The sequence below is a fragment of the Vibrio sp. 10N.261.52.C2 genome (assembly GCF_041471425.1).
In the GTDB taxonomy this organism is placed as follows: domain Bacteria; phylum Pseudomonadota; class Gammaproteobacteria; order Enterobacterales; family Vibrionaceae; genus Vibrio; species Vibrio crassostreae_C.
In genome coordinates this window covers 57672-115342 of the sequence record NZ_JBFROH010000018.1, presented here as the reverse complement: position 1 = coordinate 115342, position 57671 = coordinate 57672, and the positions used below count along the sequence as shown (strand labels likewise).

42 protein-coding genes, 1 pseudogene and 1 other annotated feature (2 of these 44 cut by a window edge) are annotated in these 57671 nt (G+C 45.5%); of the genes and pseudogenes, 18 read left to right on the top strand and 25 right to left on the bottom strand.

Going from position 1 to position 57671, the window contains the following annotated elements; all coding sequences use genetic code 11:
* The 5 genes from lysS to xerD all read right to left on the bottom strand — a co-directional run.
* Positions 1-587: the 5' end (the start) of a lysine--tRNA ligase gene (gene lysS, locus AB4307_RS07625; protein ID WP_017059330.1), read on the bottom strand. It extends 946 nt beyond the left edge of the window; only the first 587 of its 1533 coding nucleotides appear in the window; the start codon lies at positions 585-587; the stop codon falls past the left edge of the window.
* A gap of 98 nt (positions 588-685) precedes the next feature.
* Positions 686-1784 (bottom strand): peptide chain release factor 2 gene (gene prfB, locus AB4307_RS07620; RefSeq protein WP_102300662.1). Its coding sequence is split into 2 segments (ribosomal slippage): positions 686-1708 and positions 1710-1784, totalling 1098 coding nucleotides; the frame shifts between segments, so codons are not numbered across the junction.
* 235 nt (positions 1785-2019) lie between these two features.
* On the bottom strand, positions 2020-3756 hold the full coding sequence (gene recJ, locus AB4307_RS07615) for a single-stranded-DNA-specific exonuclease RecJ (protein WP_017059329.1): 1737 nt from the start codon (positions 3754-3756) through the stop codon (positions 2020-2022).
* A gap of 80 nt (positions 3757-3836) precedes the next feature.
* Positions 3837-4616, bottom strand: coding sequence for a thioredoxin fold domain-containing protein (locus AB4307_RS07610; RefSeq protein ID WP_372131546.1), 780 nt, complete (start codon positions 4614-4616; stop codon positions 3837-3839).
* 26 nt (positions 4617-4642) lie between these two features.
* The gene (xerD, locus tag AB4307_RS07605; protein WP_017059327.1) at positions 4643-5557 is read right to left on the bottom strand and encodes a site-specific tyrosine recombinase XerD; all 915 of its coding nucleotides are present in this window, start codon (positions 5555-5557) and stop codon (positions 4643-4645) included.
* Positions 5558-5707: 150 nt separating this feature from the next.
* Between xerD and fldB the strand changes: the two genes are divergently transcribed.
* Positions 5708-6229, top strand: a complete 522-nt coding sequence (gene fldB, locus AB4307_RS07600; RefSeq protein WP_017062875.1) for a flavodoxin FldB — start codon at positions 5708-5710, stop codon at positions 6227-6229.
* Positions 6230-6375: 146 nt separating this feature from the next.
* Here the strand turns inward: fldB and brnQ are convergent, their stop codons facing one another.
* Positions 6376-7689 (bottom strand): branched-chain amino acid transport system II carrier protein, encoded by a 1314-nt coding sequence (brnQ, locus tag AB4307_RS07595; RefSeq protein WP_017059325.1) that lies wholly within the window; start codon positions 7687-7689, stop codon positions 6376-6378.
* A 314-nt stretch (positions 7690-8003) separates the two neighbouring features.
* Between brnQ and AB4307_RS07590 the strand changes: the two genes are divergently transcribed.
* Together AB4307_RS07590 and srmB are read left to right on the top strand one after the other, a co-directional pair.
* Positions 8004-8732 carry a tRNA1(Val) (adenine(37)-N6)-methyltransferase gene (locus AB4307_RS07590; protein WP_372131544.1) on the top strand — a complete coding sequence of 243 codons (729 nt, stop codon included), beginning with the start codon at positions 8004-8006 and terminating at the stop codon, positions 8730-8732.
* Between the two features lie 107 nt (positions 8733-8839).
* Positions 8840-10105 (top strand): ATP-dependent RNA helicase SrmB, encoded by a 1266-nt coding sequence (gene srmB / locus AB4307_RS07585; RefSeq protein WP_372131542.1) that lies wholly within the window; start codon positions 8840-8842, stop codon positions 10103-10105.
* A gap of 163 nt (positions 10106-10268) precedes the next feature.
* Here srmB and yaaA read toward each other — a convergent pair whose 3' ends face one another.
* On the bottom strand, positions 10269-11045 hold the full coding sequence (gene yaaA / locus AB4307_RS07580; protein ID WP_372131540.1) for a peroxide stress protein YaaA: 777 nt from the start codon (positions 11043-11045) through the stop codon (positions 10269-10271).
* Between the two features lie 312 nt (positions 11046-11357).
* Positions 11358-12785: an alanine/glycine:cation symporter family protein gene (locus AB4307_RS07575; protein WP_032545312.1), complete on the bottom strand. Its 1428-nt coding sequence runs from the start codon at positions 12783-12785 to the stop codon at positions 11358-11360.
* Positions 12786-13494: 709 nt separating this feature from the next.
* Between AB4307_RS07575 and AB4307_RS07570 the strand changes: the two genes are divergently transcribed.
* Positions 13495-13683: a DUF3545 family protein gene (locus AB4307_RS07570; protein WP_017059319.1), complete on the top strand. Its 189-nt coding sequence runs from the start codon at positions 13495-13497 to the stop codon at positions 13681-13683.
* 150 nt (positions 13684-13833) lie between these two features.
* Here AB4307_RS07570 and AB4307_RS07565 read toward each other — a convergent pair whose 3' ends face one another.
* The 3 genes from AB4307_RS07565 to nfo all read right to left on the bottom strand — a co-directional run bounded on the left by AB4307_RS07565 (position 13834) and on the right by nfo (position 16458).
* Positions 13834-14385 carry a hemerythrin domain-containing protein gene (locus AB4307_RS07565; protein ID WP_017070073.1) on the bottom strand — a complete coding sequence of 184 codons (552 nt, stop codon included), beginning with the start codon at positions 14383-14385 and terminating at the stop codon, positions 13834-13836.
* Positions 14386-14471: 86 nt separating this feature from the next.
* Positions 14472-15152, bottom strand: a complete 681-nt coding sequence (gene ung, locus AB4307_RS07560) for a uracil-DNA glycosylase (protein WP_372131538.1) — start codon at positions 15150-15152, stop codon at positions 14472-14474.
* A gap of 397 nt (positions 15153-15549) precedes the next feature.
* Positions 15550-16458 (bottom strand): deoxyribonuclease IV, encoded by a 909-nt coding sequence (gene nfo, locus AB4307_RS07555; protein WP_102319761.1) that lies wholly within the window; start codon positions 16456-16458, stop codon positions 15550-15552.
* A gap of 326 nt (positions 16459-16784) precedes the next feature.
* Between nfo and grcA the strand changes: the two genes are divergently transcribed.
* Positions 16785-17162, top strand: coding sequence for an autonomous glycyl radical cofactor GrcA (gene grcA / locus AB4307_RS07550; RefSeq protein WP_017059315.1), 378 nt, complete (start codon positions 16785-16787; stop codon positions 17160-17162).
* Between the two features lie 77 nt (positions 17163-17239).
* On the opposite strand, the gene thrC is transcribed toward grcA, so the two are convergent.
* Genes thrC through thrA form a run of 3 tightly spaced genes read right to left on the bottom strand, consistent with a single transcriptional unit; the run spans position 17240 to position 21953 of the window.
* The gene (gene thrC / locus AB4307_RS07545) at positions 17240-18523 is read right to left on the bottom strand and encodes a threonine synthase (RefSeq protein ID WP_017059314.1); all 1284 of its coding nucleotides are present in this window, start codon (positions 18521-18523) and stop codon (positions 17240-17242) included.
* Positions 18520-19476: a homoserine kinase gene (gene thrB / locus AB4307_RS07540; RefSeq protein WP_032545653.1), complete on the bottom strand. Its 957-nt coding sequence runs from the start codon at positions 19474-19476 to the stop codon at positions 18520-18522. The genes thrC and thrB overlap by 4 nt, the downstream gene beginning before the upstream one ends.
* Before the next feature lie 17 nt (positions 19477-19493).
* Positions 19494-21953, bottom strand: a complete 2460-nt coding sequence (gene thrA, locus AB4307_RS07535; protein ID WP_050648721.1) for a bifunctional aspartate kinase/homoserine dehydrogenase I — start codon at positions 21951-21953, stop codon at positions 19494-19496.
* Positions 21954-21982: 29 nt separating this feature from the next.
* Positions 21983-22101, bottom strand: a sequence feature (Thr leader region).
* 317 nt (positions 22102-22418) lie between these two features.
* Here thrA and AB4307_RS07530 point away from each other — a divergent pair.
* A complete protein-coding gene (locus AB4307_RS07530) occupies positions 22419-22877 on the top strand; it encodes a hypothetical protein (protein WP_017070076.1) in 459 nt (152 codons plus the stop codon).
* A 112-nt stretch (positions 22878-22989) separates the two neighbouring features.
* On the opposite strand, the gene AB4307_RS07525 is transcribed toward AB4307_RS07530, so the two are convergent.
* A complete protein-coding gene (locus AB4307_RS07525; RefSeq protein WP_017059310.1) occupies positions 22990-23475 on the bottom strand; it encodes a putative 4-hydroxy-4-methyl-2-oxoglutarate aldolase in 486 nt (161 codons plus the stop codon).
* A gap of 47 nt (positions 23476-23522) precedes the next feature.
* On the opposite strand from AB4307_RS07525, the pseudogene AB4307_RS07520 reads away from it, so the two are divergent.
* Both AB4307_RS07520 and arcA read left to right on the top strand, forming a co-directional pair.
* Positions 23523-23624, top strand: a pseudogene (locus AB4307_RS07520) (ribonuclease activity regulator protein RraA); the annotation flags it as partial.
* A gap of 429 nt (positions 23625-24053) precedes the next feature.
* Positions 24054-24770: a two-component system response regulator ArcA gene (gene arcA / locus AB4307_RS07515; protein ID WP_004741534.1), complete on the top strand. Its 717-nt coding sequence runs from the start codon at positions 24054-24056 to the stop codon at positions 24768-24770.
* 136 nt (positions 24771-24906) lie between these two features.
* Here arcA and AB4307_RS07510 read toward each other — a convergent pair whose 3' ends face one another.
* From AB4307_RS07510 to mnmL, 4 genes are all read right to left on the bottom strand, one after another.
* Positions 24907-25350 carry a hypothetical protein gene (locus AB4307_RS07510; protein ID WP_017070077.1) on the bottom strand — a complete coding sequence of 148 codons (444 nt, stop codon included), beginning with the start codon at positions 25348-25350 and terminating at the stop codon, positions 24907-24909.
* Between the two features lie 7 nt (positions 25351-25357).
* Positions 25358-27727, bottom strand: coding sequence for an aerobic respiration two-component sensor histidine kinase ArcB (gene arcB / locus AB4307_RS07505; RefSeq protein ID WP_372131536.1), 2370 nt, complete (start codon positions 27725-27727; stop codon positions 25358-25360).
* Between the two features lie 174 nt (positions 27728-27901).
* Positions 27902-29653: a sensor domain-containing diguanylate cyclase gene (locus tag AB4307_RS07500; protein ID WP_017059307.1), complete on the bottom strand. Its 1752-nt coding sequence runs from the start codon at positions 29651-29653 to the stop codon at positions 27902-27904.
* 91 nt (positions 29654-29744) lie between these two features.
* Positions 29745-30698 carry a tRNA modification radical SAM protein MnmL/YtqA gene (gene mnmL / locus AB4307_RS07495; RefSeq protein WP_372131534.1) on the bottom strand — a complete coding sequence of 318 codons (954 nt, stop codon included), beginning with the start codon at positions 30696-30698 and terminating at the stop codon, positions 29745-29747.
* 529 nt (positions 30699-31227) lie between these two features.
* Here mnmL and gltB (AB4307_RS07490) point away from each other — a divergent pair.
* The 10 genes from gltB (AB4307_RS07490) to AB4307_RS07445 all read left to right on the top strand — a co-directional run bounded on the left by gltB (AB4307_RS07490) (position 31228) and on the right by AB4307_RS07445 (position 48844).
* A complete protein-coding gene (gene gltB, locus AB4307_RS07490) occupies positions 31228-35775 on the top strand; it encodes a glutamate synthase large subunit (RefSeq protein ID WP_372131532.1) in 4548 nt (1515 codons plus the stop codon).
* Positions 35775-37244, top strand: a complete 1470-nt coding sequence (gene gltD, locus AB4307_RS07485) for a glutamate synthase subunit beta (RefSeq protein ID WP_372131530.1) — start codon at positions 35775-35777, stop codon at positions 37242-37244. Before gltB (AB4307_RS07490) ends, gltD begins: the two co-directional genes overlap by 1 nt.
* A gap of 428 nt (positions 37245-37672) precedes the next feature.
* Positions 37673-42136, top strand: a complete 4464-nt coding sequence (gltB, locus tag AB4307_RS07480) for a glutamate synthase large subunit (RefSeq protein WP_372131528.1) — start codon at positions 37673-37675, stop codon at positions 42134-42136.
* A 16-nt stretch (positions 42137-42152) separates the two neighbouring features.
* Positions 42153-43565, top strand: coding sequence for a glutamate synthase small subunit GltD family protein (locus AB4307_RS07475; RefSeq protein ID WP_372131526.1), 1413 nt, complete (start codon positions 42153-42155; stop codon positions 43563-43565).
* 438 nt (positions 43566-44003) lie between these two features.
* Positions 44004-44432: a DUF1499 domain-containing protein gene (locus tag AB4307_RS07470; RefSeq protein WP_017059301.1), complete on the top strand. Its 429-nt coding sequence runs from the start codon at positions 44004-44006 to the stop codon at positions 44430-44432.
* A gap of 127 nt (positions 44433-44559) precedes the next feature.
* Positions 44560-45255: a 5'-methylthioadenosine/S-adenosylhomocysteine nucleosidase gene (mtnN, locus tag AB4307_RS07465; protein ID WP_017059300.1), complete on the top strand. Its 696-nt coding sequence runs from the start codon at positions 44560-44562 to the stop codon at positions 45253-45255.
* A gap of 10 nt (positions 45256-45265) precedes the next feature.
* Entirely contained in the window at positions 45266-46231 is a 966-nt protein-coding gene (locus tag AB4307_RS07460) for a cobalamin biosynthesis family protein (RefSeq protein ID WP_372131524.1), read from the top strand.
* 1 nt (position 46232) lies between these two features.
* Complete coding sequence (gene btuF / locus AB4307_RS07455; protein ID WP_372131522.1) at positions 46233-47102, top strand: vitamin B12 ABC transporter substrate-binding protein BtuF; 870 nt, start codon at positions 46233-46235, stop codon at positions 47100-47102.
* A 74-nt stretch (positions 47103-47176) separates the two neighbouring features.
* Positions 47177-47794, top strand: coding sequence for a TRIC cation channel family protein (locus AB4307_RS07450; protein ID WP_017062893.1), 618 nt, complete (start codon positions 47177-47179; stop codon positions 47792-47794).
* A gap of 204 nt (positions 47795-47998) precedes the next feature.
* Entirely contained in the window at positions 47999-48844 is an 846-nt protein-coding gene (locus AB4307_RS07445; protein WP_137002421.1) for a LysR family transcriptional regulator, read from the top strand.
* On the opposite strand, the gene AB4307_RS07440 is transcribed toward AB4307_RS07445, so the two are convergent.
* The 6 genes from AB4307_RS07440 to secA all read right to left on the bottom strand — a co-directional run.
* Complete coding sequence (locus AB4307_RS07440; RefSeq protein WP_017059295.1) at positions 48795-49574, bottom strand: TSUP family transporter; 780 nt, start codon at positions 49572-49574, stop codon at positions 48795-48797. The genes AB4307_RS07445 and AB4307_RS07440 overlap by 50 nt on opposite strands.
* A gap of 196 nt (positions 49575-49770) precedes the next feature.
* Positions 49771-53001: a carbamoyl-phosphate synthase large subunit gene (carB, locus tag AB4307_RS07435; protein ID WP_061019048.1), complete on the bottom strand. Its 3231-nt coding sequence runs from the start codon at positions 52999-53001 to the stop codon at positions 49771-49773.
* Between the two features lie 16 nt (positions 53002-53017).
* Positions 53018-54172, bottom strand: coding sequence for a glutamine-hydrolyzing carbamoyl-phosphate synthase small subunit (carA, locus tag AB4307_RS07430; protein ID WP_010434758.1), 1155 nt, complete (start codon positions 54170-54172; stop codon positions 53018-53020).
* A 503-nt stretch (positions 54173-54675) separates the two neighbouring features.
* Positions 54676-55500, bottom strand: a complete 825-nt coding sequence (gene dapB, locus AB4307_RS07425) for a 4-hydroxy-tetrahydrodipicolinate reductase (protein ID WP_372131520.1) — start codon at positions 55498-55500, stop codon at positions 54676-54678.
* 92 nt (positions 55501-55592) lie between these two features.
* A complete protein-coding gene (gene mutT, locus AB4307_RS07420; RefSeq protein WP_017062897.1) occupies positions 55593-55991 on the bottom strand; it encodes an 8-oxo-dGTP diphosphatase MutT in 399 nt (132 codons plus the stop codon).
* Positions 55992-56339: 348 nt separating this feature from the next.
* On the bottom strand, positions 56340-57671 hold the final stretch of the coding sequence (gene secA / locus AB4307_RS07415; protein ID WP_017066234.1) for a preprotein translocase subunit SecA. Its footprint extends 1395 nt past the window's final position; 1332 of the gene's 2727 nt are visible here — the last part of the coding sequence; the start codon falls outside the window, past its right edge; it ends in the stop codon at positions 56340-56342.

The following is a 57671-nucleotide window of genomic DNA, read 5'->3' as shown; positions in this document are numbered from 1 at the left end:
AAGTTACGAATTGAAGATACAAGCTTAGAACGCACGATGAATGCATTGCGAGAGTCTTCGTTCACGATTAGGTCAACGTAACGCTGACGGTAACGCATCTCTTGGTCAGTTAGACCGTGGAACTTCTCTGGTAGAGGACGAAGTGCTTTAGTCAGCAGTTCAAACTCTTCCATGTTCACGTAAAGGTCGCCTTTACCTGATTTGTGAAGCGCACCTTTAACACCGATGATGTCACCGATATCTAGGCCTTGGTACTTCTCTTTCAGTACTTTTTGTACGTCTTTCGCTGCGTATGCTTGGATACGACCAGAAGTTTCTTGAATCGCAAGGAATGGACCACGCTTCGCCATTACACGACCAGCGATCGCAACGATGTGGTTAAGCTCTTCTAGCTCTTCCTTAGTCTTCTCACCGAACTCCGCTTGAAGATCGCCAGCTAGGTGCTCACGACGGAAGTCATTTGGGTGACCGTTAGCTTTGCAGTTTTGGCGGATGTGATCCAGCTTGCTGCGGCGCTCAGCGATTAGTTTGTTCTCTTCAGGTGAAGAAGCTTCTTGTGCGTTTTCGTTTTGAACAGCATCAGTCATTAGAGATGTACCCTGCTTTTAAAATTTGGACCGCTATATTTTTTCAAATATAGGCATTTTTACCAATATTATTGGTAAAGCTTAATAGTTGATAAAGCTTACAGACCTGATTTCAGGCTAGCTTCAATAAACTTGTCTAAGTCACCGTCAAGAACCGCTTGAGTATTACGGTTTTCGATGCCGGTGCGTAAATCTTTGATACGAGAATCATCCAGTACGTAAGAGCGGATCTGACTGCCCCAACCGATGTCTGATTTCGTTTCTTCGCTCGCTTGTTTTTCAGCATTTTGTTTTTGAATCTCAAGTTCAAAAAGCTTAGCACGTAGCTGCTTCATCGCTTGATCTTTGTTCTTGTGCTGCGAACGGTCATTCTGACACTGAACCACGGTGTTAGTTGGAACGTGAGTAATACGTACCGCTGATTCCGTGGTGTTTACGTGCTGACCACCAGCGCCAGAGGCTCGGTATACGTCAATACGTAAGTCAGAAGGATTAATGTCGATCGTAATGTTGTCATCAATCTCAGGATAGATAAACGCAGATGCAAATGAAGTATGACGACGACCACTTGAATCAAATGGTGACTTACGAACTAGACGGTGAACACCAGTCTCTGTGCGTAACCAACCGTAAGCATACTCACCAGAAATACGTACCGTTGCGCCTTTAAGGCCAGCAACATCACCATCAGACACTTCGATAACTTCAGTCTTGAAGCCTTTCGAATCTGCCCAACGTAAGTACATACGCAACATCATTGAAGTCCAGTCTTGAGCTTCTGTACCGCCCGAACCGGACTGCAGATCGATGTAGCAATCTGATGCATCGTGATCACCAGAGAACATACGACGGAATTCCAGTTTCTCTAGCTTAGCTTCAAGCTCGGCTAGTTCTGGTTCAATTTCATCGAACGTTTCTTGATCTTCTTCTTCAACCGCAAGCTCTAGCAGGCCATCAACATCCTCAACACCTTGGTCAAGTTGGTCGATCGTTTCTACTACCGCTTCCAATGCAGAACGTTCTTTACCTAGCGCTTGTGCACGCTCAGGTTCGTTCCATACATCCGGTTGTTCTAATTCTGCGTTTACTTCTTCTAGACGCTCTTGCTTAGCGTCATAGTCAAAGATACCCCCTCAGGATATTTGTGCGCTCAGACACATCCTGCAGACGGTTTTTTATAGGATTGATTTCAAACATTTTAGCTCATCATTTATGAGTAGAATTTAACCGAAGAATTGTACTCAAAAGTGTGACGGAGATACAGAATTTTTTAGAGTGGTGAACCAAGATTCAACAACTTAATGGGATATAAAATTGACAGGCAGAAAAAACACGTAGAATTTGTAAGGGCAGGAAGGAAAACAAGCCCTGTTTTTGAACAGAGCTTGTTGAATTTAGCGCTAGATGATGAGCATTATTGAGCCCAAAATAACTATTTGGCTTCGATATGATCGATCATCAGCTGCAACGATTGGTTACCACGAAATTCGTTGATATCGAGCTTAAATGCAAGATGAACGGTTTTTACTGATGCATCAGGCCAGCGACGTAGGTCGACGTTAAAGGCAATACCGTCAATCATCACATTGGTTGGGTGGCCTTTGTAGAGCGGCTCAAGCATCAGCTTAAGGTGCTTTTCACCCACCAGCTTTTGGTGCAGCACTTTAAACTCACCATCGAAGATTGGCTCAGGGAAAGCTTGTCCCCACGGGCCACCTGAACGCAGCGTTTCAGCGGTGTGCATCGAGAACTCTTCTGGTAACAGCTCACCATCAGACAAGATAATGCCCTTCAGTGCTGTTTCTCCAAGTTCATTCTTCACCACATCATTGAACAGCTTGCTGAAGCGTTCAAAGTCCTTTTCCATGATGGTTAAACCAGCCGCCATTGCGTGGCCACCAAATTTAAGAATCAAGCCAGGGTTTTGAGTATCAATTCGGTCCAATGCATCACGCATGTGCAGACCCGGAATTGAACGACATGAACCTTTGATACTGCCTTCGCCGCCATCTGCAAACGCAATCACTGGGCGGTGGTATTTGTCTTTGATACGCGAAGCCAAAATACCAATCACACCTTGGTGCCAATCACGTTGGAATAGTGCCAAGCCAGAAGGTAGGTCGTCTTTACCAAATTCAAGGCGCTCACAAAAAGCCATCGCTTCTTGCTTCATACCCTCTTCGATCTCTTTACGTGTTTGGTTCAAGCCATCTAACTCACTCGCCATTCGACGAGCCGCATGGATGTTGTTACTCATTAGCAGCTCAACACCAAAAGACATGTCGTCTAATCGACCAGCTGCATTGATACGAGGACCAAGAGCAAAGCCAAAGTCAGACGCCACCAAACGCTTAGCGTCTCGCTTAGCAATTTCGATCAAGGCTTGAATGCCCGGACGAGCTTTACCCGCACGAATACGTTGCAAACCTTGATGAACTAAAATTCGGTTGTTTTCATCGAGTGGAACCACGTCGGCAACCGTACCCAGCGCCACAAGGTCAATCAGTTCCATCAACTTAGGTTCTGTCATGCCGCGCTCTGCAAACCAACCCAATTTACGCATGTGAACACACAATGCCATCATCAGGTAAAAAGCGACACCAACCCCCGCTAGGGCTTTCGAAGGAAAAGCACAACTTTCAAGGTTTGGGTTAACCATAGCATCGACCATTGGCAGTTCATTGCCCGGCAAGTGATGATCGGTAACCAGAACCTCTAGCCCTTTCTCTTTAGCAAAGCGAACACCTTCAATTGAAGATACACCGTTGTCGACCGTCATGATCACTTCAGCACCAAGCTCGATTGCCTGTTCAACAACCTCAGGGCTCAAGCCATAACCATCTTCAAAACGGTTTGGTACCAGATAGTCGACGTTAGAGCTGCCGAGCATACGTAACGCTAAAACAGACAGCGCCGAGCTGGTCGCGCCATCGGCATCAAAGTCACCAACAATGATGATGCGTTTTTGCTGCTGAATAGCTTTGAACAACAGCTCAACCGCAGCATCAATGCCGCCCAGTTTTTGATAAGAGTGCAAGCCTTTCGCTGCTGTCTCTAGTTGGTCGGCACTGTCGATTCCACGACTCACATAAATGCGCTTTAACAAGTCAGGTAAGTGAGCAGGTAAGACTGAAATGTCGACCTCAGGACGGCGTTGGATCTCTATCATATAAAAATGGGCCCGATATCAATCAGGCCACTCCTTAAATCAAAAACATGGGGGATAAATTGGCAATACAGAAAACGAGATTATTGCTCTAAACGTTGAAGAAGTTGTGCTGGCGGTAAGTAACCACTCACCAACTCACCACTTGCTAGCACGATAGCCGGTGTGCCATTGATGCCAAGCTCACGACCTAATTGGTACTGTTTAGCAATGATCTGCTTTTGCTCTGCTAGATCTTTACCAGACGCTGGCATTTGACGATTTACTTTAGCGTCATGCATCGCTGTTTTTGGATCATCTGAAGCCCAGATTGCTGCCATTTGATCGGCAACTTTCCCTGTCGCACCTTGGCGTGGGTAAGCCATGTAACGAACGGTAATACCCAGATCGTTGTAGCCCTGCATTTGGCTGTGCAGACGAACACAGTAGCCACACGTAATGTCAGTAAATACCGTCACAACATACTTTTCGTTATCGGCTTTGTATTCAATAACCGTATCCGACATCGCCGCGACTTTTTCAGCATTCAGCGGAGCTTGACGCTCAGCCAAAACATCACTGAACTTACCGTTTTCATCTAAAGAGTAAAGTGTACCGGCTAGAAAGTGATCGCCCTCTGGAGAAGAAAATATAATGCCGCTGTTGGTTTGAACTTCTAACAAACCATCGATATCCGAAGGAACAATCTTATCGACCTTAATACCGATTTTTTCAAAACGCTTAGTTAACGCAGCTGTATCAATAGCTTGAGCTTGAGCAGCTTCTACGGCTGTTGATGTTGTTTCTACTTTCGCTTCTGATGCATTACATGCAGTAATCATAAGAGGAAGCGCTAGTAGAGGAAGACGGCGTAATACGCTCATTAAGTTCACCTTAAAAATAAATGGATTTAAGCACGTGGGTGATGCTGCGCATGAATTTGCTTGAGCCTTTCAGTCGCCACGTGAGTATAAATTTGGGTTGTCGATAAGTCACTATGCCCAAGTAACATCTGTACGACCCTGAGATCTGCGCCATAGTTCAGTAAATGCGTCGCAAAAGCGTGTCTCAATACGTGTGGTGACAACAATTCTGTGTCGATACCAGCGACGACCGAGTAGTGCTTAATACGATACCAGAACGTCTGACGGGTCATTTGCTTGGCGCGTTTACTCGGAAAAACCACATCAGAACTGTTTTCGCCAAGTAGATGTGGACGACCCTGTTCAATAAAAGTCTCTATCCAATCCACCGCATTTTCGCCCATTGGTACTAAGCGCTCTTTGCCACCCTTACCAATAACACGCACCACGCCCTGTCTTAGGCTGATGTTTTCCATCGTCAAGCTAACCAGTTCTGTCACACGCAAACCGGTTGCATAGAGTAACTCAAGCATCGCCTTATCGCGAAGCTCAATCGGATCGTTCGGATCTGGCGCATCGAGCAAAGCATCAACCTGTTCTTCGCTCAAATCTTTCGGCAAGCGTTGCGGCAGCTTCGGGCTGATCAACAAGGCACTTGGATCATCGCCTCTGATTTTCTCGCGGTGCAAATATTGGAACAAGCGACGAATCGCCGACAACATACGGGCACGAGAGGTCTGCTTAAAATCGGCGTCGGCTAACCAGCCTTGATAATCCTGTAAACCTGAAAGGCTAATGAAGTCGAGGCGGTAATTGTTCTTTTCCATCCACGCTAATAACTTGGACAAATCGGTACGGTACGAGACAAGCGTATTCTCCGATAATCCTCGCTCCATCCACATAGCATCTAAAAACTGCTCAACGAGACCGTGGTCTGCGCTCTGCCCTTGAGGCGACTGCATAGTGTTACTCACAATATTGGAAACTGTTTTGAGAGTATGCCAGAGCAAATATGAATGCCATAAAAATTACGACTTGAGCGGATAATCGCTGCAATCGAAGTCGATTTATGGTTAGAATTCGCCATCTGAAATTAAAATCGAACGTTTGCTATGAAAATTGGATTATTTTACGGCTCAACCACCTGCTACACAGAAATGGCAGCAGAGAAAATTCGCGGCATTATTGGTGAAGACCTAGTTGATATCCATAACGTGAAAGAAAGCCCTCTTTCATTGATGGCGGACTACGACCTTTTATTGCTGGGCATCTCGACTTGGGACTTCGGTGAAATCCAAGAGGATTGGAATGAACTGTGGGAAGACATCGCAACCACGCCTATGAAAGGCAAGGTTGTGGCTCTGTTTGGTTTGGGTGACCAAGAAGGCTACGGCGAATGGTTCCTAGATGCGATGGGTCTATTGCATGATGAACTGAAAACCGCGGGTGCAGAGTTTGTTGGCTTCTGGCCAAACGATGACAGCTACGAGTTCGAAGCGTCTAAAGCGTTAACCGAAGACAAATCTCAATTCGTTGGTTTGGCGCTTGATGAAGATTCACAATACGAGCTAAGCGACGACCGTATCGCAAGCTGGGTTGAGCAAGTACTGGTTGAGTACAGCGAAAAGCTATAACCAAACAGAAGTACTCCCGGCTAAGTAGCTAACCAAGTAACTAGCTGGATATAAAAAGACCACAGAATACAAAAAGGCCTCATTACTGCGAAGTAATGAGGCCTTTTCTATTTCATCTCGAAGGACAATCTAATCTCAACGGAAGATTAAACAGTCTCTTCAGCCATCTCTTGTTCTGTTGACTTGCCAACAAAGAACATACAGATGATTGCAGCCGTTGTTGGAAGCAACCAACCCATACCGATCTCAAACAGTGGCAGCATCTTAAGTGCAGACACGTCTACACCCGCTACTTTAGCGCCATCAATAAGAGCAAACAGCAGTGACACTAATACCACTACGCGGTAAGCCGCTTTTGGATTAGGGAAACGGCTACGTAAGAATGTCAGAGCAACCAACGCGATAGCGACTGGGTACAGTGCAAACAGTACTGGAACAGACAGAGAAATCAGTTGAGAAAGACCAACGTTCGCAACGGTTGCACAAGCTACACCATTGATGATTACCCAAGTCTTGTAAGACAGAGGCGTTAGCGAGCTGAAGTAATCAGAACATGCTGACACAAGGCCAATCGCCGTAGTTAGACATGCTAATAGTACGATCACAGAAAGCACTAGCTGACCAGAAGGACCAAACAACGATTGAACGTATAGGCTTAAAATAGCACCGCCATTGTCTGCACCCGCTGCGACTGTTGCACTTGTTGCGCCTAGGAAAAATAGAGAGATGTAAACAAACGCCAGACCCGCTGCGGCAATACAACCCGCGCTAATTAGGTACTTAGTCGTCGCTGCACGGTCAGTAATGCCCTTGCTACGAATCGCATCAACAATCAGCATACCAAACATCAAAGAAGCAAAAGTATCCATGGTGTTGTAGCCTTCAAGGAAACCTTTGGTTAGTGGTTGAGTGATGTACTCACCGTGAGCCGCAAGAATATCGCCTTGAGGGTTAACGAATACAGCAATCGCCAGCACAACCAAACCAACGAACAGTGCAGGTGTTAGCACCTTACCAATGACGTCAATAAGCTTACCTTGCGACCATGAGAAGAACATCGCTACTGCAAAAAATGCAATCGAAAAGAGAGTTAGGTGAGCTTGAGAGGCATCGATGAAGAACGGTTTCACCGCCATCTCATAGGCAACAAGGCCAGTACGCGGTGCAGCAAATGCAGGACCGATAATGATAAAGATCAGTACAGCCATGATGGTTGCTGCTTTCTTAGGAAGATCTTTAGTTAAGTGACCCCAAGAGCCACCAGCCACTGCGACCGCGACGATAGTGATTAACGGCAGACCAACGGCAGTCAGCAGAAAACCAGACATCGCTGGAAGGAAGTGATCACCGGCTAATTGGCCAGCTAGAGGTGGGAAGATGATGTTACCCGCACCCAAGAAAAACGCAAAAAGCATAAAGCCCAATGCCATTATATCTGTTAGTTTTAGACTCTGTTTCACAGATAATCCTTAATTATATTTATGAATTTATGTTGTGCTTACATGAATGTTACAGCTCAAAGCTGCCAATCAATCTATAAAATAGTCGCGCATAATGACGAAACAACTGGCTAGCTGCAAGTCACCACACAAAAACACCATATAAATTTGCATATGAGAACAAAAAGCAGTGGATTCCACTAGCTATAGAAAAATAGCCACAATTATAAACTAACCATAATGCACAACAATATTCTTCCAAGCAGAACATTGATTCATACAAGCGGTTAACATTAGAGCTAATCACTTAAAATATCTCGATACTCAGAACATTAATGAAAGACAAAACAGTGCAAACTAAAAGCTTCAATTTTAAGCAATTCTCAATTTACGGCGGGAAAAGCGGTATGCCAGTCAGTACCGATGGCGTATTACTTGGCGCTTGGGTAAGCCTGCCACAAAGATCATGTGTACTCGATATTGGAACCGGGACAGGTCTGCTGGCTTTGATGGCTGCGCAGCGTTTTGAAGATGCTTCAATCTCTGCGATAGATATTGATCAACACGCTATTGATGCTGCCACTGTCAATATTGAGCAGTCGCCTTGGCAAAATCGTATCTCCCTTGATCACGGCAGCGTGTTAACAACCGACTTTCCACAAAGGTTTGATGCGATCATCTGTAACCCGCCCTACTTCAACTCTGGAGAACAGGCGCAGCAAAGCCAAAGAGCCACCGCGAGACACACCAATAGCTTGGATCACCTTGAGCTTGCTCAGCGTTGTTTCGAGATAACGACGGATGCCGCCACAGCCAGTTTTATACTGCCGACGACCGAGGGAGAAGGCTTCATCAAGCTTGCCCAACAATGTGGTTGGTACCTAGCAAAGCGCCTTGATGTGAAAACAACAGACAGAAAACCGGCAATTCGAGTCCTGTTTGAATTGTCTAAAGATCCTGTTTGTGAGCAAGATTTTCAGCGTGAATCGCTTACGATCCATCACGATGGCGGTTATAGCGAGGCATTTATTGCCCTTACTAAAGATTTTTATCTCAAGATGTAGCAAATACCATGTGATCCTAATCACTAATGCTTCTATAATGTCCGACTACTCTTTTTTATCGTCTGCTTTTTGAGGCAGAAACATTTATTGCTTGTGGAGAAACAACAGTGATCAGAACCTTTGCAGAACTCGATCTAAACCAAGAGCTGCTTAAAGCAATTGACGAAATGGGCTACGAACGCCCAACACAGGTACAAGCTGAAGCAATCCCACAAGCGTTAGATGGAAGAGACGTTTTGGCTTCTGCGCCAACAGGTACTGGTAAAACAGCATCATTTGTATTGCCAGCACTGCAATACCTACTGGATTTCCCACGTAAGAAATCTGGCCCTGCACGTATGCTTATCCTGACGCCAACGCGTGAGCTAGCAATGCAGATCACCGAACAAGCACGTGAGCTTGCTAAATACACCAGCCTAAATATCTTCACGATCACGGGCGGTGTGATGTACCAAGAGCACGCAGATATCTTAAGTACCACTCAAGATATCGTAGTAGCAACACCTGGCCGTTTGATGGAATACATTGAAGGCGAGCGTTTTGACTGTCGTGCGATTGAATGGCTGGTTCTAGATGAAGCCGACCGCATGCTAGACATGGGCTTTGGTCCTGTTGTTGACCGTCTGTCTGCAGAGTGTCGCTGGCGTAAACAAACTTTACTGTTCTCAGCAACGCTAGAAGGTAAAGGCATTGAAGGCTTCACTGAAGATCTACTGAAAAACCCAGCGGAGATCGATGCGAAATCATCACTTCGTGAGCGTAAGAAGATCACTCAGTGGTACCACCGTGCAGACACAGCAGAGCACAAGCTGAACATCCTAAAGCACGTCATCACAGAGCAAGCTGAGCGCAGCATCGTATTCTTGAAGACGCGTGATCGTCTAGGTGATCTACGAGCTCAACTTGAAAGCGCGCAAATTCCATGTGCGTGGATCCAAGGTGAAATGCCTCAAGATCGTCGTAACAACGCGATTGCTCGTTTCCGTGACGGCTCTGTAAACGTACTACTAGCGACTGACGTTGCTGCTCGTGGTATCGACCTTCCAGACGTAAGCCACGTAATCAACTACGACATGCCACGTACTGCTGACGTATACCTACACCGTATTGGCCGTACTGCTCGTGCTGGTAAAAAAGGTAACGCGGTTTCTATCATTGAAGCGCACGATCAACTAATGATTGAGCGTGTGGCTCGTTACACAGACGAACCAATCAAAGAACGCTTTATTGAAGGCATGCGCCCTACGCATAAGAAAGCGGCCGTGACTAAGAAGAAGAAGCCGAAGAAAGAAGATAAGAAAGCGGTAGAGAAACAAAAAATCGCGAAGAAGAAAAAAATCGCGAAGAAAAAGAAAGCAGCAAAGAAGAAGTAATCTACCAGCTTCAACGATTCAATAAAAAAGCCCCATGCAGTTCGCTGCGTGGGGCTTTTCTTTGTCTAGTTTATTATTGTCTGGCTCGTTATTAGGCTAAATAACTAGGCCTCTAATTTCAAACTCAAACTCAAACCGAGAGTAACTAATTAACCAAGAGCTACTAGTTTTGCTCTTCACGCTTGAAGACGAGCTCTTTCGCGTTCGACTCTTCTTCAACGAAGTAGTAACCCGCCGTATCAAATTTGGTCAGCGCTTCAACGGAATCAATTTTGTTCTCAATGATGTAGCGAGCCATCATGCCACGCGCTTTTTTCGCGTAAAAACTGATCACCTTGTATTGGCCATTCTTACAGTCTTTAAAAACTGGCGTGATGATTTGACCATCAAGGCTCTTCGGCTTCACCGCTTTAAAGTATTCGTTCGATGCAAGGTTGATCAATACATTGTCGCCTTGAGCATTCAACGCCTCATTCAGCTTATCAGTGATGATATTGCCCCAGAACTGGTACAAGTTAGTGCCACGTTCATTAGCTAAGCGTGTGCCCATCTCTAGGCGGTAAGGCTGCATCAGATCTAACGGCTTAAGCAAGCCATATAACCCAGAAAGCATACGCAGGTGATTCTGTGCGTAGTCAAAATCTTCATCCGATAGCGTTTCAGCGTCTAGGCCAGTGTATACATCGCCTTTAAAGGCTAGGATTGCTTGGCGTGCGTTGTCTTGGGTAAAGGTCTCGCTCCACTGCTCAAAGCGCGCTACGTTCAACCCTGCGATTTTATCGCTGACTTTCATCAGTGCAGAAATATCTACTGGCGTCAGTTTGCGGCACTCTTCAATCAGCTCAGCAGAGTGTTCAACAAACTCAGGCTGACTAAAGCGTTCCGTCGCTAATGGTGATTCGTAATCAAGTGTTTTGGCTGGAGAAACGACAACTAACATAACTTTACCCTAATCGGTTATCTAACTGGATGCTGCTAGAGTATAGAAAAAACATCAACTTGTCTTTATGACTCTTCCTATTACTTTGATAGACAGATCTAGCTGTAAGTCGCTTACAAAGAAGAATCGCTTACAAAGAAAAATCGTTTACAAAGAAAAGATCGCAGACAAAGCAAAAATCACTCACCAAGAAAAACTGCAAACAGATAGAAATTGCAAACAGATAGAAATCGCAGGCAAAGAAAAAGGCTAAGGTCGAAACCTTAGCCTTTCTAATGATTTTAGGATGAGTGATGAATCACTCCAACAAGATTACTTCTTGTTGTTGTCCCAAATACCGTCTTCCAGCTGAGACTTAAGCTCTGGGAAGTCATTCGAATCGAATGTTGGTACTTTACCCGCGTCTAGTTGGCGGTTGTAGTCTTTCGCTAGCTTAATCACGATACCTGATAGCAGGATAATCGCCACCAAGTTAACAATCGCCATTAGGCCCATCGATACGTCAGCCAGTGCCCATACCGTTGGTAACGTCGCTAGAGAACCGAACATAACCATACCCAGAACAACGATACGGAACAGCACTAGGCCCTTCTTGTTGTTGTGCTCAAGGAAGATAAGGTTCGTTTCAGCGTACGAGTAGTTTGCAATGATTGAAGTGAAAGCGAAGAAGAAAATCGCTACCGCTACAAAAATGCCGCCCCATTCGCCCACTTGTGCTGTTAGTGCACGTTGCGTTAGTTCGATACCCGTTACTTCACCGTGTGGTACATACTCACCAGACATCAGGATGATTGCGACTGTTGCTGAACAGATAACAATGGTATCCATGAACACGCCTAGCATTTGCACGTAACCTTGTGATGCTGGGTGCGGTGGGTAAGGCGTAGCAGAAGCTGCTGCGTTTGGCGCAGAACCCATACCCGCTTCGTTCGAGAACAAACCACGTTTGATGCCGTTAATCATCGCTTGTGCGATTGCGTAACCTAGGCCACCCGCTGCTGCTTCTTGCAGACCGAATGCACTCTTGAAGATAAGAGCCAGTACTTCAGGCACTTTCTCGATGTTCGCGAACATCACGTACATAGCGATCGCTAGGTAAGCCAATGCCATGATTGGAACGATGATTTCTGCTGTGCGTGCAATCTTACGGATACCACCGAAGATAACGAACGCAGAGATGATTACGATACCAACACCAACGTAGCTACGCTCAAGGTCGAATGCCGTATTCATTGCGCTTGCAATCGCGTTCGCTTGAACCGCGTTGAATACAAGACCAAATGCAATGATGAGGAAGATAGAGAATAGAACCCCCATCCAACGCATGCCTAGGCCTTTCTCCATGTAGTATGCAGGGCCGCCGCGGTAGTTACCGTCGTTATCACGCGTTTTGTATAGCTGTGCCAGTGTGCTTTCTGCAAACGATGTTGCCATACCTAGCATTGCGATTAGCCACATCCAGAAGATAGCACCAGGGCCACCAGCGGTTAGTGCTACAGCAACACCTGCCATGTTACCCGTACCTACACGAGCAGCGAGACTAGTACAAAGAGCTTGGAAAGAAGAGATACCAGCACTGTCTGCTTTACGGCTGTTTCTAAGAACAGAGAACATGTGGCCGAAATGGCGGAATTGAATGAAGCCTAGTCGTACAGTGAAGTAGATACCCACACCAACCAGTAAGTAAACTAAGATAGATCCCCAAAGGAGATCGTTCATCAAATTGATTAAGTCTGTCACGTGAACCTCGTAATTGAGTTTAAGCACCGATCATGCTTCCTAGCCTTCCTCTTAATCGCCTATGCCTCTGTCAATGTTGTGTCGGCACTCTTGTTATATTCTTGCGGCGATTGAGACTGTAAATGTCGCTTCATGCATCCATTTTACGTATCAGTGTATTTTTTGACGGGCGGATAATGCAGCGAGACGGCCTAAAAATCAATATGCAAATACACTTATATTAAAATGACATTTCACTAATAACACACCTTTTGTTAACACAACTTTCAACAATGCAGCCCAATAAAAGTCACATTATCGGGACATAATATCAACAACAGCCACGGCACTACCCCAACAAGAACACCATCCTATAAAAATGACGTCAGCCTAGGTTTTACAAGGTATAGTGAAGATCTTCGTTTTTTTCTAGGCCAATGAGATCCCTATACCGCACGGTACCATGTGCACTTCAATGCATTGTAGTCAAAACGCTATTCCATTCGCACAATGAATTAACATTCAATAACCCCCAATTTAATCGTTTACTTAGGTTTGTTTGCCTGTTTTTTATACATAATAATTCTCACAATGTGTGAGCATGCATAAGAAAATAGAACAAAAGCTTCATGGATTTGAAACAAATGAGAAACAAATCAAAGTTATTGTGAACCTAAATATGATATTTATTGGTTCGTAAGAACTAGTCCCACGGAAGGAGATATGGCTTATGGATAGCTTTCAATTCGATGAAGTATCAGAACTAGAAATGCCTCGTGTAACTCAAAAATCACGCTCGAAACCACTCAAGCGTAAGTGGCGTGAAATCGAAGCCATCAACGATCGTAGGCAGCTTGAGAAAGAGCTGAGAGAGATGAACCTAGGTCTTGATTTTAGCCTTGACGATATAAAACTTTAATCAGCACGATAAGAAATCAGATAGCAAAAGGCACCTATATAGGTGCCTTTTTATTTTTTGAGGTAGTTAATCCGCTCAAAGCGCCATTTAGAAACCAACCCTCTAATATAGAGGACACCTAAAATAGGTGCACCTCAACATTACAACGGGCTAAACACACTCTTGTTCATTTTGTCGAACCCGAGCCGCGAGTTGGCGATATTGATCGGCGATGGTCTCTCCAAAAACAGGGTCATCTTCCGGTTGAAGCCATTGAGACTCCACTTCTTGCCAATCTTTCACCGTGAACGCCTCAACAATCATGGGTAGCACATGCTTCTCTTCATATTCCATGTGCTTTCGCTGAGCCTTAACAAACGCTTCAAGCTGCTCAATAAAGACTTGCTGAGGAACCACCGCATCTTGAAGGATCATATCGACCAAACCTAAAAAGTCCGCCGTTTTCTCAGAAAGCAATTGATGCTCTAACTCCAAGTCTTCAATCGCTTGCTCGCTGCCATATTGCTTAAGATAGTAGCGATAAATGACGTCTTCTTTAGGGTGATGCACTTTGTCTGAATGGTTCATAAGGTAATGAACCACCTCTGCGATCAGGCTATAGTTTATTTCTCGCTCCTGTTTCAGAAACTCTAACTTACTGTTGAGTATCGCGAGTAAACGAGCCATATAGCCATGCTCTCGTCTTATCCTTTCAATCATCATAGTATTGCACTCCATTACACCTACTATTTATAAGTGTATACGAATATGCTGATTTATGATTTGACCCTGCTCAGAAAACCACCAACCTACACTTCTGTTGGTAAACGCCAGTCAATAGGTTGTTGATCCATAGAAGAAAGCAGCTTGTTGGTTGTAGAGAAATGCTGACAACCGAAGAATCCACGGCGTGCCGATAATGGCGATGGGTGAGGTGCAACCAACACATGATGCTTGTTGTCATCAATCGCTTGACCTTTCTTCTGGGCGTGTGCGCCCCACAACAAAAAGATGATCGGTTCAGAGCGCTGATTGAGCTCAGCAATAATGGCATCGGTAAAGGTTTCCCAGCCACACTTAGCATGTGAGTGTGCTTTTGCCTCTTCGACTGTAAGGACTGTGTTCAACATCAACACCCCTTGCGATGCCCAAGAATCGAGATAACCATGACTAGGAATCTCAAAGCCCTCTATATCTTGTGCAAGCTCTTTGTACATATTGCGTAGAGAAGGTGGGATTTTCACACCAGGAAGCACTGAGAATGCTAAGCCGTGAGCTTGGTTAGCACCGTGATAAGGATCTTGCCCTAAGATAACCACTCGCACGGATTCGAAAGGCGTCATATCAAAGGCACTGAACACCTGTTCTTGTGGCGGGTAGACGGTTTTACCACTATTACGTTGCTGTTCAACAAACGCGAGGACACTCTGAAAGTACTCTTTATCACGTTCATCATTAATAATGGATTCCCAAGTCTTTGGTGCGGTCATCGTTTTACTTCCCAATCATCAAGGTTTCTAGCGGCTTTCGCCAGACAAAAAAATAGCTGTATCGGCTAACTGTCCTAAATAAGGCTCTAGTTATACCTCATACAGCTATCAATAAACATGATGTGTAGGGTTCACTTGTTGATGAATCATAATAATCAGTTCAAGTTGTGCTTATCTCGATTAACCACTTTTCTGCTGTGTACGATGGTGGCCGTGGTTATGCACGTGACGGTTTGGTGTAGGTAAACGGCGTGCGACAGCAATAGTTGAAGTTTGGGTGATTGAATACATAAAGGCACCTCCTCTAAGACATCGTGAACTACATATTCACTTTAATACTATGAAAGAAAGGTGCCAATTTTTAGAAATAGACGGAAATAAATTTCCCCCTCTATTATTACGCTTGTTCGCTCGCTAGCGTTGCTGAGCGATGAAACATTCTAAGTTGTTGAATTTCCTCTTTCCAGATCGTCGAATCAATGGTTTCCAAGATAAGAGGGATACCATTAAAGCGAGAATCAGAGGCAATATACTCAAAACAATCCCAGCCAATTTCGCCTTTTCCTAAAGAATGGTGTCGATCGACTCGGCTCGCGAACTCAGCTTTTGAATCATTGATGTGCATTGCTCTTAGATAGTGCATACCCACGATGCGGTCGAACTCAGCAAAAGTATGCTCACACGCCTCTTTTGTACGTAAGTCATAGCCAGCAGTAAACGTATGGCAGGTGTCTAAGCACACACCCACACGTGACTTATCTTCTACCTGCTCGATAATCTCGGCTAGATGTTCAAACTTCCAACCCAGATTAGTGCCCTGCCCAGACGTATTCTCGATCACTGCGATTACGTCAGGTACCGCTTGATGAGCTAGGTTGATCGATTCAGCGATCTTCGCCAAACATTCGCTTTCTGAGATTTTCTTTAAATGACTCCCAGGATGAAAATTCAAAAGCGTTAGTCCAAGTTGATTACAACGCTCCATTTCATCAATAAAAGCCGCGCGTGATTTCTCTAGCTTCTCTTCTTCTGGCGCTCCTAGGTTAATCAGGTAGGAGTCATGAGGAAGAATGTGCTCAGCACCGTAGCCCAACATTTTGCAATTGGCTTTAAAGGCACTAATGGTTTTCGCTTCTAGTGGTTTTGCCGCCCACTGTCTCTGGTTCTTGGTAAACAGTGCAAACGCATTGGCACCTATTTCACGTGCACGCATAGGCGCCTGATCAACTCCACCAGCAGCCGAGACATGAGCGCCAATAAACTTAATATTTGTTTCCGGTTTTGAGGATGAATTATTGTTTGTCATTAAATCACTTTACACTTTCAGAATGCTTAATAAATAAAGGGTCGTATCGGTTGTAGTTCAATAAAAACACAACAAATGTAGTAAACTTACAACAAATATGACTGTTAAATATTTTTTATACTTTAAAATATTTTGTAATTACTTTGTTTTCAAAGGTTTTATTGATTTACCTCAATATAATCACCTTTGTGAAAATATGGTTTTTGGTTGTTTTTTGACTTGAATCAATGTTAACCTTACTAATATTAGGTATATATTACCCAGCTCAATAAAAATCGAAAGTTAACACCATAATCAAACCACATTCAGTGGACTAGGAGATAGTTATGATCCAAGGTATTCAAATTACTAAAGCAGCAAACGATGACCTACTAAACTCAATCTGGCTACTAGATAGCGAGAAGAATGAAGCTCGTTGTGTTGTTGCTACTGCAGGTTTCGAAGCTGACCAAGTTATCTCAGCTGCAGACCTAGGCGAGTACGAAAGCCGTGAAGTTGCAATCGAAGCAGCACCACGCATCGAAGGTGGTCAACACCTAAACGTTAACGTTCTTAAGCGTGAAACGCTAGAAGACGCAGTTGCTCACCCAGAGAACTACCCACAGCTAACTATCCGTGTATCGGGTTACGCTGTACGTTTCAACTCTCTAACAACTGAACAGCAACGTGACGTTATCGCACGTACGTTCACTGAGTCTCTATAATTTTTAGAGCTTAAATTAGAATACAAAAACGGCGCTCATTGAGCGCCGTTTTTATTTGTTCGAAAAACAAATGGACGTTACGGTTGAACTCGACGAAGCACAGCTTTTAGCGCTTCAAAATCGTTATCAAGATCTTCAGACAACAATTCCATCGCCGCGTGTTTTGCTAGCGGGCCAGGCAGTTCGATATCAGAACCTAGGATGTCATCAACCACTTCTTTGAATTTCGCTGGGTGTGCTGTACACAGGAACAAGCCAGTTTCGTTCTCTTGCAGTTGCTCTTCCAGTAGACGGTAAGCAATCGCACCATGTGGTTCACATAGGTAACCTTGTGCTTTTAGGTCGCGAACTGACTCAGCGCTCTGCTCGTCAGATACTTTACCTTTGCCTAGTGTATCTAAGCCCCAACCTTTCAGTTGGCAAAGCTCTTCGATACGAGGCCAGTTGTTTGGTTGGCTTACGTCCATCGCGTTCGATGTTGTCGCAACAGTCGGTTTTGGATCCCATTGACCTGTTTCTAGGTAACGAGGAACAGTGTCATTTTCGTTAGTTGCTGCGATAAAACGCTTAACAGGTAGACCTAGCGCTTTAGCCAATAGACCAGCCGTTAGGTTACCAAAGTTACCACTTGGTACAGAGATAACGAGGTTTTCACGTTGCTCTTTAGTCAGCTGAGAAGCCGCCTCAAAGTAGTAACAGATCTGAGCCATTAAACGGCTGATGTTGATCGAGTTTGCCGAATTAAGACCGATCTCTTTACGCAGTTCAGCGTCATCAAATGAGTCTTTAACTAGAGCCTGACACGCATCAAAGTCACCATCAATCGCCACAGTGTGGATGTTCTTGCCAAGCGTACAGAACAGCTTCTCTTGCAGTGGGCTGATCTTGCCTTTCGGGTAAAGAATCACAACATTGATGTCTTCCATGCCGTAGAAAGCATGCGCAACCGCCGCACCAGTATCACCTGATGTTGCCGTTAAGATAGTGATTTGACCACCATCAGAAACAGCTGCTAAAGATTGAGCCATAAAGCGGCCACCGAAATCTTTAAACGCCAGTGTTGGACCGTGGAAAAGCTCAAGCGCGTAAACGCCGTCTTTTACTTGGTTGATTGGTGCAGGGAATTGGAACGCTGCATCCACCATTTGGTCGATCTGTTCTTTTGGTAATTCATCACCAATCAATGCTGACAGAATCTTTGAGCTACGAGGGACAAAGTCCTCTGCTAGCAGCGCATCGATATCATCAAACTTTGGCAGTTCAGATGGGAAAAATAGACCTTGATTACGGCCTAAGCCTTGACGAACGGCTTGGCCAAAAGAGACTTGTTCATCATTTTCTTTGATGTTGTACAGTTTCATAACTCACTTCCTGTAACGATCGAACCCTGCTTATCTAGGCGACAAACGTGAACGAATCCTTCTTCATTTTGTACGTAATTTTGTTCTAACCAGCGTGCAACACGCTCGGCGACATCTTGTTCTTTGCAAATGCTAAATAGAGTTGGACCACTACCAGAAATACCAGTAGCCAGTGCCCCAGCTGACAGCGCGTATTTACGAGCATCAGCAAACCCTGGAAGCAGTTTCTCACGATATGGTTCAGCGATCACGTCTTTGATCATCTTCGCCGCCAGTTCAGGTTGACCTGAATGACACGCGTGGATAAAGCCCGCTAAGTGACGACCATGAGCAATAATATCCTGACGACGATATTGAGATGGTAGGATCTCTCTCGCTTCAGCCGTTGAAACCTTAATACCCGGATAAGCCATTACCCAGTACCAGTCGTCAAAACACGGTACTTCTTGGCTGATGATGCCTAGCTCTTCAAGCATGAGCTGCACACCACCAAGGTAACATGGCGCAACGTTATCGTAGTGGATACCACCTGAAATCTTGCCTTCCATTTCACCCATCAGAGCAAGCAGTTCAGTTTCATTCAGGGGCTGACCGTGAAAACGGTTTAGCGCATCCAGTGCCGCGACGATTGAACATGCACTAGAACCCAAACCTGAACCGATAGGCATGTTCTTTTCTAGTGTCATTTCTAAAGGCTTTAGCGTAACGCCTTTTTTATCAAGCTCTCTCGAGAACACCACCCAGCAGTCGTAAACGATGTTTTCTTTTGCTTCAGTTGGCAGCTTAGAAACAAAGCTGCCTGCAGTTTTAAGTGAGAATGGTTCATCACCGGCTTTAACCATAACTCGGTCACCTAGCAGCGTGCCATCCACTGGAGACACAGCGGCCCCCAGCACATCAAACCCTACACTGACATTACCGATTGATGCAGGAGCATAAACGACAACATCCATATCACTTGAACTCATTCTTAAACTCCTAATTTCCAACCAAGAGTACGCATCACATCAGAGAATACGCCAGCAGCTGTTACTTCAGTACCCGCGCCGTAGCCACGCAGTACTAGAGGGATTGGTTGGTAGTAACGGCTGTAGAATGCTAATGCGTTCTCGCCATCTTTAATCTTGAACATTGGGTCGTCGCCATCAACAGCAGCGATACGAACCTTACACTTACCTTCAGCGATTTCACCCACATAACGAAGTACTTTACCTTCTTCTGCTGCGATAGCTGACTGCTCTTTGAAGTAAGCATCCGCTTCTGGTAGGCGAGCCATGAACTCTTCAACCGTACCTGAATCATCAAAACCCGGTGGCAGAGCTTGGTCTACTTCAACATCTTCAAGTTCAAGCGCCATGCCTGCTTCACGAGCAAGAATAAGCAACTTACGCGCCACATCCATACCAGATAGATCATCTCGAGGATCCGGTTCAGTGAAGCCGTTATCTTTTGCAATATTGGTTGCCTGGCTCAGTGTCATACCTTCATCAAGCTTGCCGAAGATGTAAGACAGTGAACCTGAAAGAATGCCGTTGAACTTCTCAAGTTCATCACCTGCAGAGATAAGGTTCTGTAGGTTTTCGATGACCGGTAGACCTGCACCTACTGTTGTCTCGTACATCAGCTTACGACGTGAGTTGCGTGCAACTTCACGAAGCTGATGGTAGTAAGCCATGCTTGCTGTGTTTGCTTTCTTGTTTGGTGTTACTACGTGGAAACCAGCCGCTAGGAAATCAGCGTACTGCGCCGCAATACCTTCGCTAGACGTACAATCAACCAATACTGGGTTGATGATGTGGTTACGTTGAACCAAAGCCGCTAAACGCGCTAGGCTGAACTCTTCAGTCGCACTCGACATACGGTCACGCCACTGCTCTAACGGTAGACCATCGCTGTCTAGCAACAAACCTTTACTGTTTGCTAAACCACATACGCGAATCACGATGCCTTTTTCAGCCAGTTTGCCTTGCTGACGTTGGATCTGGTCAACAAGCTCGCCACCAACACCGCCGACACCCACAACGAATACATCTAGGAAGTGCTTAGAGTTAAATAGGTTCTCGTGACACGCTTTGATTGCTTCAGAGATTTTGTCTTCAGGGATAACCGCTGAAATAGCGCGCTCTGAAGAACCTTGAGCAATAGCAACAATGTTGACGTTCACTTCAGCTAAAGAAGAGAAGAACTGAGATGCTACGCCACGTGAAGTGCGCATACCGTCACCCACCAGCGTTACAATCGCAACGTCATCCATGAACTCAACCGGCTCTAACAGGCCATCTTTAAGTTCAAGTTCAAACGCGTCTGACAACACTTGTTTCGCTTTCACCTTATCAGCCGATTCAATACAGAAGCTGATGCTGTACTCAGAAGAAGATTGAGTAATAAGGACAATAGAAACGCCAGCAGAAGACATCGCGCCGAATACACGACTCGCCATACCTACCATGCCCTTCATGCCTGGGCCTGATACGTTAACCATGGTTAGGTCACTTAGCGTCGTAATACCTTTGATTGCTAGGTTATCTTCGCCAGTGTCTTGGCCAATCAAAGTACCTGCGCCTTGTGGGTTGAAGCTGTTTTTGATCAGACAAGGAATGTGGAATTGCGCAATAGGAGCAATGGTTTTCGGGTGTAGAACCGAAGCACCGAAGTAAGAAAGCTCCATCGCTTCTTGATAGCTAAGAGACTTAAGAAGACGAGCATCATCCACTAAACGCGGGTCACAGTTGTAAACGCCGTCTACATCTGTCCAGATCTCACAGCAATCAGCACGTAGACATGCCGCTAGAACTGCAGCTGAATAATCAGAGCCGTTACGGCCAAGTGTGACTAGCTCACCTTTATCGTTACCTGCTGTAAAGCCCGGCATGATATTTACGTGACCTTTAGGCAGTGGCGACTGACGGAAGTTCTGAGTTGAAACGTCCACATCGACCATAGCTTCAAGGTGATCACCTTTAGCGTATAGGTATTGAACTGGGTCAATCAGGCTTGCTGGTTGGCCTTTCGCTTCAAGTACCGCTTTCATCAACTGGATTGAGATTCGCTCACCTTTACTGATGATGCGAGCATTAACATGGTTCGGGCACATACCCAATAGGTTAATGCCGTTTACGAACTGTTTTAGCTGAGCAAGAGAAGTATCAACCTGCTCTTGGAACGCAGAACCATCAATAGAAGGAACAACAGTTTGAATATCTGCAAACAGTGCAGCGAATGAGGATTCGATCTCTGTAATCTGTGCGTCTGCTTCACCATTTTTAAGTGCAGCTTCAATTACAGCAACCAACTTATTGGTTGTTTTTCCTGGAGCCGATAGTACAACGGCTAGCTCTTCTTGCTGGGCATTATTAGCGATGATATCAGCCGCTCGTAAAAAACGATCTGCATCAGCTAATGATGAACCTCCAAACTTTAAAACGCGCATCCCTTTCTCCATAAGTCATAAAAATGGTACAAAAAAAGGCCTGTATCTTGTTGGATACAGGCCTTTTTTTTAAAATCCGTTACTTAGCAGCCTGCCCCAACAATGTTAATGTCGGTAATAATAATGGTTGTGGTCATTACTAGGTGGCTTACGTGCTGCATATCAAATTCTCTGCTTGTGCTTTACTCTACGTGTATCAATTTTTACCACTGGACGTCAATGAAAAGTTGCGTTTTTTTTACATTCGCACCGCTTTTCAGAGCAAACCGTCATTTAAGGGATAAAACACCCTGCATAAACCTTCACTTAAGATACTGGATTTACTCATTGAACAGGCAAGAGTAATCAATTGCATATATAGTCATAACAAAATGCTATATCGATTGTGCAGCGAACGTACAAGTTCTGTGCTTTAATTGAACGATAACGTTCGAAGAACAATAATAATGACATCAGGGGTGGCAAATGAAGAGATTACTTATTCTTTTGGCTTTTGCTATGCCTGTTGTTTGTTCAGCGAATAGCTTGCCTCTACTACCCAGCCAGATCGATAGTTCTTCTCATAAATTCTTTATCTCCACACAAAACGCGTCGAGTGAAAGCTTCGATACTTGGAAGATAGACAGTGGCTACTCTTATAGCTTGTTTTCAGATGTGGATCTTTACGTCGGTACACGTATCAATAGTGCGGCACTGAAACAGGAAAGTGGATTCTTGAGTGGTGTCAGTTATCAGTTCTCAGAAAGAGTCTCTTTTAACAGTTCTCTACACACCTATAAAGACGAGACCGAAGACAATGAGAAATCGGTAGCCGCAGAGGTTTCCAGCCGAGTGCAACTAACAGATAACCTAGATTTGCATGCCACCCTTGATTATGAAGAGTGGCAGCAAGGTGTTGAAGTGGGACTAGGGTTTCGCTTTTAGTCTCTTTAGCTTGTTCTTTATTAACAGATTAGTGCGGATTGAGATCCAAACTTTTAGTACATCACAAACCATTCCCCGTTCTAATCTATCAACGGCATTCAATTTGAGTCAGTTACGATTCAATTAACAGCTCAGATGAAATTAACACGCCATTCCAATCGGCATAAATATAGTCACCAGGCTGAATCAGTTGATTATGTATAGAGAGTGTCACATTCACTTGGCCGACACCGCGTTTCTCTGTTTTGAATGGCGATGCACCTAACGCCTGAACGCCAAGGTCCATTTGCGACATCATGCCTACATCACGCACCGCACCGTTTACAATCACGCCTTCCCAACCGTTTTCTATCGCGAGAATAGCGAGTTGATCGCCAAGCAGCGCCTTCTGGCATGAGCCATTTCCGTCAACGACAAGCACTTTGCCACAGCCGTCGGTCTCTAAAACCTCGCGAACCTTGGAATTATCGTGATAACAACGAACTGTTACAATTTTTCCAAAGAACGCACCACGTTGGCCGAAGTTCTGCAATGGCATGTTCAGTAGGGTGACTTCGCTTTCAAACTCATCACACAAGTCGGGTGTTATATCGTGCATATATCCTCCGTGAGTAAGGCGTTACCAGTTATGTCAGGCTAGCCTCTATGCTTTTATATGTTATTAAAATTAATCCTTTGTTTTCATTGTTCTATGCTCAATTTATTACTCAATAAAGGTTGATTGAGCATATTTATCTACTAGACTCTTAAGACAGCTTTCAGCTTCCTTGGTTCATAATCCGGTCTTTAGCAGGCAAGATGTGCGAAGCATCTCGAATAATCATTCTTGTTTTGGTGCTAAATAGTCACCATAACATTGGTTAAGTTGTAGCCATACTATTAAAGTTTGTTGCGATACGGCAATTGATGTAAATCAACAAAGTGAATGGAATTAACATTCTCGCGTTGTTAGCATGCTGTTAACATTATAGAATCCACTCCAATCACTAAAAGAATGATTGAAAGGCGTACTGGATCTACGTTATTGGGCAATACTTCAAGGAAGGCAGATAGCTGGAAGTAAGTGTTTTTTTGAAAACTTTAAGTTATCATCAAAAATACATTACCTGTATGTTATGTTTTTGCCTAGAATTTATTCTATTAGCACAGTTTCGTCACAAATTTAGGTACCGCCAAATGCAAACCCCGCAGATTCTTATCGTTGAAGATGAGCAAGTAACTCGTAACACTCTAAAGAGTATTTTTGAAGCAGAGGGATATGCTGTTTTTGAGGCTAGCGACGGTGAAGAGATGCACCAAGTGCTATCTGACAACCAAGTTAACCTTGTAATTATGGACATCAACCTTCCAGGTAAGAATGGCCTACTACTTGCGCGTGAACTACGTGAGCAAGCAAACGTAGCGCTTATGTTCTTAACTGGTCGTGATAATGAAGTTGATAAGATCCTTGGCCTAGAGATCGGCGCTGATGACTACATCACTAAGCCTTTCAACCCTCGTGAACTGACTATCCGTGCACGCAACCTTCTGAACCGTTCAATGAGCACAAGCTCTGTTCAAGAAGAGAAGCGTAGCGTTGAGAAGTATGAGTTCAACGGTTGGGTACTAGATATCAACAGTCGTTCTCTGGTTAGCCCAGATGGCGAAGGCTACAAGCTACCTCGTTCAGAGTTCCGTGCTCTACTTCACTTCTGTGAGAACCCAGGTAAGATCCAAACACGTGCAGACCTTCTTAAGAAGATGACAGGCCGTGAGCTTAAGCCACACGATCGTACTGTAGACGTAACAATCCGTCGTATTCGTAAGCACTTTGAATCTGTTTCTGGTACGCCAGAAATCATTGCAACGATTCACGGTGAAGGCTACCGCTTTTGTGGTGACCTAGAAGACTAATTCGATTCGCGCTTCTGACCATTTAGCACTACTCACCAGTAAGTACTTTGAACATTAGAAGCGTCATCAATAGTTATTAAAAAGGGAGAATGCCAACGCATTCTCCCTTTTTTATTGTTCTTAATTGGATAAGGTTTTAGTAAACCGTATCCACCTTAACGTCTTTCTCTACTAGCCACTTCACGGTTTCGCCATCTTTAAGTTCCACCGCCACATCAACAGGCTTATCACTGTCGATTTCTAACTGCCATACAAACGCGACTTCCCATTGAGTTTCACTGTGTGTTCTTAAATCAAGATCGTCAGCCGTTACCAACAAGGTGTCTGCACCCTGTTTAACCGTAACACTCTCAACCGCAAGCGTTGCTGGCAGTTGTGAGTCTGACTCTAGGTAGATAGAACCATGCAGGGTCTTATCTTGAGTCTCGCCAATCGTTGGCATCTTGTTGTGCCAAAGGTTGCTTTTCATGGTAACTGTTGCTGCAGATACTTCGACTTGATTATCTTGCTGCCATTCTACTTGTGGCGTAGAACAACCCGCTAATGCCACTACACATGCGGCGAATGCTAATTTTTTCATTATTCTTCTACCTTTGGTTTAACCAACTCTTTAAGACTTCAATGTCATTCTGGTATTCGTTATTTATCTCATCAACCCAATCTGAAATGTTCTCCCACCACGCAGGCATATCTGGAGATTGAGCTTTCTGGGCAACTTGTTGGATGCGTTTCAGGCCAATAGAACCTGCTGCACCTTTAATCTTATGTGCTTCAGAAACGATACTGGCTTTATCTTTCGCGACCATGTTGGAGTTCAATATTTCCATATACTCCGGCATCATATCTTCGAACATCGCGATGCTATCCAAAACCGGTTTCGGTCCAACAATATCAACATAAGACTCTAGCATATCAATATCAAGCAAAGTGGTATCAATTTCTGAAAGAAAAGGCTTACTCGCGTCGACTTTATCAATGCTCTCAACCTTATCGGTGCCCGCTACCTTCTCAATTACCTCTGGTGCATCTTCGATAAGTTCACTGATGACATCTTGGATAGCTCGAACCGACAAAGGTTTACTGATCGCTTCGTCCATGCCTTTCTGGAAGTACTCTTGCTTGTTGTTTAATACGTTCGCAGTTAACGCCACCAAAGGCGGTAGCTGGCTGTATTTCTCGCGGTAGTATTGAGCAATATCGAAACCCGTCATATCTGGCAGTTGGATATCCAACAACACCAAATCATAGTCTTCAGGATTGAAAGCAATTTGCGCCTCTTTACCCGTCATCACGACTGTCACTTCATGGCCAAGGCTTTCAAGTAGAGAGCGAGCCACTGTGATATTGAGTTCAATGTCTTCGACCATAAAGATCTTAAGATTCGACTGTTTTCTTGGCGTTTTGATCAGAGCCTGAGTATCGTGATTCACTGGAACTCGAATCGAAACCGTAAAGGTACTGCCAAAGCCCTCTTCACTGATGACTTCAATGTGGCCATCCATCATATTAATTAGCTGTTGAGAGACAGCGAGACCAATACCCGTGCCGACAGCGTGCAAGTTGTCCGTGCCCGATTTCACCTGATAGTACATCGCGAAGATCTTCTCGATTTCACTTTCAGGGATACCAATACCAGTATCTTCCACTTCCATCGTAATGTTGGCAAAGTCACCATCAATGTCGGCGCTGACTGTCATCACCACTCCACCATCTTTGGTGAACTTCATCGCGTTACTAACAAGGTTCCACAGTACCTGTCTAAGACGAGTACCATCCACCTCAACAGCAGCTGGAAGATCAGACAATCTTTCTAGATCGAACCTTAACCCTTTCTGCTCAGCCATCAACGCAGAGATACTTTCGATCTCGACAACGAAATCTTCAAAGTTAATAGGCGTAGGGAAGAGTTCAAGCTTACGGCGGTCGAACTTATCCATATCAATAATATCGTTGAAGATATTACCCAGTGTCACCGCGCTCACCTTGATGGTTTGCATCTGCTTGCGCTGTTCGGTGGTCAGTTGGCTATCAAGCAGCATGCGGCTCAAGCCAATGATGCCGTTGAGCGGCGTTCTTAACTCGTGGCTAATAGTTGAGATAAAGGTGGTCTTATCGCGGCTGGCTTTTTCTAACGACTCTTGATGCTCTTTACGTTCAGTAATATCGCGGCCAAAACCAACCAAGCCCAAGTGACGACCATCTTTGCTGTAGAAAGGCACTTTACGCAGTTCGAAGTAACTCTTGCGGCCATCTGGGTATTCAAGCCATTGGTCATAAGTCAGTGCTTGGTTGTCAGCAAATACTTTCTTATCGGTTTCAACAACTTGCTGAGCGACCTCTTTACTGTAAACATCCCAAGGAGTTAAACCAACTAGCTCTTTTTCTATTTTACCAGTGAGCTCTTCAACCGCACGGTTACAACCAGAGAACACACCATCTTCATTACGGTAGTAAATAAGGTCAGGCGAGGCATCGATAAACGAGCGTAACAGTGCAGTACGTTCTGCGAGTTCAAGCTGAGTACGCTCGCGCTGGAACACCTCGTTTTCGAGATCTTGCATTGCTTCTGCGCGCGCTTCTTCCGCTTTTTCACGCTCTTCAATTTCTTGATTAAGCTTCTCGATATTGAGCTGCATTTTATTGTTGAGTTCTTGGTCTCGCTCACGCATGTCGCCAAGTTTAGAGACCAATTTCGCTAACCTTTGACGTGATTCTTCCAACTGGTCCACGACCACTGACAGAAAATAAACCGCCCAAGGCGTGATCACTAAACCGAAGAAAACTGAACGGACAATGTCGATGTCATCAACATTGCCTTTGAGTGCAAGGGTGATACCGACTTGCACAACAACAGCGAGGGCAACAAGCGCTAGGGCGAGTAAGATAGAAAAGCGGACAATCCCCAGTTTTACGAGTAGATCCACGTAATACTGGGCAAGATTTTTCATGGGTTTCATTTAGCGCTCCATGCGATAAGACTAGCAACATTCTACCCTGTTTGAAGATGGGAGGTAAGCTAGCTACATCACACGCAGCAAGTGTTCAGCGGTAATTTCGAAGGTTAATTAACCAATACAAATACTAACTAAGCAAAAATAGCCGGGGATAATCAAATTGCCAATTTTATAGCGTTAGCGAATTGAGTATGGATGCACCATTGAACGGTTGCGACCGTCTGATTTCGCTTGATACAACGCACTATCAGCCAAGGCAACAGCCGATTCCATTTCATCATCAGGTGTAGGAATGTAAGAGATAATACCAATACTCACCGTGATGAATTCAGAGACTGTCGACTTCTCATGCGCAAGTTCCAATTTTAGGACTTCATCATGAATACGCTGCGCCACCAGCTGAGCACCTTCGGTCGTTGTATTTGGCAGAATAAAGCCGAACTCTTCACCACCATAACGAGCCACACAATCAGATGAACGATTCAACACCTGCTTAAATGCCTGAGAAACCTGAATCAAAGCATCATCGCCTTGTTGGTGTCCGTAAAAGTCGTTGTAGCCTTTAAAGAAGTCGATATCACATAGCATGATCGTCAGTGGCAGCTTCTCACGCACATGATAATGCCACAGTGTAGAGAGCTGTTCATCGAAACGACGTCGGTTAGACACTTTAGTCAGGCTATCCATAAAGCTGAGGCGTTCAAGTTCAAGGTTGGCTTCTTCAAGCTTTTGTTCTGCTAGATAACGCTCTGTAATATCACGCGCCATGATCAACACACCATTAGTGCTCGATGCTGGATCTCTAAACGGTGATTTGACTACATCATACCAAGTAAATGTTCCATCACTTGAGACCACTTTGTCGATATAACGCAGTGATTTACTTTGATGAAGCACTTGATGATCGGTTTCTGATATTCGCGTATAGATGCTATGTGGCACCACATCTTGTAAACGTTTACCGATCAAGTCACTGACTTCAGAGATACCCAGCGCAGCCACAAATGGTTTATTACACGCTTGATAAACCATGTTTTCATTAAAGATACCAATCGAGTCTGGGCTGGCCTCCAGGAGGTTTTGCAAGATGGTGTCACGCTGCGCAAGTGCCACTTCGGTATCTTTTCGCTTCTCCATCTCGCCACGCAGTTTCTGCTGCATGTCATGCCAATCGGTCACATCATGACTAATAGAGAGCGTGCCGATGGTTTCTCCATCTTGGGAAAGCAGCACACTTTGGTAGGTTTCAAGCAAGCAGCTTTTTCCATCTTGATCTGTAGTCCAAGAGCGTTCACTTACACGACCTTTTAATACTCCACCAGAAACACTCAGGGTGCCCTCTTCAGCACGACCATGCCAAAACTTTTTAAACGAGCGATTACTCGTCACTAACTGACCTTTCTGATCTTTCACGTAGATCAGCTCAGACAAAGAATCCAAAGCGGTACGAGCAACATTCAGTTCTCGAACTTCTTGGGACAGTTCTTCGTTAGTGTTTTTATAAGGTGAGGCGTGAATCATCCAAGCCTGCTTATTTCTAAAATGGATCTTACGACCGATCAAGTTGATCTTGAACGACTCAAATTCAGAAAGCGCCCACAGGGAGACCTGCTCGAAGGCTCGAGAGTTGATGTGGTTGGTTAAGTAGTGACGAAAGCTGTTCTCGCTTTCCACAGTAGGAAAGCGAAAATTAACACCGATTTGGCGGATACCAAGCAACTGCATGGCTTGGCGATTGGCATAGAGTATTTCGCCACTTCGAACATCAACAAAGTAGAGTGGCGACGGGGTAGCAAGTAGAAGCGTTTCGATATGCGACTGATAACGAGAATAGAGATGCCAGCAGATGAGAGCAATCAGCAATACAACAACGATATAAATACCGTAGCCATACGCCCTGTCCCACAACCAAGTCATTACCAGTTCCATTTACTCTCAATCTATACCATAAAATCTGTTAGGGAAATGTTACCACTATTTATTGGTTTTATCTGCTGTTACCTACAGTCACCCATTTCTATTAATTGGCCGTGTTTAAAACAGGCAACGTGTACTCGAATGCAGAGCCCGTTTTGATGCCTTGAGCACCGGTTTTATCCAACGAACGACCTATTTCAGTCATCGCTAACCAGCGGTTCTCACACCATAAAGGAGAAAGTAAGGTTGGGCGTCTCGCCGCTGAAGAAACACGGTGATAAACCACGTCCGCAGGCGTGCGTTGAATGATCTCACTCGCGATATCGATGTACTCTTCAAGGCTTGGGGCTTCTAGCTTTCCTGCCTTCCACGCCTTAGCCATGGTACTGCCCTCTACTATATGAAGGCCGTGCAGCTTAATACCATCGGTGCCAACGGCTAATACCTTGTCTAAGGTTTCAAGGTTATCCGCTTTAGTTTCTTTTGGTAGACCAACAATCAGGTGAGTACACACCTTGATACCTAAAGCGCGTGCGCGTTGGGTGATCGTTTCATACACCGCAAAATCGTGGCCGCGGTTAATTCGCTTGAGGGTTTTATCATTGGCGGTTTGCAGGCCAAGCTCGAGCCAAATCTCATAGCCTTGTTTAACGTAGCCCGCTAACAGATCCAACACCGCATCAGGCACACAGTCTGGTCGCGTACCAACACAAAGGCCGACGATCTCTGCACCGGGTGCTTTTAGCGCCTCTTCATACATATTCTTGAGCACTTGCACCTCAGCATAAGTGCTGGTGTACGCCTGAAAGTAAGCCAGGTACTTCTTGGCACGAGCAATCTCACCCGCACGATCTTTTAGCTGGTCAGCAATACTTTGAATTTGAGTTTGTTCATCGGCAAAGGAAGCCACGTTACAAAACGTGCAACCTCCACGGCCAATTGTCCCGTCTCGGTTTGGGCAGCTGAAACCACCATGAAGCGTCAGCTTGTGAACCTTCTCGCCATAACGGCGTTGAAGGTCTTGGCCGATAGTATTGACCAACTCGTGTAATTGCATATTTTCAAAGCACTCAAGTAAATAAGAATGAATATCAGTCTTTTTTGAAAAAAAATTACATCCCTGCAAAATTCGACCAATTAGTTTACTCAAGGCTTTTTGCGAGCAACCTAACAAATATCAATAAACATGCAAAAAATCGGCTCTATTTGCCTAATGTTGCACATTTGTTAGGCATTAAATTCAAAATAAAACGAAAAAAATGGTCTACATGGGTCAACTTTCATTGCAATTCGCCTAGACAAAATTGTAGGATACTTACACATATTGGCTATTTTTGAGTATTTACTTACAACGAAAACTTGCTAATAAGTCGGTGATATCTAACTCCCACCTATATAAACCACTAGTTTGTGGTTAAAAACAAACAGGTATCACTAAGGATTGTTTTTCTCGCAATACTTTTCCTGCGAGATACGGAAAGGATTCAAACCGCCAGCATAGGCAGGTTTAGACCCATAAATATAAAAGGACAAGGCTGACTTTATACAAATAAGTTGCGCCTAGATTTAACTGGAAGGATGTATCTATGGTAGATCAAGAGCAGAACTCACAGGGTCTGTATACTCCTGAATTGGAGCATGACGCTTGTGGTATCGGTTTTGTTGCGCATCTAAAGAATCGCAAATCTCATGATGTAGTAACTCAAGCACTCGATATGCTTGCACGTATGGAACACCGTGGCGGCCAAGGCTGCGATCCGTGTTCTGGTGATGGTGCAGGTATCCTGCTACAGAAGCCGCACGAATTCTTACTAGAAGAAGCCGTAAAGCTTGGAATTAAGCTGCCATCTTTTGAAAAATATGGTGTTGGTGTTGTACTTTTCCCTAAAGATGAACACAAACGTGCACAGTGTCGTGACATTCTAGAACGCAATGCACAACGCCTTGAGTTAGAAGTTATCGGTTACCGTGAACTTCCAACGGACAATTCAATGATTGGTGCTGACCCACTAAGCACTGAACCTCAATTTGAACACGTATTTATTTCTGGCGGCCCTGGTATCACACCAGAAGAGCTTGAGCGTAAACTGTATGTTCTACGTAACTACACGGTTCGTGTATGCCTAGAAAGCGTTTCAAATATCGGTGATGACTTCTACATCAACTCTATGTCTTACAAGACATTGGTGTACAAAGGTCAGCTAACAACTGAACAAGTTCCTCAGTACTTCCTAGATCTGCAAAACCCAACCATGGTGACAGCTCTAGCACTAGTACACTCTCGCTTCTCTACCAATACATTCCCACGTTGGCGTCTAGCTCAGCCTTTCCGTTACATCGCGCACAATGGCGAAATCAATACGGTTCGCGGCAACCTGAACTGGATGAAAGCACGTGAAGCAATCCTAGAATCGGATCTGTTTACACAAGCTGAAATCGACATGCTGCTTCCTATCTGTCAGGAAGGTAGTTCGGATTCATCAAACTTCGATATGGCACTTGAGCTACTTGTTCTTTCAGGTCGTACTCTGCCACACGCGTTGATGATGATGATCCCGGAAGCATGGCAAGAAAACAAAAACATGGATCCAACTCGTCGTGCGTTCTACCAGTACCACGCGAACGTAATGGAACCATGGGATGGCCCAGCATCAGTATGTTTCACCGATGGTGTTCAAGTAGGTGCAACACTTGACCGTAACGGTCTGCGTCCTTCTCGCTACACAGTAACTAAAGACGACTTCCTAGTAATGGCGTCTGAGTCTGGTGTTGTCGAGATTGCACCTGAAAACGTTGAGTACCGTGGTCGTCTACAACCAGGTCGTATCTTCGTTGCTGACCTTGAGCAAGGCCGCATCATTTCTGATGAAGAAGTGAAAGACAGCATTGCTAAAGCACAACCTTACGAAAAGTGGGTTGAAGAGAACCTTCTGAGCCTGAAAAAGCTACCGGATGCGAGCAACGAATTTAGCCAACCTTCTCCAGAGAAACTACTACACAAACAACAATCGTTTGGCGTGAGTTCTGAAGAAGTAAACGAAATCATTCTACCTCTTGCGAAAACAGGCTACGAGCCACTTTCTGCAATGGGTGCTGACTGGCCGCTAGCGATTCTTTCTCACCAATCGCAGCACCTTTCAAACTACTTCAAACAGTTGTTTGCACAAGTAACTAACCCGCCGATCGACCCGATTCGTGAGCGCATGGTTATGTCTCTGAACACTTACCTAGGTAAAGACCAGAACTTACTTGCTGAAACACCTGAGCACTGTCAAAAAGTAGAACTTGAGTCTCCAGTACTGTCTAACTCTGAGTTAGAAAAACTGCGTGCAATCGATAACGAGCACCTTCAGGCGAAGACGCTGGATATCGTATTCCAAGCAAATGGCGACCAAGGTAAGTTAGAGCGCGCACTTAAGCGTATCTGCCAATACGCAGAAGACGCAGTGATTGATGGCTACTCTATCATCCTACTGACAGACCGTGCGGTTAACTCTAACCATGCCGCTATTCCAGCAATGCTGGCGGTTGGCGCGGTTCACCACCACCTAATCCGTAAAGGTCTACGTGCTAAGTGTGACATCGTTGTTGAAACGGGCGACGCTCGTGAGACACACCACTTTGCAACGCTTATCGGTTATGGTGCAAACGCAGTTAACCCATACCTAGTTATTGAAACGATTGTTGAACTGCAACGTACTAAGAAGCTAGATCCAAACGTACACCCACGTGAGTTATTCGATAACTACCGTAAAGGTGTTAACGGCGGTCTACTTAAGATCTTCTCTAAGATGGGGATCTCTACGCTGCAGTCTTACCACGGTGCACAAATCTTTGAAGCACTTGGTGTTAGCAAATCAGTGGTTGAAAAATACTTCACAGGTACTGTTTCTCGTATCCAAGGTCTAACGATCGACGATATCGCGCGAGAAGTATTGGTTCGTCACCGTGTTGGTTACCCAGCTCGTGAAATTCCAGCTCAGATCCTTGATGTTGGTGGTGTTTACCAGTGGAAACAACGTGGTGAGAAACACTTATTCAACCCAGAAACGATTTCTCTACTTCAAGAATCGACGCGTAACAAAGATTACGGTCAGTTCAAGAAGTACGCAAAAGCAGTTGATGACCAAGGCGACAACGCAGCAACGCTACGTAGCCAACTGGACTTCATCAAGAACCCTGCAGGCTCTATTCCTCTAGCAGAAGTAGAACCAATCGAGAACATTCTTAAGCGTTTCGCAACCGGCGCAATGAGCTTTGGTTCAATCTCGCATGAGGCTCACTCAACACTGGCTGTTGCGATGAACCGCATTGGCGCGAAATCAAACTCAGGTGAAGGTGGTGAAGATCCAGCACGTTTCGAACGTAAAGAAAACGGCGACTGGGAACGTTCAGCAATCAAACAGGTGGCTTCTGGTCGCTTTGGTGTAACGTCTTACTACCTATCTAACGCTGATGAGCTACAAATCAAGATGGCTCAAGGTGCGAAACCGGGCGAAGGTGGTCAACTACCTGGTGATAAGGTTGATGACTGGATCGGCGCAACGCGTCACTCGACTCCGGGCGTAGGTCTTATCTCGCCACCGCCACACCACGATATCTACTCAATCGAAGATTTGGCTCAGCTGATCTACGATCTGAAAAACGCGAACCGTAACGGTCGTGTCAACGTGAAGCTAGTATCAGAAGCTGGCGTAGGTACGATTGCATCGGGTGTAGCGAAAGCGAAAGCTGACGTGGTACTTATCGCAGGTTTTGATGGTGGTACGGGTGCATCTCCGATGTCTTCTATCCGTCATACCGGTCTGCCTTGGGAGCTGGGTCTAGCGGAAACGCACCAAACACTACTGAAAAACGGCCTACGTAACCGTATCGTTGTTCAATCTGATGGTCAGATGAAAACACCACGTGACCTTGCAGTAGCAACGTTACTTGGCGCGGAAGAATGGGGCGTAGCAACAGCAGCATTGGTTGTTGAAGGCTGTATCATGATGCGTAAGTGTCACAAGAATACCTGTCCTGTAGGTATCGCAACACAAAACAAAACTCTGCGTGAGCGTTTCGACGGCCGCGTAGAAGACGTAGTGACTTTCTTCCAATACATGGCTGAAGGTCTACGTGAAGTAATGGCTGAACTTGGCTTCCGCTCTATCGATGAGATGGTAGGTCAATCGCACAAACTTAAAGTTCGTGACGACATCGGCCACTGGAAGTACAAGAACCTAGATCTAACACCTGTACTGCACATTGAGCAGGCTCGTGAAGAAGATGGTATCTACAACCAGACACAACAAAACCACAACCTAGAAGACGTTCTAGACCGCAAGTTGATTCAAGCGGCAATTCCAGCGCTTGAGAAAGGTGAAGCTGTAAATGCGACTTTCCCAATCATCAACACGGACCGCTCAGCGGGTACCATGCTGTCGAACGAAATCTCGAAGGTTTACAAAGACCAAGGTTTACCACAACCAATGAACGTTAAGTTCCACGGTAGTGCTGGCCAATCTTTCGGTGCGTTCCTTGCGAAAGGCGTTAAGTTCGAAGTAGAAGGCGACGCGAACGATTACTGGGGTAAAGGTCTGTCTGGCGGTACTTTGGTTCTGTACCCAGATGCGAAGTCTTCTATCGTTGCTGAAGATAATATCGTGGTTGGTAACGTATGTTTCTACGGTGCAACCTCAGGTGAATCTTTCATTCGCGGTATGGCTGGTGAACGTTTCTGTGTTCGTAACTCAGGTGCGAAGGTTGTTGTTGAGGGCGTTGGTGACCACGGTTGTGAATACATGACTGGCGGTGTTGCCGTTATCCTTGGCTCAACAGGTCGTAACTTTGCTGCGGGTATGAGTGGCGGTGTCGCTTATGTTTGGGACAAAGCAGGTGACTTCGAAACCAAGCTTAACCCAGAACTTGTAGACCTAGATCCAATTGAACAAGAAGATAAAGATCTTCTACTAGATATGCTAACCAAGCACGTTGAATTCACAGGAAGTGAAGTTGCTCAGTCTTTCCTAGACAACTTTGAAGCAAGTGTTGCATCACTGATTAAAGTTATGCCACGCGACTACAAAGCAGTTCTTGAGAAGCGTAAAGCTGAAGCACAACAGGCACAAACGGAAGAAGTGGAGGCAGTATAATGGGTAAGCCTACTGGATTTTTAGAACACGGTCGCGAGCTTCCAAAGAAGCTCGACCCATCGGTTCGTATCGAAGACAACAAAGAGTTCGTACTTAACGAAGAGTTTGGTGACAAGATCAATACTCAAGCATCTCGTTGTATGGACTGTGGCGTACCTTTCTGTCACAGCGGTTGTCCAATTGGTAACATCATCCCAGAATTCAATGACGCGGTTTACCGTGACAGCTGGGAAGAGGCTTGGAACATCCTAAGCTCTACCAATAACTTCCCTGAGTTTACCGGTCGTGTTTGTCCTGCTCCTTGTGAAAGTGCCTGTGTTCTTGGTATCAACCAAGACCCAATCACTATCTGTAATATCGAGAAAACGATTGTAGAAACTGCGTACCGTGAAGGGTACGCAAAACCAAAAACACCTCGCTCTCGCACGGGTAAAACCGTAGCGATTGTTGGCTCTGGACCTGCAGGTCTAGCCGCAGCCGAGCAGCTAAACAGCGCTGGTCACTCAGTGACGGTATTTGAACGTGACGAAAAAGTTGGCGGTCTACTGCGTTTCGGTATCCCAGATTTCAAACTGGGTATGGACGTGATTGATCGTAAGATCAACCTAATGGCTGAAGCAGGCGTAGAGTTTAAAGTTAACCAACACATAGGTGTTGATGTTAACGCTCAGCAACTACGCCAAGAGTTTGATGTGGTATTGCTAACTGGTGGTTCTACGGTTCCACGTGACTTGCCAATCCCAGGTCGTGAGTTGAAAGGCGTTCACTTTGCCATGGAGTTCCTTGGTCAAAACAACCGCCGAGCTAACAACCTAGATCTTAAAACAGAAGAGATTCACGCTAAAGATAAGCACGTTGTGGTTATCGGTGGTGGTGATACTGGCTCTGACTGTGTGGGTACATCAAACCGTCACAAAGCAGCGAGCATTACTCAGGTTGAGATCATGCCGATCCCACCAGAGAAGCGCCCAGCAAACATGCCATGGCCTCAATACCCAATGATCATGAAGACCACGACTTCTCACGAAGAAGGTTGTGAGCGTCACTGGAACATCTTAACCAAAGAGTTCATCGGTAACGATCAAGGTCAGGTGACGGGTCTACGTATCGCAGACATCGTATGGAAAGACGCAGCTCCTGGTGAGCGCCCTACTTTTGATGAAGTAGCAAACTCAGAGCGTGTTATTCCTTGTGACCAAGCATTCCTAGCGATGGGTTTCTTACACCCGGAGCCAACCGGCGTGCTTGCTCAACTAGACATTAAACTGGACGAGCGCGGTAACGTCGCTTCTGAAGGTTTTGCAACGAACCAGAAAGGCGTTTTCGCTGCTGGTGATATGCGTACTGGTCAATCTCTAGTTGTACGTTGTATTAATGAAGGTCGTGAATGTGCAATTGCGATTGATGACTTCTTAATGGGTAACTCAAACTTAGAAGCGAAAGCTGATTCACTCATGCTTTCCGCATAATATTTCTCGGGCTAACGTCAATTACGTTAGCCTAGAGGAAAAGCAATACCCTTCCTAACTTTTATATTTGGCTAGCACTCGATGCTAGCCTTTTTTCTATCTGGCCTTTGGCGTTTTCAAAATCATCCTGTTGTATATGTTAAATCTCGTTAACATTCACCTTATGTATCTCATTGATATCCATCGACTATTTTAGATTATTAAGTGGCTAATCGCGTTTATGCATGATAATTAACCATGAACTTGACCTTAAACACAATTAGCTATACGTTGTAAAGCTGATGAAAATAAAATCAATCGGTTTTGTTAACACAACCAATAACGTTTTAACTGGCTAAAGCAAACTATCAGTTTATAAAAAACAACAAGTATATGAATAGTTAGTCATTTACTGTCTGGATGACAGAGAAGCAAAAGGGAGAATTGCAATGGCTCTATATGATCCTAGTCTTGAAAAAGACAACTGTGGATTTGGTTTAATAGCGCAAATGGAAGGCCAACCTAGTCATAAGTTGGTAAGAACTGCTATTTCAGCCCTCGATCGCATGACACACCGTGGTGGTATCGCTGCGGATGGTAAAACCGGGGATGGCTGTGGCTTATTACTACAGAAGCCTGACTCTTATCTCAGAATTATTGCTGAAGAGAATAACTTCAAGCTCGGCAAGCAATACGCTGTCGGCATGATTTTCTTCAGCCAAGATCCAATCAAAGCGCAATCCGCGCAAGACATCGTCAATAAAGAGCTCGCTCAAGAGACCTTAACGGTTGCAGGTTGGCGCGTAGTACCGACCAACACCGACGTATTAGGTCCGATTGCCAAAGATTCAGTTCCCAATATTCAGCAAGTGTTTATCTCGGCCCCCGCGGGTTGGCGTGAACGCGATATTGAACGACGCCTTTATATCGCTCGTCGCAGAATTGAAAAACAGATCACCGAAGACAAAGATTTCTATATTTGTAGCCTTTCGACACAAGTCATGGTTTACAAAGGTCTGTGTATGCCGGCCGATCTTCCGCGATTTTACCTCGATCTTGCAGACTTACGCATGGAATCGGCGATATGTCTGTTCCACCAGCGTTTCTCAACCAATACTCAGCCACGTTGGCCACTGGCTCAACCATTCCGCTATTTAGCGCACAATGGTGAGATCAATACCATTGAAGGTAACCGACAATGGGCTAAGGCTCGTGCCTATAAATTCTCTTCGCCGTTGCTGCCAGATTTACAAACCGCCGCACCCTTTGTGAATGAGACAGGCTCAGATTCATCAAGCCTAGATAACATGCTCGACCTGTTCCTTGCCGGTGGTATGGATGTGTTCCGAGCGATGCGCATGCTTGTGCCGCCCGCTTGGCAAAACCACCCAGATATGGACCCAGATCTACGTGCATTCTACGACTTCAACTCCAAGCACATGGAACCGTGGGATGGCCCTGCAGGTATCGTACTTTCTGATGGTCGTTACGCTGCGTGTAACCTCGATAGAAATGGCCTGCGTCCTGCGCGTTATGTCATCACCAAAGACAACCTGATCACCTTGGCATCTGAGGTCGGTATCTGGAACTACGCGCCAGATGAAGTGGCAGAGAAAGGGCGTGTCGGCCCAGGTGAATTGCTCGTCATAGATACGCGCCGCGGTAAATTGTGGCAATCTAACGAGATCGACAATGACCTTAAAGGTCGCCATCCTTATAAAGAGTGGATGGAAAAGAACGTTCACAAACTCACACCGTTTTCCGATCTGCCCGATGAGCAAGTCGGTAAGCGCAGCTTTGACGATGACACGCTCAAGACCTACCAAAAACAGTTTGCGATGAGCAACGAAGAGTCCGACCAAGTGCTGCGTGTGCTTGGTGATATGGGGCAAGAAGCAGTAGGCTCAATGGGCGACGACACGCCAATGGCTGTGCTCTCTTCAAAAGAACGCTTGGTCACTGATTACTTCCGTCAAAAGTTTGCACAAGTCACCAACCCACCGATTGATCCATTGCGTGAAAAACACGTGATGTCTTTGGCGACCAGTATTGGGAAAGAGATGAACGTGTTCTGTGAAACAGACGGTCACGCCTATCGTGTCACGTTTGATTCACCAGTACTGCTTTACTCAGACATGCAGCAGCTTCTGCAGTTGAGTCAAAAACATTATCGTCATGTCATTCTCAGCATGCACTACGACCCGAATAACCAAGATCTAGAACAAGCAATCAAAGCAGTATGTGATAGCGCCGAACAAGAAGTCAGCGAAGGTGCGGTTTTAGTTGTGCTGTCGGACAAAGGTTTAGAGAAAGGAAAACTACCGATCCCTGCAGCCATGTTGGTTGGTGCGGTGCAAACAAGGCTTGCTGATACCAACCTGCGTTGTGATGCCAACATCGTTGTTGAGACAGCAACTGCGCGCGACCCACACCAATTTGCTGTGCTGCTTGGCTTCGGTGCAACCGCGGTTTACCCATACCTCGCTTATGAAGCGTTAGGTAAAATGTTGGATGATGGCTCTTTAGATAAAGATTATCGTGCCGCAATGCAAAATTACCAAAACGGCATCAACAAAGGTCTGTACAAGATCATGTCGAAGATGGGAATTTCAACCATTGCCTCTTATCGCTGTTCACAGCTTTTCGAAGCCGTTGGCCTTCATTCCGATGTTGTTGAGCTCTGTTTCCGCGGAGTTACCACTCGAATCCAAGGCGCAAGCTTTAGCGATTTCCAACAAGATATCTATAACTTATCGCGTAAAGCCTGGACTAAGCGTAAGCCAATCGAGCACGGTGGTTTACTCAAATACGTACACGGCGGCGAATATCACGCCTATAACCCTGATGTGGTTGGCACTCTGCAAACTGCAGTAAAAACAGGTGAGACATCGGATTATCTCTCTTTTGCTAAGCAAGTAAATGCTCGTCCAGCTGCGATGTTACGCGACTTAATGAGCCTCAAAAAAGCAGCTCAGCCTCTACCACTAGAGCAAGTCGAGCCTAACAGCGATCTGTTTAAACGCTTCGACTCTGCGGCAATGTCGATCGGTGCTTTGAGCCCAGAAGCGCATGAAGCATTAGCAATGGCGATGAACCGCTTGGGTGGTTACTCAAACTCTGGTGAAGGTGGTGAAGACCCTCGACGCTTTGGTACTGACCGTAACTCTCGTATCAAGCAGATAGCTTCCGGTCGTTTTGGTGTGACGCCACATTACTTAACCAATGCGGATGTTTTGCAGATCAAGGTCGCGCAAGGTGCGAAGCCTGGAGAAGGTGGTCAACTGCCCGGCCATAAAGTTACCGCAGAAATCGCTAAGCTGAGATATTCAGTTCAAGGGGTGACACTGATCTCCCCTCCTCCACATCACGATATTTATTCTATCGAGGATCTAGCGCAGCTGATTTTCGACCTTAAACAAGTGAACCCTAAAGCCTTGGTTTCAGTAAAGTTAGTATCGGAACCGGGTGTAGGCACGATTGCAACTGGTGTAGCGAAAGCCTATGCCGATCTGATCACCATTTCTGGCTACGATGGCGGTACCGCGGCAAGCCCTCTAACCTCGGTAAAATACGCAGGTTGCCCTTGGGAGCTTGGCTTAGCAGAAACTCAACAAGCACTGGTTGCTAACGGGCTTCGTCATAAGATCCGCCTGCAAGTCGATGGTGGTTTAAAAACTGGCCTTGATGTGATTAAAGGTGCGATTCTCGGTGCAGAAAGCTTTGGTTTTGGTACCGCGCCAATGGTCGCAATGGGTTGTAAGTTCTTACGAATTTGTCACCTAAACAACTGTGCGACGGGTGTTGCGACTCAAGATGAAACACTACGCCGCGAATACTTCAAAGGCCTGCCAGACATGGTAGTGAACTACTTTACAGGCCTAGCCGATGAAGTTCGCCAATACCTTGCAGAACTCGGCGTAGAAAAACTAACGGACCTGATTGGTCGTACTGACTTACTTGAAGCCGTTCAAGGCCTCACCGCGAAACAGAACAAGCTCGATCTCTCTTCAATACTCGAAGCTCCGGTATCTCCAGAAGGTCACCCACTGTTTTGGACCGAGCCAAACGCACCATTTGATAAAGCTCAGCTCAACCAGCAGATTCTGGATGATGCACTCGATGCAATTGAGAAACGTCAATCCACCAGCCTTTACTACAACGTGATCAACACAGACCGCTCGATTGGTGCTCGTATCTCTGGTGAAATTGCTAAGCGATACGGCAACCAAGGGATGGCAGGTTCACCAATCAAGTTATATCTCGACGGTACAGCAGGCCAATCTTTTGCGGTTTGGAACGCAGGCGGCGTTGAGCTTTACCTAACAGGCGATGCCAATGACTATGTTGGCAAAGGCATGGCTGGCGGCAAAGTGGTTATCAAGCCTCACCAAGGCACCGCATTTACTTGTAACGAAGCGACCATCATAGGCAACACCTGTCTGTATGGCGCAACTGGAGGCAAGCTGTTTGCAGCTGGTACGGCTGGCGAACGATTTGGCGTACGTAACTCAGGTACGGTTGCTGTGATTGAAGGCGCTGGTGACAACGCCTGTGAATACATGACCGGCGGTATTGTTGCCATTCTTGGCGCAACTGGCGTCAACTTCGGCGCCGGTATGACAGGTGGTTTTGCTTATGTCATGGATAAGAACGAAGACTTCCAAGGTCGAGTAAATAACGAGTCGGTCGAGGCACTTTCTCTGTCTGATCTATTTATCCACCAAGAACATCTGCGTGGCTTAATTGCAGAACACTTAGAAGAGACTGGCTCAGTACACGCTGAAGCTATTCTGGCGAACTTTGATGAATGGATTCCGAAGTTCTACCTAGTGAAGCCAAAGACGGCGGATCTTAACACCTTGCTCGGTCATCAAAGCCGCAGCTCTGCTGAACTTCGTGTTCAAGCGCAATAATTGGAAGGAGCCAATAATGAGCCAGAATGTATACCAATTTATTGATGTGAATCGCGTAGATCCAGCGAAGAAACCAATCAAAATTCGTAAGATTGAGTTTGTAGAGATCTACGAACCTTTCACTAAACAACAAGCTAAGGCGCAAGCTGACCGCTGTTTAGACTGTGGTAATCCTTACTGTGAATGGAAGTGCCCAGTCCACAACTACATCCCTCAATGGCTCAAGCTTGCCAATGAAGGGCGCATTATCGAAGCGGCTGAACTTTCCCACCAAACCAACAGCTTGCCTGAGGTTTGCGGACGAGTTTGTCCTCAAGACCGTTTGTGTGAAGGCTCTTGTACCCTCAACGACGATTTCGGCGCAGTAACCATCGGCAACATTGAAAAATATATCAATGACAAAGCGTTTGAGATGGGTTGGAAGCCAGACATGTCGCATGTCGAATGGACTGATAAAAAGGTCGCAATCATCGGTGCAGGCCCCGCAGGTCTTGCTGCTGCTGATATCTTAGTTCGAAACGGTGTGAAGGCCGTAGTATTTGACCGCTATCCGGAGATCGGTGGCCTGCTCACGTTTGGTATCCCATCGTTCAAACTAGAGAAAGGCATCATGGAAAACCGTCGCCGTATCTTTAGTGGTATGGGTGTCGAATTTAAGATGAATACCGAAGTCGGTAAAGACGTTCAACTACAACAACTGGTCGATGACTACGATGCTGTCTTCTTAGGTGTCGGTACCTATAAAAACATGCATGCTGGGTTAGATAACGAAGACGCACCGGGCGTTTATGATGCACTGCCATTCCTTGTTTCCAATACCTACAAGGTCATGGAACTGGATAACCCGACACCATTCATCGACATGAAAGGCAAAAAAGTGGTTGTGCTCGGTGGTGGTGATACCGCGATGGACTGTGTCCGAACTTCGATTCGTCAGCATGCAGCTAATGTTGTTTGTGCTTATCGCCGAGATGAAGCGAATATGCCGGGCTCTCGCCGTGAGGTGAAGAATGCGCGTGAAGAGGGTGTGAAGTTCAAGTTCAACCTCCAACCTATTGGCTTAGAGCTTAACAGCGCTGGTCATGTGGTTGGCGTTAAATTCGTGAAAACCGCTTTGGGTGAACCTGATGAAGCAGGCCGTCGTCGCCCAGAGCCTGTCGAAGGCAGTGAACATGTTCTTGAAGCCGATGCTGTGATCATGGCATTTGGTTTCCAACCTCATGCGATGGAATGGCTAGAACCCTTCGGTGTGGAACTCGATCAGTGGGGTCGTATCAAGGCTCCCGGTAAACAAGAGTTTCAATACCAAACCACCAACAGCAAGATCTTTGCAGGTGGCGATGCGGTTCGAGGATCTGACTTGGTAGTAACCGCTATCGATGAGGGCCGTAAAGCCGCAGAAGGGATATTGGATTACCTAGAAGTGTGACCAGGGCGTGTTGATCTTTCGAGCTGATTTTTGCAGCGAGTTGCTGGGCATTTATACAAGGCAGAGGCGTCGATGTGTAGCTAGCCTACATGAGAAGCCGATAACGTAGTAGAAATGACCAGCAAACGCTGCCCGAAGGGTTCGGCTAAAAGCGTTTTACTCTTTGTTGAGGGAGATTTGCTTAGAGTGACTAGGCTACTTCCCCCTCGCCGCGATTAAAACGCTTTTATCTCGAACAAAATTTAACCACGAAAGGTCAACACGCCCTAGTATAAGGTTTCCTTTATTACTCAGGTCGTTACTATAAAAAAGGGATCCAATGATGGATCCTTTTTTGAATTAGATACGTTTATCACAAGCATATCGAAAAATACGTAAAACAATCGCAAACAAGCCAATACCTATAACTAAAATTAAAACAACGCCATAGGAAACATTATGAAAAAAGCAGCTCTCCTCTCGTTATCACTTTTAACGTTAACCGCTTGCAGCCAAGGAATCACGGACATGAAAGACAGAACTTCATCACCTTGTGGAGACAAACCAAACTGCGTATCAACTCAAGATGATCGTGAGCAACATGCATTGGCCGCGTTTGAGTTGTCAGATTCAGCGAGCTTAGATGCGATTGAGCAGGTTGCGCTAACCTTACCGGGATCAAAAACCGCGAGTAAAACAGAAGATTATCTGCGTGTTGAATGTACTTCGCGCATCATGCGTTTTGTCGATGACTTAGAACTTAAAATCACGGATGGCAAACTGATCGTGCGTTCAGAGTCTCGTACTGGCCATTCTGATTTTGGCGTAAACCGAAAACGAGCTGAACAACTTCGTGCTAGCTTGAAAAGCGAAGGCCTAATCAAATAGATAAAAGAATACGCAGATAAATCGCTACTATTCGGATGAGAAGTGCCTCTGGGCAGTCGCTCGACACTTCTTATCCATGCTACAATTTCGCTCTACTGTTTAAATATTATTTATTAAGAGACTACACATGAAAATCGGCATCATTGGCGCAATGGAGCAAGAAGTTGCGATCCTAAAAGCAGCAATTTCAGACATTACTGAAGTTAATAAAGGCGGTTGTACCTTTTTCTCTGGTCAGCTAAATGGTGTTGACGTTGTTTTGCTTCAATCTGGCATTGGTAAAGTAGCAGCGGCTGTTGGTACTTCAATCCTACTAAGCGAATACCAACCAGATGCCGTTCTGAACACGGGCTCTGCTGGCGGTTTTGATTCAACACTGAACCTTGGCGATGTGGTTATCTCAACTGAAGTTCGACACCACGATGCAGACGTTACAGCTTTCGGTTACGAAATCGGCCAAATGGCAGGTCAACCTGCAGCGTTCAAAGCTGACGACAAACTGATGGCTGTTGCTGAACAAGCACTAGCACAAATGGAAGACAAGCATGCCGTTCGCGGTCTTATCTGTACTGGCGACGCATTTGTTTGCACAGCAGAACGCCAAGAGTTCATCCGCAAGCACTTCCCATCTGTTGTTGCTGTAGAGATGGAAGCATCGGCTATCGCTCAAGCTTGTCACCAATTCCAAGTACCATTCGTGGTTGTTCGTGCAATCTCTGATGTTGCAGACAAAGAATCACCAATGAGCTTCGAAGAGTTCCTGCCACTAGCAGCGCAAAGCTCTTCTGAAATGGTTATCAAGATGGTTGCCCTACTAAAGTAAGCGACTAGACATGCAAACACTGTTTGATCAGGTATTTGCAAATGGCGTGCTCCTTGTGATGTGGGGAGCACTGCTTTTTCATTTAATTTTACCTATCCCCCATGCCGCACACCCCACGACCTTATGGCATAAGTTTGCTGAGCTTTTAGCAAGCAAGGTTAATAACAATAACAATAACAACCACAACTATTCCCAAAGTTTAATCTCAGGCACATTAGCCTGGGGGTTAATGGTACTGCCAACTCTGGTTATTCTATTGGCACTGCAACCATTGGTTTGGCAATCTCAACTGTTTGAATTGGCACTGTTATTACTCGCGATTGATTGGCGCAATAATGAAAAGCTGGCTAACCAACTGATCAAAGTACTTGGCCGAGAAGATAAAGCGGCCGCTCGTCAGTTACTGGCTCCGATTGTCAACCGTCAAACCGAATCACTTTCGTCACTTGGCCTCGGCAAAGCCGCCACAGAAACCATAATCATGGGTTACGCTCGTAACGTAGTTTGTGTGTTGTTCTGGTACGCCATTGGTGGTGGAATCGCTGCGTTAATGTATCGCCTTGTGGTCGAGTTAGCTCGAGCTTGGTCGCCAAGTCGCAAGCAGTTTTCTCCTTTCGGCTCAACGGCAATCAAGATCGTCGCTATCCTAGAACTTATACCAATACGCTTATTTGCCTTGATGATCGTCTTTGGTGATAAAGCAACGCACACATTTAAGATGATGCTAGTCCAAAGTCGCTCTTGGCCACTACCCGGCCCAGCCTGGTTAATCACGGCTGTTGGCAACAAGCTGGAGTTATCATTAGGTGGCCCTGCGATTTACGACAACACTAAAGCCATTCGCGCAAAATTAGGCGGAAGAATCGCACCGTCAGCTCTGCATCTATCTCAGGTTCAGAAACTACTCTTTGGTCGCATCGCTATCTGGATATTTTTACAAAGCCTAGCCTTACTATTTATTCACCAAGGGATTTAGAGTGAAACCTTCAGCACTTGTTACAAGCCTTACTATTTTGTCTTCCAGCTTATGGCTGCCTTTATCATTTGCAGAAGAAGCACCACGGACTCAAGAACAAGTACAGCTGGCTCAACGCGTAGTCAGCCTTGCTCCTCATGCCACTGAACTCGCGTACAGCGCTGGTTTAGGCAACAACCTTGTTGCCGTAAGTGAACGAAGTGATTACCCACCACAAGCCGATAAGCTTGAAAAAGTGGCAAACTATCAAGGTATCAAGGTTGAGAAGATCATCGCACTTCAGCCTGATTTGATTCTTGCGTGGCCAGCGGGAAACCCGCCCAGAGATCTCGCGAAACTAGAGCAATTTGGTTTTAATATTTACTACTCCAAGACCAAAAGCCTAGACAGTATCGCAACCAATATTGAACAACTGAGCGAATACGCTAGCGATCCAAGCATTGGCGAAAATAACGCTCAGCAATACAGAGAGCAGCTCAACGCGTTGAGACTAGAATACAAAGATGCCGAGCCAGTAAACTACTTCTACCAGCTCAGTGAAAAGCCGATCATCACTGTTGCTCAAGGACACTGGCCAAGTGAGGTGTTTGAGTTTTGTGGTGGCCACAATATTTTTGAAGACAGCGCCTCTCCCTATCCGCAAGTTGGTATTGAACAAGTTGTATTAAGAAAACCGCAAGTAATCTTCACTTCTCAGCACGCGATTGAGAATGGAACCATGTGGCAAACATGGGAAGATGAGATCCCAGCTGTCGCTCAAAATCAGATTTGGTCCCTCAATTCTGACTGGATTAATCGCCCGACAACGAGAACTTTGAAAGCGATCCAACAAGTGTGCGATTTCTTTGATAGAGCTAGGCAAAATCACTAACTATTTGCTGCGTTTTTTCGTACAATTCGCCACCGACCTGTCCCTACAATTTTAACTATAAGAGCACCAGTATCATGGACTCCATGCTGCTTTATATTATCGATTTATTTGGCACTGCCATCTTTGCCGTCTCAGGCGTATTTGTCGCTGGCCGTCTTAAGATGGATCCCTTTGGCGTCGCCGTTCTAGGCAGTGTAACCGCGATTGGCGGCGGCACAATTCGTGACATGGCATTGGGTGCAACTCCCGTGTTTTGGATCACCGATACCACCTACCTTTGGGTCATCATCATCACCTGTTTGCTGACCATGATTATTGTAAGACGCCCGAAACGTCTGGCTTGGTGGATATTGCCGGTATGTGATGCGATTGGCCTAGCGGTGTTTGTTGGCATTGGTGTAGAAAAAGCACTTATCTATCAAGATTCAGCACTAGTGGCGATCATCATGGGTGTCATCACCGGCTGCGGTGGCGGTATTATCCGCGACGTACTTGCCCGTGAAGTGCCTATGATTCTAAGAAGTGAAGTCTACGCGACCGCTTGTATCATTGGTGGTACTTTCCATACCATGGCGATCAGCATGGGGCACGATTCAGAAACTGCATTTCTGGCCGGCGTGTTCTCAACACTATTGATAAGGCTTGGCGCTATTCGTTGGCATTTATCATTGCCGACCTTCGCCATCAAATAAGCTAACGTTACAAAGTGAAAGGCTCCGTAAAGGAGCCTTTCTTAATTTGAGCTCCCCAACACAATTATTATGCTCTCGCGCTACACGTGCGAGCATAGCTAAAAATACCTAACTTGGTTCAAAGCTTTAGTTTCAAGACTAGAGAATGAATGTTGTTTGAGGTAAGTTGAAACAATCATTCCCAACTTTCATGAATATAACCCAATGCTACTCGAAGGAATCGAAACTCTACTGGTATTGAGTAAAGCAAAGACCATGAGCCGCACAGGCAGTTTGCTTTATATCAGCCAATCAGCGGTCAGCAAACGGATTGCGAATTTAGAAAAGAAGCTAGGTAAAAAGCTCATTGAACCGAGTGGCCGACAGATAAAACTCACGCCAGATGCGATAGCATTAATAGAGAGTATTGGCCCGACATTCAATGAACTTCGCGGGCTTATTTATGAACAGCAAGAGTTGGAAGATACTACTCTCATCACCCTAGACAGCACTAAGTCTCTGATAGCCGGTTATTTAGGTGAGATGATGGGCCAGTTCATCCAGCAAGATAAGTACATCACCATTACCACCAACCACACGCCGAGAATCATAGAGCGAGTGCAATCTGGTAAGGCGACCTTGGGGTTGTGTGCTGGCTTACTGCCACCGCATCATGGGTTGATGACCTTCCATCTATTTGATGAGCCGTTTTACATAGTGAGTAAGTCACCGCTAACGGAGCTTCCTCCAATGGTCATCACTAACGACATGACCAACCCTGCCAATTCTTATCAACTTTCTGTATTAGAGAAGTTTGGTATCAAACCCTTGATGGAGATGGATGCCTACACCGCAGCGGCGCAACTTGCATTGGGCGGGACTGGGCCAGCGTTAATACCGCTCTCTATCGTAAAAACACTCAATATTGAGCCTCAATATCTGTATAGCTTCACCGAATTAGCAGGCTTGATTCGGCCGATTCATATCTGTGTCAGACCAAATAGTTACCAGTCTCCACGAGTTAAAACACTGATAGAATCGATTGTTGATGCTGTTCCCAAAGCAGTTTAGACGCCATTAGCATCGACATCACGATCACAAGGGGGCGAATCCATTTCTGCCCTTTTGTCACCACCACTTTAGCGCCAAGCTGAGCGCCCATAAATCCACCGACCGCCATCACTAATCCCAACTCCCAAATAGGCAAACCAGCCAAAATAAAGAAAATTAAGGCAGCGATATTCGAGGTAAAGTTAAGTACTTTAGTACGCGCCGTAGCATCGACTAACGAGAAGTGACCAATAGCAACAAAGCAGACGGTGAAGATAGAACCTGTTCCTGGGCCAAAAAAGCCATCATAGAAACCCACGCCGCCACCAATACACAGAGCAAACATGGCCTCAGAGATCTTCTGTTTTCCTTCAGACGCTCTAGTTTGGGGTGCCAACAGGAAATAGAGAGAGATAGCGATAAGCAGCAGTGGGATAACACTGGTCAGTAGGCTCGCATCAATGTGCTGGACTAACTCAGCGCCAATTGCAGAGCCAATAAAGGTACAAAAGATAGCAAGGCGCATCTCTTTGATGCTGACGATACCGTTGCGCACGAAATACCAACTCGCGGAGAAGCTGCCAAATGAGCTTTGGAGTTTGTTGGTTGCCAGTGCCTGCGTGGGTGGAACTCCAGCCGCTAGCAATGCAGGTAGAGTCAGTAACCCACCGCCGCCAGCCATTGCATCAATAAAACCTGCTGCCGTTGCAACAACAAACAAGATAGCCAATATTTCTAGAGTGATTTCCATATACCCAACGCCTTAAAATCCTGTGTAGCGACAAGTTACCACTCACAGCAGACGAGCAATAACGAAACACAAGATTCTAACCTATTCCAAATATTCATCATTAAGCTACCGCGGAATAACAGACATAAAAAAGCCCACTCCGAAGAGTTGGGCTTTGAGCATTTATATCCGCTTATCAGCGATACACTTTAGGCGATTAAGCTTGAGAAGCTTTAACCTGAGCGTGTAGCTCTTGAACTGAAGTTACTGACGTTTTCGCGTCTGCAGTGTGCGCCATACAAGTCGCGAATGCAGCGTTTAGCGTAGTCGTGTAGTTAACTTTCTCAGCAAGTGCACCACGACGAAGAACTTTAGAATCTTCAATCGCTTGACGGCCAGCTGCAGTGTTCACGATGTACGTGTACTCGTTGTTCTTGATACGGTCAAGAATGTGAGGACGACCTTCGTGTACCTTGTTTACTAGACGTGGGTTGATGCCCGCTTCGCCAAGGATAACCGCAGTACCGTGAGTTGCGTCTAGCTGGTAACCAAGCTTAGATAGCTTAGATGCTAGGTCAACAACACGCTCTTTGTCGCCTTCGCGAACAGAAAGAAGTGCACGACCGCCTTCTGGGTAGATGTTACCACAACCCAATTCAGCTTTAGAGTATGCTTCTGCGAACGTCGCACCAACACCCATAACTTCACCAGTAGAGCGCATTTCTGGGCCTAACAGCGGGTCAACACCAGGGAACTTGTTGAATGGAAGTACAACTTCTTTCACTGAGTAGTAAGGTGGGATGATTTCTTTCGTAAAGCCTTGAGACTCTAGAGATTGACCCGCCATTACACGAGCTGCAATCTTAGCGATTGGCGCGCCAGTTGCTTTAGATACGAATGGAACCGTACGTGCTGCACGAGGGTTAACCTCGATTAGGTACACTTCATTGTTCTTAACAGCAAACTGCGTGTTCATCAGACCACGAACACCCAACTCGAACGCTAGCTTTTCAACTTGCTCGCGCATTACGTCTTGGATCTCTTGGCTTAGCGTGTATGCAGGAAGAGAACATGCTGAGTCACCTGAGTGAACACCCGCTTGTTCGATGTGTTCCATGATACCGCCGATAACAACGCGCTCACCGTCACAAATCGCATCTACGTCTACTTCAACAGCGTCGTCTAGGAAGCTATCAAGTAGTACTGGAGATTCGTTTGAAACGCTTACTGCTTCGTTGAAGTAGCGACGTAAATCTTGCTCGTCGTATACGATTTCCATCGCACGACCACCAAGTACGTAAGAAGGACGTACAACAAGTGGGAAGCCGATTTCGCGAGATTTCTCAACCGCTTGCTCCATTGTTGTTACTGTTGCGTTTTCTGGTTGAAGTAGGCCTAGACGGTCTACAGCAACTTGGAAACGCTCACGGTCTTCTGCACGGTCGATTGCGTCTGGGCTAGTACCGATGATTGGTACGCCAGCAGCTTCAAGAGCACGAGCCAGTTTAAGTGGCGTTTGACCACCGTACTGAACGATAACGCCTTTTGGCTTCTCAACACGAGCGATTGCTAGTACGTCTTCCAGAGTTACTGGTTCGAAGTACAGACGGTCAGATGTATCGTAGTCTGTAGAAACTGTCTCAGGGTTACAGTTAACCATGATAGTTTCGTAGCCATCTTCACGTAGTGCTAGTGATGCGTGTACACAACAGTAGTCAAATTCAATACCTTGGCCGATACGGTTTGGACCGCCGCCTAGAATCATGATCTTGTCTTTGTCTGTTGGGTTCGCTTCACACTCGTCATCGTAAGATGAGTACATGTAAGCTGTATCAGAAGAGAACTCAGCCGCACACGTATCTACACGCTTGTACACTGGGTGGATATCGTATTGGTCACGCAGACGACGGATTTCGCTTTCTGCTACACCTAGAATCTTAGATAGGCGCGCATCTGCAAAACCTTTACGCTTAAGCTTGTTTAGCTCGTCTTTGTTCAGACCAGCAAAGCCTTTTGCTTTCAGTTCTTGCTCTAGCTTAACGATGTCTTCGATTTGAACTAGGAACCAACGGTCGATTTGCGTTAGGTTGAATACACCATCTACCGACATACCAGCACGGAATGCGTCAGCGATGTACCAAATACGCTCTGCGCCAGCTTCTTTCAGTTCGTGACGGATAGTCGTTAGAGCATCAGGTGCATCTAGGTCTACCATTTCGTCAAAACCAGTCGCGCCAACTTCTAGGCCGCGAAGTGCTTTTTGTAGAGATTCTTGTTGGTTACGGCCGATAGCCATAACTTCACCAACAGACTTCATTTGAGTCGTTAGACGGTCGTTAGCACCTGCAAATTTCTCGAAGTTAAAACGAGGAATCTTAGTTACTACGTAGTCGATTGTTGGTTCGAATGATGCTGGAGTTGCGCCGCCAGTGATGTCATTCATTAGCTCGTCTAGCGTGAAGCCAACAGCCAGTTTCGCAGCAATCTTAGCGATTGGGAAACCTGTTGCTTTAGATGCTAGTGCAGAAGAGCGAGATACACGCGGGTTCATCTCGATGATAACCATACGGCCATCTTTCGGGTTGATACCAAACTGTACGTTTGAACCACCTGTTTCAACACCAATCTCACGCAGTACTGCTAGAGATGCGTTACGCATTAGTTGGTATTCTTTGTCTGTCAGCGTTTGAGCTGGAGCCACAGTGATTGAGTCACCTGTGTGAATACCCATTGGGTCGAAGTTTTCAATCGCACATACGATGATGCAGTTGTCGTTTTTGTCACGAACCACTTCCATCTCGTACTCTTTCCAACCGATAAGTGATTCATCGATAAGAAGTTCATTAGTTGGAGATAGATCCAAACCACGACGACAGATTTCTTCAAATTCTTCTTTGTTGTAAGCGATACCGCCACCAGTACCACCCATCGTGAACGATGGACGAATGATACAAGGGAAGCCAACCATGTCTAAAACTTTGTAAGCTTCTTCCATCGTTTTCGCTGTATCAGCAGTTGGACACTCAAGGCCAATTGCTTTCATTGCTTTATCGAAGCGTGAACGGTCTTCTGCTTTATCGATAGCGTCAGCCGTTGCACCAATCATTTCAACACCGAACTCTTCAAGAACGCCGTGCTTTTCTAGGTCTAGAGCACAGTTCAATGCAGTTTGGCCACCCATAGTAGGTAGAACTGCATCAGGCTTCTCTTTAGCGATGATGTTACGCACAACTTCCCATTGGATAGGCTCGATGTAAGTTGCATCTGCCATGTCTGGGTCAGTCATGATTGTCGCTGGGTTCGAGTTTACAAGAATAACTCGGTAACCTTCTTCGCGAAGCGCTTTACAAGCTTGAGCACCAGAGTAATCGAACTCACATGCTTGGCCGATAACGATCGGGCCAGCACCTAGAATAAGAATACTTTTAATGTCAGTACGTTTTGGCATTGTCTACTACTCCGAATTACGCTGTGTGCTGTTTGATTAGTTCAATAAAGTGGTCGAATAACGGCGCTGCGTCTTCTGGACCTGGGCTTGCTTCAGGGTGACCTTGGAAGCTGAATGCTGGTTTGTCTGTTCGGTGAATACCTTGTAGAGAACCATCAAATAGTGATTTGTGCGTTGCACGTAGTGTCTCTGGAAGGGTTTCTTCGTCAGCAGCAAAGCCGTGGTTTTGCGAAGTAATCATCACAACATCACGATCTAAATCTTTAACCGGGTGGTTTGCGCCGTGGTGACCAAACTTCATCTTCACTGTCTTAGCGCCTGACGCAAGAGCAAGAATCTGGTGACCTAGACAGATACCGAAGATTGGTAAGCCTTTTTCTAGGAACACTTTTGTCGCTTCAATTGCGTAAGTACATGGTTCTGGGTCACCAGGGCCATTTGAAAGGAAAACACCGTCTGGGTTCAGAGCAAGTACTTCTTCAGCTGAAGTCTCAGCAGGAACAACCGTTAGGCGGCAGCCGCGGTCAACAAGCATTCGTAGGATGTTTCGTTTTGCACCGAAGTCATAAGCAACAACGTGGTATGGCAATTCTGAGTCTGCTTTCGCTTCAGGAAGTCCACCCGTAAGCGTCCACGAACCTTGTTTCCATTGATACGCTTCTTTTGTTGTAACTTCTTTCGCAAGGTCCATACCTTTCAGGCCAGGGAATTCTTTTGCTTTAGCAAGAGCTAGAGCTTCGTCTAGGTTTCCGTCGTTTACTGAAGAGCCAGCTACAATACAACCGTTCTGTGCGCCTTTTTCACGAAGAATACGCGTCAACTTACGAGTATCAATATCAGCGATACCAACAACGTTTTGCGACTTAAGGTAATCAGAAAGGGATTGTTCATTACGGAAGTTAGAAGCGATTAGAGGGAGATCGCGAATCACAAGGCCTTGAGCGTGGATTGAAGAAGATTCTTCGTCTTCGGAATTGGTTCCGGTATTGCCAATGTGAGGGTAAGTAAGGGTAACGATTTGTTGAGAATAGGAAGGATCAGTGAGGATTTCTTGGTACCCCGTCATCGAGGTATTAAAAACGACTTCACCAACTGCAGAACCTACAGCGCCAATGGCTTCACCGTGAAATACTGTCCCATCTTCTAGGACGAGTAGTGCTGACTTCTTCAAGACAACCTCCAGAAATAAAAATGCATTAAAATTGATTTAATTTGCAAATCTACCTTCCTGCAACACCAAAAACTGCGTGTTTATGGAAATTAGACAAATTGGCGGTATTTTAGTGATCTGCGTGATACGTGTCAACATTTAACTCAAAAGAAATTAAACATTTGTAAGGACTAATTCAATTTACCCCCTCAAAGCTCCAAAAGTTCAACTTTCATGCGCATTTAGCTCGAATATTACGATTTTCTAATTTTCACTCCTCATTTTAGCCAACCATAGAGTGATAAAAATATCAGCAACAAAACGCAATCGATAAATACCAAGAGAAAACATGACAATTTAAAGATCTAAAACAAAAAACACACTAAAGACCACATAAACAGCATAGAAATGGAGTCAAAAAGGCGATAAGAAGAAAGTAGAAGGAAGATCGGAGAAGTGAGATTACTAAGGAAAATGCACCAAATAAAGAAAGCGCCGGCAATTGCCAGCGCATAAATATCTATTTATAGATCATTCAAACCAAGCACATCCGTCATGGTATAAAAGCCTGCTGGTTTATCATTTAACCAAACCGCGGCCTTGATTGCGCCATTAGCAAAGGTCATTCGATCAGTGGCTTTATGTGTAATTTCCACTCGTTCACCGATATCAGCAAACATAGCGGTGTGTTCACCAATAATGTCACCGGCACGAATCGTCGCGAAACCAATCTCATCTTTAGTGCGCTCGCCAGTAATACCCTCGCGTGACCATACAGCTACATCGTTCAGCTCATTGCCCATAGCACCCGCAATAGCTTCGCCCATACCAATCGCAGTACCTGACGGTGCATCGACTTTATGACGGTGATGAGCCTCAACGATCTCGACATCACAGTAATCGCCCATCACTTTAGCGGCCTTCTCTAGCAGCTTAAAGACCAGGTTCAGACCAACGCTGTAGTTAGGTGCCATTACGATAGCCATCTCTTTTGAAGCAGCATCAATCACCTGCTTCTCTTCTTCAGAGAAGCCCGTTGTACCGATGATCAGTTTTTTACCGTGACGTTTACAAAGTTCAATATTCGCTAATGTGCTAACAGGGGCAGTAAAATCGACAATCACATCAAACTCTTCGATGGCTTTAGACAAATCATCGACTAAAGCAACATCAAAACGACCTTCACCGCATAACTCGCCGACATCTACGCCGACCAAAGATGACTCTGGACGCTCTGAACCAGCTCCAACACTTGCTTCTAAATTATGATGAGCGGCTTTCACCAAGTTGCGGCCCATGCGGCCCGCTGCTCCTGCAATTGCAATTCTTACCACTGCGAATATCTCCATTGTTTTGGTTACCGTTGCCACTTATCTCTTGCAGCAACGTTCAATCGATTAATCTCTTTAAACTAACAACAATCTCAAACTCAGGCTAGCAATTACGAAAACTCTTTTATTACTCGCTCTAAAATTGGCACATTTGCCTCTGGGAAGGCGTATTGATTCAATGATTCTAGGCTTACCCATTCACCTTGCTGACCTTCTTTACCATAAGGCTGCTCTTCAAAATCAGTCACGAGAATGAAATCGAACTTAAGTGACTTATCCGTGTAATCAAATTCAAGATGCTCAAACAGAGACTGCTCGGTCACCTTGATACCGACCTCTTCATCAAGCTCGCGAGTCATCGCTTGCTCAATAGTTTCGCCCTCTTCAACCTTGCCACCTGGAAATTCCCAGAAGCCACCTTTGTGCTTGTCATCTGGACGCTTAGTGATAAAGACCTGTGACTTATCTTGATTGAAGATAATACCCGCTACGATATGGATTCTTTTCATTGATGGTGTTCCTTAATAAAACGCTGAACTCACATAGTCCCTAAATACGTCATCCTCAAGAAAGAGGAACGACTGAGTTGGGGATCTAAAACTACGCGAGCCTAACTAAACAAGATTCCCTACTACGCTCACTCCTCGCTATAGGGAATGACAACTTCCTTGCGTAACAAAGTAAGCCATGAAATTTACATACAAAAAGAGCCGCCTAAGCGACTCTTTATATTCTATTTGTCAGTTTTATGAAGCTAAGTTGTAGTGTATGAGAGCAAGGCGGTGGCACGGAGCTTACGACTGTAAGTGAGTACCACCAACGCAGCTATCATGCGCTACAGCAACGATTCATTAAACTTACGCGATTTTACCGTGACACTGCTTGTACTTCTTACCGCTACCACATGGGCATGGCTCGTTACGGCCAACTTTACGCTCGTCACGCACTACCGTTTGTGGAGATGCCGCTTCAGCTTCATCGTCAGCTAGCTGGTTTTCAGCTGTTGCATGTTGCGCTTGTGCACGACGCGCCGCTTCTTCAGCTTGAGCTTGACGTTGAGCTTCCATCTTTTCAACTTCTTCTTGTTGCTGAACGCGCACTTTAGAAAGGATGGTAACAACGTCTGTTTTCAGTACATCTAGTAGGCCTTCAAACAGTTCAAACGACTCGCGCTTGTACTCTTGTTTCGGGTTCTTCTGAGCATAACCACGTAAGTGGATACCTTGACGAAGGTGATCCATCGCAGCCAAGTGCTCTTTCCAAAGGCCGTCTAGCGTTTGTAGCATCACAGATTTCTCGAAGTTACGCAGTACTTGAGCACCAACCACTTCTTCTTTCTGTTTGTACGAATCAACCGCCATAGCAAGAATACGCTCACGCAATGCTTCTTCATAAAGCTTGTCGTCTTCGTCTAACCAACCTTGAATATCAAAGTCTAGATCGAAGTCATTCTTCAGACGATCTTGCAGACCCGCGATATCCCACATATCTTCAAGAGACTGAGGTGCGATGTATTCATCAATCACTGATGCCAATACATCTTCACGGTTGTGTTCGATCATCTCGCTGATATCGTCAGAGCTCATCAGTTCATCACGAAGCTCATAAACCACTTTACGTTGGTCATTGGCTACATCATCGTACTCAAGAAGCTGCTTACGAATATCGAAGTTACGACCTTCAACTTTACGTTGTGCTTTTTCAATTGAGCGAGAAAGCATCTTAGATTCGATCGCTTCGCCTTCGTCCATACCACTTTGGATAAGACCAGCCATACGATCCGATGTGAAGATACGTAGCAGAGAATCTTCCATTGATAGGTAGAAACGAGAAGAACCCGCATCACCTTGACGACCAGAACGACCACGTAGCTGGTTGTCGATACGGCGAGATTCATGACGCTCAGTACCAATGATGTGCAGACCACCTGACTCAAGCACTTTATCGTGGATTACTCTCCAGTCAGCTTTGATCTTCTCGATCTGCTCTTTGGTTGGATTCTCTAGCTTCTCAACTTGTGCCTGCCAGCTACCACCTAATACGATATCGGTACCACGACCAGCCATGTTAGTTGCGATAGTTACCGCACTCGGCATACCAGCTTGTGCAACGATCTCTGCTTCCATTTCGTGGAATTTAGCATTTAGAACGCTGTGCTTAATTTTTGCTTTTTTCAGTGCGTTAGACAG

Bases quoted from the DNA above. Each gene is read 5' to 3' on its own strand.
- AB4307_RS07510 (WP_017070077.1), bottom strand. From the start codon at position 25,350: ATGAAAAAATTAGCATTCGCCGCATGTGTAGTGGCATTAGCGGGTTGT.
- mutT (WP_017062897.1), bottom strand. From the start codon at position 55,991: ATGAAAAGAATCCATATCGTAGCGGGTATTATCTTCAATCAAGATAAG.
- AB4307_RS07565 (WP_017070073.1), bottom strand. From the start codon at position 14,385: ATGATGATTGAAAGGATAAGACGAGAGCATGGCTATATGGCTCGTTTA.
- dapB (WP_372131520.1), bottom strand. From the start codon at position 55,500: ATGGAGATATTCGCAGTGGTAAGAATTGCAATTGCAGGAGCAGCGGGC.
- arcA (WP_004741534.1), top strand. From the start codon at position 24,054: ATGCAAACCCCGCAGATTCTTATCGTTGAAGATGAGCAAGTAACTCGT.
- xerD (WP_017059327.1), bottom strand. From the start codon at position 5,557: ATGCAGTCGCCTCAAGGGCAGAGCGCAGACCACGGTCTCGTTGAGCAG.
- ung (WP_372131538.1), bottom strand. From the start codon at position 15,152: ATGACCGCACCAAAGACTTGGGAATCCATTATTAATGATGAACGTGAT.
- fldB (WP_017062875.1), top strand. From the start codon at position 5,708: ATGAAAATTGGATTATTTTACGGCTCAACCACCTGCTACACAGAAATG.
- thrA (WP_050648721.1), bottom strand. From the start codon at position 21,953: ATGCGCGTTTTAAAGTTTGGAGGTTCATCATTAGCTGATGCAGATCGT.
- yaaA (WP_372131540.1), bottom strand. From the start codon at position 11,045: ATGTTAGTTGTCGTTTCTCCAGCCAAAACACTTGATTACGAATCACCA.
- AB4307_RS07530 (WP_017070076.1), top strand. From the start codon at position 22,419: ATGAAGAGATTACTTATTCTTTTGGCTTTTGCTATGCCTGTTGTTTGT.
- AB4307_RS07445 (WP_137002421.1), top strand. From the start codon at position 47,999: ATGCTACTCGAAGGAATCGAAACTCTACTGGTATTGAGTAAAGCAAAG.
- AB4307_RS07440 (WP_017059295.1), bottom strand. From the start codon at position 49,574: ATGGAAATCACTCTAGAAATATTGGCTATCTTGTTTGTTGTTGCAACG.
- AB4307_RS07450 (WP_017062893.1), top strand. From the start codon at position 47,177: ATGGACTCCATGCTGCTTTATATTATCGATTTATTTGGCACTGCCATC.
- gltB (WP_372131528.1), top strand. From the start codon at position 37,673: ATGGCTCTATATGATCCTAGTCTTGAAAAAGACAACTGTGGATTTGGT.
- AB4307_RS07525 (WP_017059310.1), bottom strand. From the start codon at position 23,475: ATGCACGATATAACACCCGACTTGTGTGATGAGTTTGAAAGCGAAGTC.
- AB4307_RS07570 (WP_017059319.1), top strand. From the start codon at position 13,495: ATGGATAGCTTTCAATTCGATGAAGTATCAGAACTAGAAATGCCTCGT.
- gltB (WP_372131532.1), top strand. From the start codon at position 31,228: ATGGTAGATCAAGAGCAGAACTCACAGGGTCTGTATACTCCTGAATTG.
- recJ (WP_017059329.1), bottom strand. From the start codon at position 3,756: ATGATAGAGATCCAACGCCGTCCTGAGGTCGACATTTCAGTCTTACCT.
- grcA (WP_017059315.1), top strand. From the start codon at position 16,785: ATGATCCAAGGTATTCAAATTACTAAAGCAGCAAACGATGACCTACTA.
- gltD (WP_372131530.1), top strand. From the start codon at position 35,775: ATGGGTAAGCCTACTGGATTTTTAGAACACGGTCGCGAGCTTCCAAAG.
- thrB (WP_032545653.1), bottom strand. From the start codon at position 19,476: ATGGATGTTGTCGTTTATGCTCCTGCATCAATCGGTAATGTCAGTGTA.
- mnmL (WP_372131534.1), bottom strand. From the start codon at position 30,698: ATGCAATTACACGAGTTGGTCAATACTATCGGCCAAGACCTTCAACGC.
- AB4307_RS07590 (WP_372131544.1), top strand. From the start codon at position 8,004: ATGAAAGACAAAACAGTGCAAACTAAAAGCTTCAATTTTAAGCAATTC.
- AB4307_RS07470 (WP_017059301.1), top strand. From the start codon at position 44,004: ATGAAAAAAGCAGCTCTCCTCTCGTTATCACTTTTAACGTTAACCGCT.
- mtnN (WP_017059300.1), top strand. From the start codon at position 44,560: ATGAAAATCGGCATCATTGGCGCAATGGAGCAAGAAGTTGCGATCCTA.
- thrC (WP_017059314.1), bottom strand. From the start codon at position 18,523: ATGAAACTGTACAACATCAAAGAAAATGATGAACAAGTCTCTTTTGGC.
- AB4307_RS07460 (WP_372131524.1), top strand. From the start codon at position 45,266: ATGCAAACACTGTTTGATCAGGTATTTGCAAATGGCGTGCTCCTTGTG.
- nfo (WP_102319761.1), bottom strand. From the start codon at position 16,458: ATGACAAACAATAATTCATCCTCAAAACCGGAAACAAATATTAAGTTT.
- arcB (WP_372131536.1), bottom strand. From the start codon at position 27,727: ATGAAACCCATGAAAAATCTTGCCCAGTATTACGTGGATCTACTCGTA.
- AB4307_RS07500 (WP_017059307.1), bottom strand. From the start codon at position 29,653: ATGGAACTGGTAATGACTTGGTTGTGGGACAGGGCGTATGGCTACGGT.
- carB (WP_061019048.1), bottom strand. From the start codon at position 53,001: ATGCCAAAACGTACTGACATTAAAAGTATTCTTATTCTAGGTGCTGGC.
- AB4307_RS07610 (WP_372131546.1), bottom strand. From the start codon at position 4,616: ATGAGCGTATTACGCCGTCTTCCTCTACTAGCGCTTCCTCTTATGATT.
- AB4307_RS07475 (WP_372131526.1), top strand. From the start codon at position 42,153: ATGAGCCAGAATGTATACCAATTTATTGATGTGAATCGCGTAGATCCA.